The organism is Secundilactobacillus pentosiphilus, assembly GCF_002217985.1.
Classification (GTDB): Bacteria; Bacillota; Bacilli; order Lactobacillales; family Lactobacillaceae; genus Secundilactobacillus; species Secundilactobacillus pentosiphilus.
In genome coordinates this window covers 1-41,816 of the sequence record NZ_BCMI01000022.1, presented here as the reverse complement: position 1 = coordinate 41,816, position 41,816 = coordinate 1, and the positions used below count along the sequence as shown (strand labels likewise).

Below are 41,816 nucleotides of genomic sequence, written 5' to 3'. Positions count from 1 at the left end.
GTAGTTAAGCTTCAGCACGCCAAGAGTAGTTGGGGGATCGCCCCCTGCGAGGGTAGGACGTTGCCACGCAAGCAAAGCAGTTATCGAGAAATCGGTAACTGCTCTTTTGATATACAGTAAGTTAATGATGGCACGAATGATTGGCGAATAAAAAATTTTAAAATAAAAGTTTACTCGTAAACCTTACTAAATCAACGTTCACGGAAAGTGTCAGTAATGAACTCAAAAATGAGACACTCAAGTTTTCTGAGATTATGATAGAATAATAAGGAAGTGCAATAATTATTTAGATTGAGGGGCTCAAAGATGAAGCATTATCGAGGTTATCGTTTAAGTCTGGGCTGGCAGATTATGATTGGGCTAGTACTGGGAATTATTTTGGGCGTTATTTTTTACCAAAATAAGACGGCGATTACAGCAATGCAGAACATTGGGAACATGTTTATTAATTTGATTCAAATGATCGTCTTACCAATTGTGGTTTCGTGTTTAACAGTTGGGATCGCCAATATGGGGGACATCAAAAAACTTGGCCGGATCGGCGGTAAAACCATCATTTATTTTGAAGTGATGACGACGATTGCCATTGTCCTTGGTTTAATAGTCGGCAATGTCTTTCACCCGGGTGACTTTATTAATATTCATCAGTTGCAGTCTCAAGATATCAGTCAGTATGTTGCAACTGCTAAAACCGCTAAAGCACACAGTGGTATCTGGGCGACATTGGTGGGAATCATACCGACTAACTTCTTCCACTCACTTAGTACCGGTGACATGATGCCCGTGATCTTCTTTAGTGTCTTCTTTGGTCTTGGTACTGCATCAATCGGGAAACAGGGTAAAATTATTATTGATTTTCTGACTGCCGTTTCCGAAGTCATGTTTAAGGTGACCAACTGGGTGATGCACGCTGCACCAATTGGTGTTTGTGCCCTGATAGGGGTTACCGTTGCGCAAATGGGCTTGTCAGCGTTAGCGCCTTTAGGATACTTCGTTTTCTTAGCGTACGCGACGATGATTGTTTTTATTCTCTTTGTAATGGGGTCGGTAAGTCGCCTATTTGGACTAAGACTTTTTACGTTGCTTAAGGTCATTAAAGACGAGTTTGTCTTAGCCTTCTCAACGGCTAGTTCCGAGGCGGCACTGCCCCGAATTATCGATAAAATGGATAAGTTCGGTGTCAGTCAGGGAATCGTTTCGTTTGTTATCCCGACTGGTTATACGTTTAACCTTGATGGTTCAGCTATTTATCAATCGTTAGCAGCACTGTTCCTCGCTCAGGCCTATCATATTCACCTCAGCATCGGCCAGCAGATCACCCTGCTAGTTGTCTTGATGATTACTTCAAAGGGAATGGCGGGCGTGCCAGGGGCCTCATTTGTTGTTCTATTAGCCACGATCTCAACCATCGGCGTACCAATGCAAGGTTTAACCTTTATTGCGGGTATTGACCGTTTGGTAGATATGGGCCGAACGGGTGTTAACGTGGTTGGTAACTCCCTTGCTTCGGTTATCATTGCCAAGTCCGAAAATGAGTTTAACGAAAAGCAGGCAACTGCATTTGCGGCGACGTTCAATAAACCCAAGAGCTCGCCAGCTAATTAGTTGATAACGTTCAAAAAAATACGTTAAAAAGCGCTCTGGTTAAAATACCAGAGCGCTTTTTCGGTGCTGTCTCAATTGGTTGAAATTCGCAAGTGAGGTTGATTCCCATCAAGCTATACTTGTGATTTTCGTTAACAAAATCGCCAGCGTTATAGTAAGGTTTATGATGATGGTTGACGTTTTAGAATGAAGTTCTTACGCTTTGTAGCGGAAATTAGCCGCGTTAAATCTCCCCACACAGTTCCCTGCATGGTGAAGCACATTTCAGTTGATCGACACGTCACTGTCAACTGGTCAACTTGGGCACCGAGACTCGAACAGCCAACCCTTGCTTTCCCAATTCAATCGAATCATAAATTGATGACACTACCGAATACGTTCAGGATCTTCGCTAACAATCAGCAACAACGCTGATTACGAAGAAAAATACAGTGTTTAATCAATTTATCAATCATTTTAAACCGCCAAATATAGGGCAGGGAAAGTAAGTTGACACAGTTCGAGAATCGAAGTTATTTACCGATTTCTACCGTGAAGATGAGCTATGACAGCCCGCTTTCCCTGACACGCGTGATGAGACTGCGATCCAGGATCATATGTTTCTGTTGTCATATTACTCACCTCCAGTTGTGATTGGCATGCGTTAGGGGTAAAAAACGCTCAGCCAACAATTGACTGAGCGCATTGATCTACACACTTAAATAACCCATAAAAGGTTGTCTCGCCAATCGTTGAGCTTTAGCACTATACGGCGTAGTTAATGGATAACAGCCACATTAGACCGAGCCTTTTTTTAACTCGGACAGCTGACTCATTGGCGTTTTTCGACGTTTCTGAGCAGTAGCGTTTTCCGTATAGGAGCCTCACCTAACGGCTTATTCTATTTCCAATCTTCAGTATACAAGGTTCTTTGAAAATTTGCAAGTGGTTACCGTTAATTTGGGCAATTACTCATTAGCAAATGCTATAATAACGCAATTAACGCATCCACTTCATCCTCTGTTGTTGACCAGCTGGTGACTAAGCGAATCGCTGTGTGCGTACTATCGATATTTTCCCAGAAGGAAAGTGCGACTCGTTTTTTTAACGCCGCCAGTTGATCGTTATCAACCACAATAAACTGCTGGTTAGTGGGTGAATCAATCAGCAGTTGATAACCCTTGTTCTTGAGGGCTTGTTTTAGTTTCATTGCCAGATCAATCGCATGCTGGCTGATCTTGAAATACAGGTTATCTGTGAATAAGGCTATAAATTGTACGCCAATGAGCCGACCCTTAGCTAACATTGCACCTTGTCGCTTAAACTTGGTTGGGAAGCGTTTCGGAACGTTGTGCTTGGTAAAGACGACTGCTTCACCGGCTAACGCGCCGACCTTAGTCCCACCGATATAGAAAACGTCACAATACTTAGCAATATCAGGCAAACTCAAATCGTTTTCCGGGCTCATCAAAGCGTACCCTAAGCGAGCACCATCCATAAATAATGGCAGGTGGTTAGCGTGACATACTTGGGAAAGGGCAGCCAGTTCTTGTTTGTTATAGAGGGTGCCGATTTCTGTCGCATTTGAAATGTACACGATTCCAGGCGCTACCATTTGACCGTGATTTTCGTCGGCTTTCCAATCGTCCAGATAGGCCTGCAGGTTCGCTGCAGTTACCTTACCTTCGACTCCCGGAATGGTGAGCACTTTATGTCCGGTATATTCAATTGAACCTGCCTCGTGAAAGTTAATGTGACCAGAATCGGCTGCCAAAACACCTTCGTCACCGTCTAATAAATTTGAAATAACGACTTGGTTGGTCTGAAGGCCACCAGATATGAAAAAGACCTCAGCATCCGGCAGCTGACAAGCAGCCTGAATCTTTTGGGCAGCTTGTTTCGTATACTTGTCTTGTCCGTATCCTGGCTGTGCATCCATGTTAGTATCCACTAAGGCTTGCAGCACTTTAGGATGGGCTCCGCGTGAATAATCATTTGCAAAAGGTAACATATTCTTCCTCTTTTCCAGTGCATAATTAGGACTGCTTTTATTTTACGCTATTTTCGGAGCAATATTGCGTGTAACTGTTAGCTCAAATCGTTAAATGTTGAAAGCCGTTAGCGTTATGCCCCATTTTCGTTGGGATCACACAGCGCTTCCCTTACAAAAAGAGTCTAAAAGAACTATAATTATAATGCGGAATAAAACGTAAAAGCTTTTATTAATTAAGGAGTGATCTTTGTGCTACAACCAGGCGTTGTTTTATTTGATCAATTGAGTGACGAAGCTAAGTCCCGTGCCACCCATGATTTTATTGATTTTTATCTTAGAAAATATGCCAACAAGAGTCTCGAAATCTTAACTGATTACCCTATTCAATACGAAATTGAACAAATTAATCATGATATTCAGCAAAACGCTCATTTCCACCCAGAGCAGCTGCGGGAGTATCTGTATCAAAATGATGGTGAATTGTTGCAACGGATCATTTCCTCACTTGATCAACCGTTCATGGAAAATGGCGTCATGGCTGATCAATCATATGATGAATGGTATCAGAAAAAGTACGACGAAATTTCAAAGGGTCTGTAACTTGATCGCTTAATACCCCCAACCGATGAACCCCGTAAAAACGGATTCACCGGTTTTTTTGTAAAAACGCTCAGATAGATAGCGGCGCTTGCTTAACGGCCATTAGGACAGACCAACGTTGTTTCAAACAGCTCGAGGTGAGATAATGGCGCTTGGCACTCGGGATAGGTATAATTGAACATTATAAGTCTAGCAGTTTAAACGGAGGAAATTTTTATGAAAGTATTTGTTATTGGGGCCAATGGTCATGTTGGGCGATTAACCAGCCAGCTTTTGAGTGAGCGGGGAAATGAAGTTGTTGCTGGAATTCGCAAGCCTGAACAAGCTGCCTTTTTTGAAGACCACGACATTAAAACCGCTCACGTTGACTTACTCGGCAGCCCAGAAGAATTGGCTGTGACGTTAGACGGGTTTGAGGCCGTTATTTTTACGGCTGGATCTGGCGGTAAAACCGGTGATGACATGACCCTGATGGTTGATTTGGATGGTGCCGTTAAAAGCATGCAGGCAGCTCAAATTGCGGGTGTTAAACGGTATGTTATGGTCAGCGCACTGTGGGCAGAGAACCGAAATCGTTGGAATAAAACCATTCGGCCATATTACGCCGCCAAATTTTACGCCGATGATTGGCTGCGGCACCGCACGAACTTAACTTACACCATTGTGGAACCCGGTACGCTGACCTTCGACCAGGGAACCGGTAAAATTAGTACTGACGGCATTGAGGGCGGTTCAATCGCACGAGAAGATGTTGCTAGTACCATTGCAGCTACCCTGGAGCAGCCGCAAACCAGCAATAAAACGATTCCCATTATCATTGGTGAAACCCCGATCTCGGAAGCATTAAAAAACTTTTAAGCACGGCTGATGGCCCTATCTTTCCAAAGTGTTAACGCTTATCCTATAGTGATGGGTAGAATCATTACGGCAAAGGAAGGGATAGGATGATAAATTATTCTCAATGGCTGCCCTACCTCGCTTACGTTTTTATCATCATGATAGGAATAGGGGTGTTGACTGGCCAGAAGAGAACGGGCGGACAACTGATAACCATAGTGACCTTTGGTATTTACCTTGCCATTGTAGGTTATTTGACGTTAACGCCGACTTCGTATGCGTTTGGCAATGTGCCGACCATGAAACCGTTTTGGGTTGGCAATGCACCAACGAATCCAATCCCGTTTCGTGGGATCGAGATGGATTTTTACCTCAACATTTTAATGATGGTACCCATGGGAATCTACCTTAAATTGCTGTTTAAGATCAATGTGCGTCAAATGATCGCTACTGGTTTTTTAATGGGCGTTGGGATTGAAAGTACCCAATTTATCTTGGACACCTTCTTACAAATGTCTCGTTGGATCGATATCAATGATATTCTGACGAATGCTGGTGGCGTCGTGATTGGCTATTTATTGGTGTTACTGCTAGAGGGTTCACCATTTAGGCGAATTGTTAACTACTTCTCAATTAGAAATTTGATGTGACAGCTTTACGATATGCAGGTATCAATAAAAAAGCGGACGGTCAATTGCGACCGTCCGCTTTTCAGTTGGCTAAGAAACCGCCAAGTTTTTATTATTGTTCTTCGTACCATGGGTAGTGGAACATACCATCGCGGTCGACACGCTCGTAAGTGTGGGCACCGAAGTAGTCTCGTTGTGCTTGCAACAAGTTAGCAGGCAATACCTTTGAACGGTATGAATCGTAGTAAGTAATTGCGGCACTGAATGATGGTACTGGAACACCCATCTTAACAGCTAAAGCAACAACTTCACGGGTTGATTCTTGATACTTCGCAGCGATGTCTTTGAAGTAGTCGTCCAACAGTAAGTTAGTCAAATCAGGTTTCTTGTCGTAAGCATCAGTGATGTTTTGCAGGAATTGTGCACGGATGATGCAGCCGGCACGCCAGATTTGTGCTAATTGACCAAATTGTAAGTTCCAGTCGTAAGCTTCTGAAGCAAACCGAAGTTGTTCAAAGCCTTGGGCGTAACTCATGATCTTACTGAAGTAAAGGGCTTGACGAATCTTTTCAACCATTTCCTTCTTGTCAGCGATCTTTTCGTCAGCCTTTGGTGCAGCTAAGGTCTTAGAAGCAGTCACACGTTCGTCTTTCATCATTGAGATGTAACGTGCGTAAACGGCTTCGGTGATAACGGATTGTGGGACTTCGACGTTCAATGCGTCTTCTGAACTCCACTTACCAGTACCCTTGTTGTTACCACGATCTAAGATCATGTCAACAATTGGCTTAGTCTTGTCGTCGCCAAGGTCATCCTTACGGGATAAAATATCAGCAGTGATCTCAACTAAGTAACTGTTAAGTTCACCTTTGTTCCAATCTTTAAAGATGTCAGCCATATCATCAACTGAAACACCTAAAACGTTCCGCATGATGTTGTAGCTTTCATCGATGAGTTCCTCATCACCGTATTCGATACCGTTGTGCACCATTTTAACGTAGTGACCAGCACCGTTAGGGCCGATATAAGCAACACATGGCTTGCCATCTTGGTCAGCCTTAGCCGAGATCTTTTCAAGGATTGGGGCAACCAAATCATAAGCTTCTTTTTGGCCACCAGGCATTAGTGAAGGACCTTGGAGAGCACCAAGTTCACCACCAGAAACACCCATACCAATAAAGTTGATGCCGGATTTATCCAGCTTTGCATTTCGTGCCATTGTATCGTGGAAGTTAGTGTTACCACCATCAATCAAAACATCACCCTTGTCGAGCAATGGAATTAATTCGTCGATAACAGCATCAGTTGGCTTACCAGCTTTAACCATTAAAAGAATACGACGAGGCTTTTCCAGTGAATCCACAAACTTGTCGATTGTGTGACTAGGGATCAATTTCTTATCACTGTGATCCTTCATCACTTGGTCAGTCTTTGAAGCCGTACGGTTATAAATACCAACAGTGTAGCCACGGCTTTCAATGTTAAGGGCTAAGTTCTTACCCATAACAGCCATGCCGACAACACCGATGTTTGCTAATTTATCTGCCATTAGAAACCTTCCTTTAATGAAATATTAGATGAAGCACAATAGTAGTTTAACATTTCACAATCGGAATGTGAAGAAACAGTGTTAAATTAAGAAAGAATAAATAAGTTTTCAACAAATTAATGGCAGATTGAAATAAATAGGTTCTAAATCATTTATATTAACATAAGAATTTACAATTTTCATTGCTCGTTATATGGATTCAGTTGATCCGTTTGGCGATATACTGTGAAAAGAGCGGCTTTTTTATATCGCGGTTAAACCTAAAATGAGCCACCATTCCACTTTGGAAATGATGGCTCATTTTTAATTTAAGTTTAATGAATTACTTGTTTAAACGGTATACCCATTGACGGTGGTCACGTTGGATCAGTTCGTCAGCAGCTGCAGGACCCATTGAACCTGGGGTGTAGTTAGGGAATTGTGGCTTTTGCAGATCCCAAACCTTGCGAATTTGATCCACAAAGCGCCATGCGTAGGAAACTTCTTGCCAACTAGAGAAGTTGGTACCGTCACCCTTCATCACATCATGAATTAAACGTTCGTATGGTTCTGGAGTAGCCTTTGAATCCTTGGCATCAACGAAGTAGTCCAAATTGATTGGTTCAGTTTGGAAACCTTGGCCGTTTGTCTTAGCGTTCAGACGTAGTGTAAAACCAGCATGTGGCTCGATGTACATTGTCAAAACGTTAGCTTCCAATGGTGCGTTTTGGTTTTGCGGGAATGAGAAGATGTCAATCAATGGCTTCTTGAAGACAACGTCCACACGGGTGAACTTGTCAGCTAACATCTTACCAGTCCGGATGTAGAATGGGGTGCCTGACCAACGGTAGTTATCAAATAATAACTTACCAGCAACAAAGGTATCGTTGTTTGAATCGTGTGGGACATTGTCCTCGTCACGGTAGGCACGTTGGCTATCGCCGGCACCATATTGACCACGTACAAAGTTAGTTGAAGCTTCAGCAACGTTGTAAACCCGAAGTGAACGTAATGCCTTCACTTTTTCAGCACGGATATCAACGTCAGTGAATGAAACGGGTTGTTCCATGGCAAGTAAGCTGACAATTTGCATAATGTGGTTTTGAACCATGTCACGTAAAGCGCCAGAGTTGTCATAGTATGAAGCACGTTCCTCAACACCCAGCTTTTCAGACAAAGTAACTTGAATGTTGTCGATGTAACGGTTGTTCCAAAGGGATTCAACGATGGTGTTACCAAAGCGAACGGCTTCAATGTTTTGAATCATTTCTTTACCTAAGTAGTGGTCGATCCGGAAGATTTGCTTTTCTTCGAATGACTTGCTTAAGGCATCGTTTAATTGTTGGGCTGAATCATAGTCACGGCCGAATGGCTTTTCAATAACAACACGGTCGAAACCTTCAGTGTCAGTCAAGCCTTCCGTCTTTAAGTAGCCAGCTACGGTACCAAAGAAGGATGGTGCAAGTGACAAGTAGAAGATCCGGTTGCCGTTTAACTTGTAGGTCTTATCTAATTCATCAGCACGCTTTTTCAATACTTGATAGTGTGCTTTGTCAGTGACATCATGTGCTTCGTATACAAAGTGTGAAACGAACTTTTGAGCTTCTTTATCAGTCTTTGCGACATCAAGTGATTTAAGTACGTTTTCTTGGAATTGTTGATCGGTTAACTTTTCCCGAGAAGTACCAATAACACCAAAGTGTTCTCTTAAGGTACCCTTTTTATATAGGTTAAACATGGAAGGATAAAGTTTCCGGTAAGCTAGGTCACCAGTCCCGCCAAAGAAGATAAATAGTGAAGTTCTTTCTGTAGCCAATACAGTCACTCCTTAAATTTTATGAGGTAAAGTAGTCATTGGCGAGTGTGTCATAGGTGAAAGGATATCGTCTAGACCACTCGTATCGGAATTATTATATAACAAATTCAACGTAAATAAAGGGTATTAAGAAAAGTTTCTTAAACAAGTTCACCGTTCAAGTAAATTACGAGCTATAAACCCATATGAAAAAAGCTTTCATATAAAATCATGATTTTGAAAGAAAATTTTAGAAAACCAAATTCATTACCCCAAAATGAAAAAATCGGGCTGCTATCATCAAAACAAGCCAATTCATTTTGCGGGTTAATCCGTACGCCTGTTGGCCAATTCGTCTTCCTATAAGATACTGGTTGTGACTAAATAACGCAATGGCTAAAAAAAGATTCTGATAAAGGATGCCGCAAGGGGGAAATCCTTATCAGAGTCCGTTTAATCAAATAAAACCATCAACTGTTGCCGTACCACATTAAGCGTATTTATGGGCTAGTTTTGCTCCGGCGGCCGCGGCAATGGCGGCGACAATGTCATCCAAGAAGGTATTGACGCCCTCACCCTGAACAGTATCCAAGCGCTTTAAAATGCCGTGCTTTTCGCGGTCCAGGTAGCCAAAATTAGTGGTGGCGATCTTACCATAGATCCCAGAGATGCCCCCTTCGGCTAACAGTTCGTCAACACCGAAGACGCCGACATCGTTTTCGACGATACTTTGCAGCGGTTCGGGCAGCTCCTTTTTAGTTGCTAGTTGGTCAAGCGCAATTCCCACCATGGCGTTGTTCATGACTTCCCGCTTGTGCAAGACGTCGATGACGGCGGACATGGCTTCTTCTTTCTTGAGTTCGGGGATGAATTGTAATTGCATTTTATAGGTAATTGAAGCAATGTCCTCAAGCTTAATATCTTTTGATTTGAAGTAGGCCATGATACTGTCATAGGCGGCAGTATCTGGATACTTAAAGTTTCGGTTATTCAACTTCATCATCCTTTCAAAAAGACGCTAGTTCCAGTGTACCAAAAAACGTGACTGATAGGTGTTTAAACGTGTAAAGGATGGTAAAATAGAAACAATTTAGTCGCATTTAGAGGAGGAGTGACATCATGGGCGTTATTCGAATCAATAATCTAAAGTTTCATACCTTTAATGGTGTATTTCCTGAAGAACGAAAAAACGGGCAGCAGCTGGCCATTGATGTTGCCCTGAATTACCCAATTGAAAAACGGGTCCAGCACGATGAGTTAGACGAAACGATCAGTTACGCGGACGTGAACGAAACCATCGATAAGTTTGTTCACAGCCATTCTTATAAGCTGATCGAATCACTGGCCAACGAGCTTTTAAAGCAATTATTGAAGGCCTTTCCGATGGCAACACAGATTGCGCTGAAAATCCGTAAGTATAGTGTACCCATGCCGGGAATTTTTGATAACGTGGAAATTGAAGTAACGGGTGAAAATCGTGAGTGAGCGAGTTTATTTAAGTATCGGTTCAAATATTGGTGATCGGCTGGCCAACCTCACCCAGGCTGTGAGTCTGCTTCAAGCAGATTCGGCAATTCAAATTCAAGCAGTCTCCTCAGTTTATGAAACGCAGCCGTGGGGGAATTTAAATCAGGCTAATTTCTATAACATTGCCGTTTCAATCGTCACGACGCTGAGCCCGGAGAACTTGTTGGAACAGCTACATAAAATCGAACAGGCTGGCCACCGGCGCCGTTTAAAGCATTGGGGTCCGCGAACCATTGACCTAGACGTTGTTTACTGGGGCGACCGGAAAATTCATACGGCTGATTTAGTCGTCCCCCATCCCCGGGCCCATGAACGCAACTTTGTTTTGTTGCCAGTGCAGGAAATTGCCGGTACTGATGCCAAGGTTAAGCCACAAGTGGACACTGCCTTACAGGAAAAGGCGGATACCAGCTGGATTAAAAAAGTAAAAGGAGTCTCTATAAGCTATGATGGATGACGCAAATCAGAAAAAAATTGAACAGGCAGTAAAAATGATTTTGGAGGCTGTCGGTGAAGATCCTAATCGCGATGGCTTGGTTGAAACACCGGCGCGGGTCGCCCGGATGTACGGTGAAGTCTTTTCGTCGGTCAACGCCCCAGCGTTCGATAATTACAAACTTTTTCCCGTGGATGAAACCACTGAAATGGTGCTGATCAAAGACATTTCGTTTTATTCAATGTGTGAACACCACCTGCTGCCCTTCTTCGGCACGGTGGACGTGGCGTATATTCCCAATCACAAGCGGGTGATGGGTCTCAGTAAGATTCCCCGTTTAATTGATTACTGTGCTAAACGGCCGAACGTTCAGGAACGGATGACCGTCAACATTGCTAAGGAACTGACGAAGATCCTTGATCCAAAGGGGATCGCCGTTTCCGTTTCAGCCCGGCACATGTGCATGGAGATGCGCGGTGTTGAAAAGACTGGCAGTCAAACAGAAACCAGTTATTATACGGGTGCTTTTAAGACGGACCACGAACTGAAGCAGGAATTTTTGCAGCGAATTAACGGGTGATCATCATGAATCAAGAACCAGTTCACAACATGTATCAGCAGCTGGTCGACCAGTTCAATCAGGCACGACTGGTGGGTGATAATAACCGGGTGCCGTTATTGCGGAAAGTAGTGGCTGCGCTAGATCATCCTGATCAGCACTACCACGTGATCCACATTGCCGGTACTAATGGCAAGGGCTCCACGGGAGCGATGTTAAGTGCCATTTTAGAAGCTCAGGGTTACCGGGTGGGGCGGTTTAACAGCCCCGCCATTTTAAACGACCGCGAGCAGATTCAGTTTAACCATCAGTGGATCTCGGAAGCGGAGTTTATTGACAGCTATAACGAAATCAAGCCAGTCATCAAGCGTCTTGGGTTAACCACAACGGCCATTTCAATTTTTGAATGGCAGTTTTTGATCAGCTTGATCTGGTACCGTAATCAACGGGCAGACTACGTGATTTTAGAAGCCGGTCTGGGTGGCTTAACGGATGCCACCAACGCGATCAGCGCACCGCAATTGACGGTTTTTACTAAAATTGCGATGGACCATATGCAGATCTTAGGGGATACATTGACTAAAATAGCGACCCAAAAATCCAAGATCATTAAACCAGGAACCGCCGTGGTGACGCTCTATGACCAGTCTCCTGAAGCCCTGAATGTGCTCCAAAAAGAGGCTCAAAAACAGGCGGTTTCACTCACGGATCCTAAAACTGCGGCAACCATTGTTACTCGCAGTTTCACCGGGATGACAGTCAACCTGCATAGCGCGTTATTTGACTGGTCAGGGCTGCAGTTAAACGTTGCTGGTGATTTTCAAGTTCAAAATTTAACCTTAGTTTTATCAGCAGTTGCAGTATTAAAAACGCAGCGTGTCCGATTAACAGACGAAGCCGTTAGGGCCGGTCTGCAGCAGGTTCAACTGCCGTGCCGGCTAACCGTGGTATCGCAGCAGCCGCTAATCGTTGTTGACGTTGCTCATAACCCGGATGGCATGATGGCTTTGACAACCAGTTTAAAGCAGCTGACAACGCAGTATGCCATCACGTGGGTAGTGGGCTTTTTAGCCGACAAAGCAGTGACGCCCATGTTGCAGCTACTGCTGCCGATGGCGGATCGGGTGTTAACAGTGACGCCGGATAATCCGAAACGGGCGTTAGCGGGCAGAGAATTAGCGCGTCAAATTCAGGCCATTGCACCGACAATGCCCGTTCAAGCAATGACCAGTATGCCGCAAGCGATGAAGACGGCGCGCCAGACACTGCCTGAAAACGGCATGATCGTGGTGGCAGGTTCCTTTTACGTTGCTCGAGGATTAGTAGCAATGGGGGGTACTCATGACTAATTGGCTGATTGCTTCTAATAATAAGTATAAAACGCAAGATTTAATCAAGTGTTTGGCGTTTTACGGCGTGCAAGCAGTTCCCTATACGGATCAGCTGGCAAAATTAACCTTTCCAGCGGAACAAACCGTTAGCTACGCGGGTAACGCGCTTCGAAAAGCTCAATTTCTGGCTGGTAAAACCAATCAGGGTGTGATCGCGGATGATAGCGGTATCGAAATAGCTGCACTGGGTAACCATTTAGGCGTGACCACTAAGCGCGAATTGCATCGAGACACGGTGCATAGCGATAACCAAACAATTTTAAACGATTTGAAGGGACAAACCGATCGGCGGGCAACGATGATCAGTACCCTGGAAGCCGTTGCGCCAGGTCAGGCACCGTTGACCGTCACCGGTCGTATCGATGGGACGATTGCCACGCGAACCCGGGGGAATTATTCGACCGGGTTTGATAAACTTTTTATTTTACCCAACCAGCAACGGACGTTAGCAGAACTACCGGACGAAATGCGCATACCGCTGACCCACCGTGGTCGAGCTGCTAAGCAGTTAGCGGCAGAATTGAGAGGAGTTTGACCCATGCAAATTCAAGAAATCACTGACCAATTGCAAGCCATCACCGATTTTCAAAGCCAAGCCCTGTACCAGCTGACTCAGCAGCAGCGACTCGTTGCGTTGCAGTTTGAATCAGTTTCGGTGGCAGAACAGTCAAAACTGCAGCAGCGGCTGCGTCAGTTAGACGCGATCATCAGCCAAAATGACGCTGGGTATAACGGTTTGCTGACGATACCAGCGCTACGGCTATTAGCCCAGCACTGGTCATCCTGGTTTCCAGCTCAAAAGGCTGTCGAGCAGGCATTAAAGCAAATCTTAGCCGCCCATGATTTAGATTGGCAAGTGGCTGGTAAACGTTTCAAACTGCGTGATACGTCGATCATTTACGGTATTATGAATATTACCCCGGACTCCTTTTATGATGGCGGACGCTATACGACGATGGACGCCGTTTTAGCTCACGTGTCGGAGATGTTAGAAGCGGGAGCAGACGTGATCGAAGTGAACGGCCAAACGACTCGGCCGGGTTACACCGAAGTGACGCCGGACGTTGAAATGGAGCGGACGATTCCTTACATTAAAGCCATTGCCAGCCATTTTCCGGAAGCAGTGCTGGCTATTGATACCTATAAAGTACCCGTGATGGCTGCGGCGATCGATGCTGGAGTTGCCATCATTAATGACGTGGATGGGTTTACGGATGAACCTGCTAAACTTAAATTGATGGCGCAGTCGGACGTTGGCTTACTGACAATGCTGAACGGCCGTCACTTTGACTTTAAAGTGATGACAGAAGAAGAGCACCAGTTCTTCGAGGATAACTTGGCTGCGCTCACTTCCGCTGGCATCGCCCGCGACCGTATCGCTATCGATCAAGGGTTAGGCTACGCTAATGATCAGGTTCAAAACGATGATCAAGATTACGTGATCATGAATAACATTGATCGGTTCAACGATTTGAATCGGCCCATGATGGTGGCTGTTTCACGCAAGGGCTATTTGGCTAATCTCTTAGGCCTGAAAAAAGATGAACGGCTGCCCATGACGCTGGTTAGCGAAGTTGCCATGATCCAAAAGGGCGGTAAAATTATTCGGGTCCACGACGTTAAAGAAACCCGCCAAATGGTGACCTTGCTGGACCGCATTAGTCAGGGCTACTGGCTGGCCTAAATTTTGGAAAGAAAGATTAATGTTGACTAACATTTCACAATATGTTTTAATGTAAACAATCTAAATGAGAAGGGATCAATGACAATGATGACTCAGTTAACTCAAGTTAATGCGTATTGGTACGGTTATTACTTTAGTTAGCGTCCGCAGCTTTAAATGCGGACGCTAAGACAATCGCGTTCGCGTCTAAAGCAAGCCGTCAATTTGTCGTGCCAGCTAGACGTGAAGATTCTAGCTGGACCAGAATTGATTCCATAAAAGGAACAATTTAAGCCAGCTAGGTCATCTAGCTGGCTTTTTTAGTACCAAAAATAAGGAGTGATAATAATGATGGTGACAAATGAAAATGATTCAGGCGCGTGGCAACCCAGTGAATTGACAGCCGCCCGTCAGCAAATTAATGATATTGATGACGAAATCGTGAGGCTTTTAGCTCGGCGCTTTGACGCCGTCACAAAGGTTAATGCGGCTAAAGCGGCAGCTGATCTGCCGATCATGGACCACGGCCGGGAAGATCAGGTGCTTAACCGGGTAATGGCAGACGATTCAAACCCGGAAACGAGAATTTATATGCGTCATATTTTTGAAACCATCATGAAGAACTCCAGGGATTACCAAGACTACTTGACGAAGACAAAACAAATACATTAAAAGGGGAATAAAAAATGAACTACTTAACAGCGGGAGAATCACACGGACCACAACTAACAGGCATTATTGAAGGGTTACCTGCCGGCTTATTACTGGACATTGATGCCATTAATGATCAGCTCGCAGCCCGGCAAGGCGGTTATGGCCGTGGCAGCCGTCAAAAAATTGAACATGATCAAGTGACCATCGTGGGGGGGATTCGCCACAAGAAGACGTTGGGTTCACCCATTGCGCTAGTGGTGAATAACCGGGATCATGCCCACTGGGGTAAAATCATGGATCCGGTAGCGGATGAGACCGCTGAGAATTCACTGCGAACAGTGGAGCGGCCACGCCCAGGCCACGCTGATCTGGTTGGCGGCATGAAGTACAACCACCGTGATCTACGAAACGTTTTGGAACGTTCCAGCGCCCGGGAAACGGCGATGCGGGTGGCAATTGGTGCGATCTGTGAACAGTTCTTGCAGCAGTTGGGCATCGATATCGTCGGCTACGTTCAGCAAATCGGACCGGTTGCGGCGGATGACCAGTCACCGCTGAATGTTGGTCAAATCAAAGCGCTGATCAGCCAAAATGATTTACGGGTGGTTCAAGCCGATAAAGTCGACGAGATCCACACTTTGATCGATAAAACGAAGAAGGACGGCGACACTCTGGGTGGTATCGTTCGGGTAGTGGCCACTAACGTTCCCGCAGGATTGGGCAGTTACATCAGCTGGGATACGAAGTTAGACGGTAAAATTGCGGCGGCAGTTATGGGTGTCAACGCCATGAAGGGTGTTGAAATCGGTGACGGCTTCAAGGCGGCTACCAGCTTCGGCAGTCAAGTCATGGATGAAATCGACTGGCACGAAGGTGAAGGCTTTACCCGGGAATCCGATCATTTAGGCGGCTTTGAAGGTGGTATGACCAACGGAATGCCAGTGATTGTTAAAGCGGCGATGAAGCCAATTCCAACGTTATACAAACCGCTGCAAAGCGTCGACGTTGAAACCAAGGAAGTTAAGAAGGCCAGTGTTGAACGTTCCGATACCACAGCCATTGTGCCGGCTTCCATCGTTATTGAAAGTGTCGTGGCCATTGAATTAGCTAAGGCCATCACGGATACTTTCGATGGCAGCAACATGGCGCGTCTGCAGGCACAGCTGAAGGCTTACCGAGAAGAACTGAAAAACTACTAAAGGGGGCGCTGTCATGAGAGCACTAAAAAGTAAACCAGCAACGGGATTGCACGGTGAATTGACGGTTCCTGGTGATAAGAGTATTTCCCACCGCGGCATTATGCTGGGCGCCATCAGTGAAGGTACGACCACGCTGACGCACTTTCTGACGTCTGCCGACTGCTTATCGACACTGGCTGCCTTTCAGCAGCTGGGCGTGCCGATCGAACGAAATGAAACAACGGTGACCGTTCACGGCGTTGGCCTGCACGGCCTCAAGGCTAGTCCCAAACCGCTGGACATGGGTAATTCAGGCACGACCACCCGGCTGATCATGGGTTTACTGGCGGGGCAGTCCTTTAGCAGTACCCTAGTCGGTGACGCTTCCCTATCGAAGCGGCCCATGAAACGGGTCAGCGAACCGCTGGCCACCATGGGTGCTGATATTACCACTACGGATGGGCATTTGCCGGTAACCATTAACGGTCAGCAACTGCACGCGGTGAACTATCAGCTCAAAGTTGCCAGTGCGCAGGTCAAAAGCGCGCTGATCTTGGCGGCTTTGCAGGCGGATGAACCCACGACCCTGACAGAATTACTGCCGACTCGCGATCATACGGAACGGATGCTGACGGCCTTTGGCGGTGAGATCACCGCGGGAGACGACGGCTTGACGATCACCGTTCAGCCGCAGCCGCAGTTAACGGGTCAGTCCATGACCGTCCCAGGTGATATGTCCTCAGCCGCCTTCTTCATGGTGGCAGCCAGTTTAGTGCCGGGTTCGCAAATCACGTTAAAGGATGTCGGTTTAAACAAAACACGGACTGGTTTGCTGGCGATTTTAAAAGCCATGGGCGGTCATCTTTCAGTCGAATCTGAGCCAACAACGGGGGAGCCCATTGGCGACTTAACGGTTCAGTCAGCTGATTTGAAACCGATCAGTATTGGCAAAGAAGACATTCCAGCCGTGATCGACGAGCTGCCGTTAGTGGCACTATTGGCAGCCAAAGCGAACGGCGTCAGTCGAATCACCGGTGCCGAAGAGTTACGGGTCAAGGAAACGGACCGGATCAGCGCGATCGTCACCGAATTTAAAAAGCTGGGAATCGCCATTGAAGAATTACCGGATGGGTTCGTGATCGATGGCCGGCAGCCTTGGCACGTGGCTGATCCAGTCTTGGATGCCCACAACGACCACCGAATTGGCATGGTATTGGGGATTGCGGCGTTACTCGTTGACCAGCCGCTGCAGTTGAAGGGCGCTGACAGTGTCCGCATCTCCTACCCGGAATTTTTCGATGATTTAGACAAACTATTGTAATGAGGTGATTGGCATGACGACAGTATTGATAAGCGGTCTGGGATTAATTGGCAGTTCACTGGCGCGCATCATGAAGCAAAGCGTGGTTCAGCCGACAATTCTGGGCGACGACCCTAACGATGACACCAGCCAGTTTTTGCTGGGTCAGGGAATCATTGATGAACGGGTGAAGCTGTTAAACGCGGCTTCCCGCGCGGACATCATTGTGCTCGCTGGCCCGGTTTCCGTGATTATTAAGCAGTTGACGCAGCTCGCAACGGCTGACTTGAAACCCGATGTGCTGGTGACGGATGTCGGCAGCACTAAAATGCAGGTCATGGCCGCGTCAAAGCCATTGCAGCAGCGGCAGATTGCGTTTATGGGCGGCCATCCCATGGCTGGCTCGCAGCAGACGGGTGCGCGGGCTGGTCGAGAAGACTTATTCGATAACGCTACATATTTTATTGTGGATGGTTCCCAAACACCGGCACAAACAGCGCAATTTAAGGCTTGTCTCGCGCCAGCTGGACTACGTTGGGTAACCGTCCCAGCGACAGCTCACGATGGTTTAGTCAGTGAAATCAGTCACGTCCCCCACGTTTTAGCCGCCAACCTGGTCAATACTGCCGATCATCAATTAAAACACGATGCAGTGGGGTTAAGCGCTGCTGCGGGGGGCTTTAAAAGCACCACCCGGATTGCCGGTGCTGATCCCACCATGTGGACGGCTATCATGCTCAGTAACTCAGAAGCCATCAGCAGTCAGCTGACGACTTACGTGGAACAGCTCAAGCAGATTCAGGCTGCCATTGACACCCACGATTCAGCAAAAATCTACCAGTTTTTCGCGCATGCTAAAGCGGTCCGCGAACGTTTAGATCAAGAGGAGAAGAAACAATGAGAGCAATATTAGTCGGTTTCATGGGCAGCGGTAAAACCACTGTCGGTGAGCTATTAGCAAAGCGGCTGCACCTGACGCACCGGGACTTAGATGACGTCATCGTAGAACGTGCAGGCAAATCCATTCAGCAAATCTTCGATGATGATGGCGAAACGGCCTTTCGTCAGTTGGAACATTCGGTACTGACTGATACGCTGGTGAACAGTAAGGGAATATTATCAACGGGCGGCGGAACGCCAATTCAGGCAGCCAATTATGAGCTGCTGCGAAAAAGCGATGTTCCGGTGATTTTGCTTAACGTTAAGCCGGAAACCGTTTTGTCCCGGCTGGCGGATGATGGTCAGCGGCCGCTAGTCAAAGAACTGGGTGTCGGCGGGTTGATTGGTTTGAAGGAAAAGCGTGACGCAAGGTACCATGAAGTCAGTGATATTGAAATTGATACCGATGAGTTAACGCCGGCTGAAGTAGTCGATGCCATTTTGGCGCACGTTAATTTTAAAACTGGCAGTCATGACACGGTTTAGGTGAAGTTAGATGGAGTTAATTAACGTTTCATTACGCCAGTTAGATAAAATGAGGCACCAACGGTACAGTGATGGGACCGGTATTAATTATCTGGTAAGTAAAAGCCCCTTTCGGCAAAATCAGTACGGTGTTCATTTGGAACTCGTTGACAGTGACGGTAAAGTGTATCAAAAAATTGAAGTGTATTTTAAACCTGATCAACTGATTTCCGAGCCCTTTGAAGCTAATGGCGGGCAATATCGGTTGACGCTGGTGAGGTGATTGTAAACGGTTCATTCCTTTAGTGGATGGCCGTTTCTTTTTGCATGGCTGTCCAAAAGAGATTAAAAACTCTTAAAGCATTTAGATAAACACTGGCAACCCGGTGTTGAACGGGTTATACTCAACTATGCTATTAGAATTCGCTGATTCGAAGCGAATATAAACAAGGAGAGACACACATGAAGAAATTGATCGTTTTATCAGGCAGCTTGATTGCTGCATTTAGCTTACTTGGTGCCGGTGCAGTTACACAAACGCAAGCATCAGCTAAGACAACGGTTGCAGCAGGTAGCCCCAGCCTATCAATCAACAACGTTTACTCAAACTCTACTTCAGTAACGGGTAAAGCAAGCAAAGGTGTCAAAGTGATTGTTGAAAACAGCAAGAAGAAACAAATTGCGAGTTCAACAGCTTCCAAGACGACCGGTAAATATACCGTTAAGTTGCCAGCTAAACAAAAAGCGACTACTAAGCTCTACGTTTATGCCAAGGCTTCAAATGGTCACTATTTCTACCGGATCATAAACGTAAAAGCAGTTGCTTCATCAAAGGCAAGCACTAAGAAGACTAGTACCAAAAAGACCAGTACCAAAAAAACAACGCACTCAGCTTCAAGCAAGAAGGCTTCTAAGTCGAGCGCATTGAAGACGCCAACGGGTACCTGGCAGTCAAACAGCTACAAGGGCTGGTCAATGAAGTATACCTTCAGTCAAAAAACGGGTTTGAATCAATATACTTACCAAGGTAAAAAGTCAACGCACGTCTTATCAAACGCACGCTATAGTGTCAGTGCTAAGACGCCTACTTTCTGGAAGATCAACGTCACTGCTAAGGGTGGTAAGAAGTCAAGTTTCTACATGCACTTTACCAGCAACAAGCACTTTACGTTGGTTAATAGTAAGAACCAAGCCGTTAAGACATCAGTGGGGAAAGCCCCAGCTGGTCACTATACGTTTAGCTTGAAATAAGCGCAAAAGAAGCCGAGACATCACTCGGTAGATGCCAGAATTTAACACCAAGAAGCGTTCTTCCGATGGTTTTTCGGGAGGACGCTTCTTGGCGTTAAATGGCCGGAATCTGAGTGATGGAACGGGTTAAGGCTACATTAAAGGAGTGAACGAAAGTCAATCTTAAGCTGTGTTTTAGTCAAGAAACTTGATCATAGGTTTATCAATAGAGACTTATGGCACTACCTCTTTTTTAGTCGTTAAATATAGGTGAATGGGAAACAGTAAACAATCATTTAGAGCACGCACTCCCAAGGTTCCTAATCGTTTGCTTCCAACTCTCGGTCTGGTACAATTACTTTTGGGTCATCAGAAAACGGAGGGGTGCTTAATGACAATTATGAAAGCAATTGGTGTCACTGCAGATCATCAGTTAATCGACATGACATTGCCCAAACCTGCTGCCAGCTCGAATCAAGTGCTAGTTCAGGTGGATGCTGTTTCGGTTAACCCGGTAGATACCAAGTTAAAGGAAATGGTTAACGCAGCTTCAGCACCCAAAATATTGGGCTACGACGCAGTGGGCAAGGTGGTTGAAACTGGCGAAGAGGTCACCAAGTTCAAAGTTGGCGACCGGATTTTTTATGCTGGCAGTACCCAAGCGGCGGGCTCAAACGCTGAATATCAGCTGGTGGATGAGCGGCTTGCCAGCTTAGCACCGCGGTCACTAACTGCAGCTGAAATTGCGGCAATACCGTTGACGGCGTTGACAGCGTATGAGTTATTATTTGAAAAAATGCAGTTTGTGGGCAAGGCAAACCAGAATCAAAAACGTACCTTGCTAATTGTTAATGGTGCTGGTGGAGTTGGCTCCATTATGGCTCAGCTGGCACACTGGGCAGGAATTACCGTGCTGGCCACCAGCAGTCCGAAAAACTTTGACTGGCTAAAACAAAATAACGTGGACCATCCCTTGGATTATCACGGTGATTTATTAGCGCAAATTCATGCTTTGGGCTATGCTTCACTTGATGGGATCGCCATTTTGTATCGTCCTGAAGATTACTTTGATTTGGCGGCGGAACTCGTTAAACCATTTGGGCATATTGGCTCAATTGTCGGTAGCCCCGTAGATTTGCCACTATATAAAATTAAGAATAAAGCTGCCAGCTTTGATTGGGAGTACATGTTTGCTAAAAGCGATGCGGATAATGACGTCAATAGTCAGGGAAAAACGCTTCAGCTGATTGCTCGGCTCCTTGATCAAGGTGTTTTGACCTCAACGCTGACCCGAGCACTAACAGATGGGATTAATGCTGCCAGCTTGACTCAAGCACATGAGCTGGTGAGTGCAGGAAAAATTCACGGTAAACTTGTATTGACTGGGGGCTTTAATGCCTCAAGTGAAGGTCGGAGTGAAGCTAAATGATTGCGAGCAAAAAAGAAGTCCGCTTACCCGCACTGTTCATTGCTAATTTAATGCTGAATACCGGCGCGGCTTTTATGTGGCCGTTAACGACGGTTTACATGAATAAAACGTTAGGTGAGTCCTTGACCACTGCTGGTGCGGTTTTGCTGATTATGTCACTAGTCATGATGGTCGGCAATTACGTTGGTGGGATTTTATTTGATCGCTGGTCGCCCTATTTAACGGGTGTAGCCGGCGCCGGCATCTCACTGGTTGCCATGGTTTTGTTGATATTCTTTCATGGCTGGCCAACGTTTGCCATCCTGCTGGTGATTGTCGGCTTTGGTGATGGCATCAGCCTAACCGTTGGGAATTCCTTTGCGGCAACGATTACCAGTACCTCGATTCGTAACGTGTTTAACCTCATGTACATTGCCCTAAACGTCGGTGTCGTGATTGGCACGCTGTTAGTAGGATACTTACTGGGGTACGGCGTGACTATCGTTTTTTCGGTAACGACGATTTGTTACGTGTTACTCTTTGTTCTCATGCTGACGGAATTTAAAGTTGACGTTAAGGGCAATCAAAGCGATCGAAAAGACGCCGGCCGGGTGCCGAAACTCAACCTGAAGGTCATATGGTGGATCTGTTTAATGGTCTTTGCCATATATACCAGTTATTCACTTTGGGAAAGCGTGCTGTCCGTTCACATGACGAATTTAAACATTCAGTTCAAGGATTACAGTCTTCTTTGGACAATGAACGGTTTTTTGATTATTTTTGGTCAGCCGTTGATGAATAAACTGTTTGCGAGCCATAAACTGGCCACTCAAATCGGCATGGGGGTTTCCATTTTCGCGCTGTCGTTCTTCGGGTTGATTTTTGCCCATCAGTATTCGGATTTCGTCATTATTATGATCGTCTTGACGATCGGTGAGATGATCGGTTTTCCAGGATTACCAGCCTGGGTCGATAATCTGGCAAAAAATGGCCGCAAAGGCAGATATCAAGGGATGTATAACGTTGCCATTTCACTCGGCAGAGCAGTTGGACCGCTCTTTGGCGGTCTCATGATCGATTATTTCAGTTATCAGGCGCTGTTTTTATCTGTTGGGTTAGCGATGATACTGGCAATGGGAGGCGTCTTGTTCAGTTATAGACGGTTGTCAGAATGAGAGTGTGACACAACTCGGTAGATTCCAGAATTTAACACCAAGAAGCGTTCTTCCGATGGTTTTGATCGGGAGGACGCTTCTTGGTGTTAAATGGCCGGAATCTGAGTGATGGAGCGGGTTAAGGCTACATTAAAGGAGTGAGCAAAAGTCAATCCTAAGCTGTGTTTTAGTCAAGAAACTTGATCGTAGGTTTATCAATATAGACTTATGTCGCAGCTTCATTTTTAATTTGTCATCTTTTAAAGCAGCCTAGTCGACGTTAAACCGTTGCTGTTTGATCACCTGAATCAGTTCGGCACGCAGTTTGGGATCACGCTGCAGTTCCTGGACGATATGCTGACTGAAAGTGATTTTCTTCAAGTGGCTGTTCCGATGAGCATAGTAATCAGCGGTTTGCGTGTCGTAAGCCGCTAACTGTGAGTCAAAATCAGCCGGAAGCGCGTATTGGTTACTGAAATGCATCAGCGATTGCGGCATTCGCGGCTTTAGTTCGGGCTGTTCCGCGGGATGACCAATGGCGAGTCCTAACAGCGGAAAGGTCAGTTCCGGCAAGTCGAGCAGTTTGATGATCTGCCGAGTATCGTTTAAAATGCTGCCCATAATGGTACTGCCTAACCCCATACTTTCACCAGCGGTTACAATGGCTTCGGCAGCAATGGCAACGTCAAAAGTACTGGCCATAAACTTGTCGAAAGAACGGAGGATCGCTGTATCGGCGTGGGCTTTTTGAGCAATTTGTAAGTTGCGGTGCTGGTCGGCTACCAGTATGAAATAGTGACCGCTTTTTTCTAACCAGTGATGGCCGGTGATGTTGCCGAGAGTGTGTTTGATCGCCGGGTCCGTAATACTAATGATACTGTATTGCTGGGCAAAGGTACTGGTTGCGGCGTGTTGGGCAGCCGTCACCAAGGTGTTGATTTCAGCGGCGGTCAGTGGCTGATCAGTGAACTGCCGGATACTGCGATGCTGTTTTAACAGCGTTAAAAGATCGTTAGACACAGAATCGTCTCCTTATAGGTTTAAAAATTGAACTCGTTCAACTAATTTCTTATAAATTCGCGCTTCGTCTGCTGGGACACCGCGCAGTTCGTAGTCGTCGATGAAGGGGGCGTCAAACTTTTCGCAGTAACGGCGAGCCGTGAGACAATACTGTTCGTTAAAGTTCTTGTTGCCGCTGCCGACGACACCGATCAGTTGCTTGGCGTTATCGTGGTAGTCAAGGTATTCTCCCATCACGTTTGTCATCAATTCCTTGACACCGTTGTCGATGCCGTTACCACCGTCCAAGTAAGTAGGAACAAAACAGAAAAAAGGTTTTGTTTCGTCAGCAAAATCGGTCTGTTCGGAAATTTCGGTTGCTTCGATTTCTGGCAGACCCTTATTTTTAATGTGCTGAGCCAATGCATAGTGGGTCAAATGCTCAACAAAGTTCCGCGTATTACCCTCAATTGAAATAAATAAAATTCGTATTGGATCCATAGTGTTATTCCTCCAAATAATCGATATAATGGTAGATGTTGTGTTGATGGCATACGTGATACATACAGATGGTATTACCAGTTAATTGTAGGCTATATGTAGGGGTGAAGCAAGAATAGAAAGTTGGGACTTCCTGACTGGTGCATCGTAAATTTTATGATATAACAGGGATATGCAAAGACTATAGAGGTGAGAAAATGACGGAGAAACAGGATTTAAGAGTGCGACGGACAAACGAACAGATTACCAAGGCCTTCTTTGGGCTACTCAAGGAAAAGGGTTTTAAAACGATGACGGTACAAGACATCAGCAAGCGCGCCCGGATTGGCCGGTCAACTTTTTACAGTCATTATTACGATAAATATGATCTGCTGGAGAAACTAGTGGCGGAGTACACGGAAGTTTTTCGAAAGATTGTGGATCAGCGATTTAGCATACATACACCAGAAATTGGCTCTAATACCGTTAAAGTACTGATCATTGCGTTGACCCAGTATCGCGAAATCCTGCTGCAGCTGTTTGAAATTCACACGGAAACGGCGGATCTGGAGCGGAATTTTAAACGAATTCTGCGGTCAACGGCTTACGCTTATTTTCAGCACGTGGAATTACCCAGCGAGATTGACTTGCCGCTGGATTATCTGAGTGATCTTTATGCCAGTAACGTGATGCTATTTTTACTTTGGCAGTTACGGCACGGCAAAAACGACTCCGTCATTCAGTTCGGTGACCGTCTGCAAGAATTCGTGTTAAACCCGACGCAGGGCTTGTGATCGTCAAAATTAATGATGGGAAAGGCAGCGAAATTACCGTGTCGTTATTTAAAAAAGCGAATGCCCTTGTTCAAACTAAAGCGGTTGTGACTTCGTTTATGCCTTGCTTACTGGGCATATTGTTTGCAACTTACTATTACCGCAGTTTTCACTTAGCTAATAGTTTAATGATCACCATTAGCGTGGTGGCATTTCATTTAGCCGTTAATGCACATAATCAGTACAAGGATTACGAACATTTCCGGGGCAAAAATAGCAATAATAATATTTTAAAAAATTTCAGTATTACGCCGGCCCAAGCACGAACTACGATTGTCGGTTTGACACTATTCTCAATGGTGATTGGGTTGATTTTAGTCGACCGTACCGGGTTACCCGTTCTCTGGGTCGGTATGGTGAGCTTTGCCGTCGGGTATTTTTACTCCGGTGGGCCGTATCCCATTTCAAAAACGCCGTTTGGTGAATTATTCTCTGGACTAACAATGGGGTATAACATTACGTTTTTGGCCACTTACGTCAACATGTATCAGCTGATTGATATTAGTGGTCTGTGGTACAAAACGTTGATCGTGGCCATTCCAGCCATTTTTACCATCAGCAACATCATGCTGGCTAATAACATCGCCGACCGCCACGAAGATCCGGCTTTGGGACGTAAGACAATCGTCTACTATTGGGGAAAACGGGGCGGTATTCTGTTGTGGCAAGTCAGCTTCGTACTGGCTTACGTGGGGATCATCGTCGCTGTCGTGCTGGCTTACTTACCAAATTCGACCCTGTTGGCGCTTTTAACAGTGCCAATCGTTTGGCGAAATACCCGCCGTTTTAGTAAACGGCCCCAAAAAGAAACCACCTTCTTGTACGCCATTATCAACGCGCAGCTGATCTTGGCGGCAACCGTCATTGGTGGCGGCTTAGCATTGATTCTTTAATCACGAATAGCAGCGTAAAAGGGCGTCTGACTGTCAAATAACTGATAGTCAGGCGCTCTTTGTTGGTGTCTTAATTACTTATTTATCATTTGTTGGTATCTTTACTGTCGTCGTCTTGCTCATCGTCCGCGGGAGCAGGTTCGTTAACGGTAACTTCAAACCAGTTAATAAACGAATTTTCGTAATCAACGACTTTGAAATCGAAGTTATCGATATGAAGTATGGTACCCTGCTTAATATCGGGATGATTATCCAAGATCGAACCAGCCAGCGTTACCACGTCGTTAGTTTCGAATTCCTTAATATCAACATCGAAATAACGTTCGAAGTCGTAGGTCGTCATTTTACCGCTAACTTGGTAGGTGCCATTAGGTTGCTTGAAAATATCTTCATTGGAAGTATCATCGATTTCATCATGGACGGTACCAAACAATTCTTCGTAGATATCCTTATCAGTAATAATCCCTGAAGTACCACCATACTCATCAACCACGACCACGATGGGGGTCTTTTTTTTAATCATTTGTTGCAAGACCTGCGTGATCGGTGTTGATTCAGGAGTGGTTGAAATATGCCGCAGCAAGCGGTCGATATGAATCGTTGGGTCAACTTGCTGCTGGCGGATCAAATCATAGTTGTAAACGTAGCCCAGGATTTTATCCTTGTCACCATCAGCAACGACTGGCAACCGGGAGAACCGCTCTTGCAGGTACATGGTGATTGCTTCTTTGACGTTTGCCGTGATGTCAATCACCACTAACGCGGTTCGGTCGATCATAATATCCTTAGCAACCTTATCATTGAGTTCGAAAGCCCGTTGCATATAGACGTAATCGTTTTTTTCCAGTTCACCGCCGGCAACGGCATTACGGGACAAACTTAAAATTTCAGCCTGCGAGAAAACCTCTTCACTTTCGTTGGCAACGGGGAAGCCAAGCATTTTGACGACCCCGTTAGCGGAAATGTTGAGTAATCTGACAAAGGGGTAGAACAGAATATGGCAGTAGTGTAAGGGTGTTGTGACGTAACGCAGCACCTTTAATGGCATGTCGATTGAAAGGTTCTTTGGCACAATTTCCGTAAAGACCACTTCTAAGTAGGTCAGCAAGAGAACACCAAACACCGCACCAATCGCGTGTGCCGTGGCACCTCCCGGATTGACGTGGGCAATGTTCAGCACATCCAGCAAAATCGTTGAAATGGTTGACTCACCTAACCAACCTAAAATAATCCCAGCAACAGAAACCCCCACTTGGGTGGTTGAAAGATATTCGTTTAGGTTCGTGACCATTTTTAGCGAACGGGTTAATCTTTTTTTGGATCCTTCTCCATTATTTAAAGCCTCTTCAATGGCGCTTGGCCGAGACTGAACTAAAGCAAATTCGCAAGCGACAAAAAAGGCTGCGAAGAAGAAAGTGATTAATATGACAATCAAATTGATAATTATCTGACCACTATCCAAGAATTCATTCCTCATTTCATAATAAAATCAATATTTAAAGTTTACTTATCATTATAACGCTTGTTAGTGCCCTTTTTAACCGTTACACGGGAAACTTAATAATGACGGCGGATAAAAAAATTAAGTTAACAAACCCTTATTGAGAACTTTGAATGGCCTAAGGTAATTAATGAATGGATGCGGAGGTCACCGTATCGACGATTTCGTTGACTGCTGACTTGGCTGCAATGGGACCGAAAGTAAAGATATCAGCCAACGAATTGCCACCCAGCCGGTTACCGGCATGAAGGCCGCCAGCTACTTCACCAGCCGCGTAAAGGCCGTTGATTCGATGGCCGTCTTTATCTAAAACGTGGGCACCATCATCAATGGTTAAACCGCCCATGGTGTGGTGAATAGCTGGTTTTCTTGGCGTCGCGTAGAAGGGGGCCTTTTCGACCTTTAAGTCAAAGACGTTTTTACCGAAATCGGGATCGTCACCCTGATCAACGTACCCATTATAGGTGGCCACCGTGGTTTCTAAGGTCTTAGGATCGATGTTAATTTGCGTTGCTAAATCGGCAAGGGTGTCAGCCTTAAATAATCGGCCATCCTTAACTTGCTGCGCTAGCTGTTCTTCGCTGGTGTTGTAAGCCGTCTTTTTGATCTCACTGTCAGCAATCAGGTAGAAGAGGCCGCCGTTGTCGAAAGCAGCTTGCGCCAGTACATCGCGTTCCGCATATTCGTTAACGAACCGTTTTCCCTGCTGATTGACCATGAGAAAGTTAGCAGGCGGGCATTGAATCCCAGAGAACAGTTCACCAGTCTCCGGATCTGAAACGGGCATCATTTGAATGAAGCCCATTCCCGTAACGTCGGCGTGAGCCTGCTGACCAAGCTTGATGCCGTCGCCGGTAATAGTAGGTGCGTTAGTAGTTGCAATGTCATCATCAATTTTCTTCCAGGAGGTATTGTACTTTTGCACGAGGGCGGTATTTGCACCAAAACCGCCTGAGGTAATGATAACGGCCTTAGCCTGCACGGTAAACGAATGGTCGCCCGGCTTTTCAACTAGCACACCATCTAGGTGACCCTTGGCGTACAGTAAGCGAGTTACGGGGCTGTCGGTCAGAATCACGCCGCCATTGTGCTTAACGTAGTCGCTCAGTGCTGAAATATAAGCAACGCCCGCATTTTCTACTGGTTTATGACCGCGGCGCCAGAGCGCGCCAACGGGCATGGCAACGTCTGAAGTATCGAATTTAACCCCGATTTTTGCGAGCCATTTTTGAGCGGCTAGATCGTTGTCCGTCAACGTTTTAACCAGTTTGTAGTTACCGTAAATGCGGTTACCCTCCAGATCAGTTCGGGTGCCGCCTAAATACGTTTGGATGCGGTGGAGTTCTACGGAATCAAACAAGTAGGCCTTTTGATCCTTAGTATCGGCAAAGTAAGCCTTGATTTGTGACTGCAGGGTTTTAAAGTCGTCCTGATATTCAGGGTCAATATCAGCGACGTTCATGTCCAATAAGTCCTGGAGCGTCTGGTGTTCACCTGGCAAAGCATCGAATTTACTTTGCCATTCGGGGTCAGCGGCGTTCATCGGTCCGCCAGTACGAATCGTGTTGCCACCCAGCGCCGGTGCTTTTTCCAAAAGAACCACTTTTCGGCCCTGATCCAGGACCGTGGCTGCGGCAGCTAATCCAGCACCGCCACCGCCAATGATGACGACATCGGTCTGCAGGTCGCTGTTTTCAACGACCTCAGGCGTATATTTGTCTCGGTTCTGCCACTCTTTAGCATCGCCACCGGCTTTTGTAACGGCTTCAGCAACGCCGTTTAAAATTCCGCGGCTGGTTTCAGAGGCGCCGGTAACGGCGTCAACGTTCAAAGTTTGCCCGTTAACGATGGCCTTGGGAATCCGGTCATAAACGACATCGCTGATACCAGCGGTTTCGGTTTTTTGATCAATATCGATTGCTTCCAGCCGATCTGCTGTAAAAGTGACATTCATGGGGAACGTTCCGTTATGGCCCTGAGCCGAAACGGTATATTTACCTGGTTTAAATGTTTGCTTATCGTCTGCCATGAGATAACTTCCTTTTTTAAACGTAATATTTTTAGTAAATGTTAGCGGATACATTCCTAATTTTACCATGAATCAGTTCGAAGTGGTGGGTGACAGTTTAGACCCATATTAGCGGTATGAAGTGAATCATTGTCCCAATTTAAAGTATGAGTCCTGTCGTGACAGTATCTCAACAGCATAATTGCCCATCTTGGTGAAAATAGTGCTAAAATAAAATTGCAACACAAATCAAAGGAGATCTTAGTTATGGCATCAAATAGTGCAGAAAAGGATAAGGACAAGGAAGCTACAACCAAGCCGGCTTTTGAATACACTGATGAGATGATTCAAAAGGCTGCCGACCTGATTGCCAAACAAGGTTATGTAACCCGTAAGGATATTCCAGAAATGAAGGATTTAGACTGGGCTTACGGTTTGGGAGAAGAAGTTGACAAGTACTTCAACAATAAGAATGCTGGTCGCTATATCTACCATGAAGATTTTGATTTCGATGGCGGCGACATTGCTGACATTATTTTCGATATGGACCAAGTTAAGACGCGTAATGACGCCCTGAAAAAGTTAGGTGAAGTTTTAGGTGACAAGATCATTAACGGTCATTTGGACGAAATCGAACACGACATTACAAATTAATCTCTGAAGCCTCACTTTGCGGTGAGGCTTTTAATATGCGCTAAAGATGCACGAGAAAGATGTCTTTGAATTTTTGGTTTGTGAAGCTAGTCTCTATATTTTACTGTATTGAGCTAAGTGATAACATACATATATTTGTGAAATTAATTCGTAAAACCCCTTACATGACTATTATATCAGAGGTTCTCCTAACTATTTAGACTGGATTAAGCCCTAGAACAAACGTTTACACGACATTACAATGGTGGTAACATGATAGTGAATTGATTAATTAAGTCCCATATTCTTAATAAGTAGGAGAGAAAGTCATGAAGGAAAACTTTGATTTTTTAATGCCAAGTGTTAACTTTTTTGGTAAGGGTGTCATCAAGAAGATTGGTGACCGTGCCAAAATGTTAAACATGAAAAAGCCGTTGATCGTAACGGGGAAAACTTTAAGCCACATGGAAAACGGTCCGGTTGCTCAAACAACCGATTCTTTAAAGGCTGCGGGTGTGGATTACGTCATCTTTGATGGTTCTGAACCAAACCCTAAGGTTCGTAACATTCAAGCTGCTAAAAAGGTATACTTGGACAATAACTGTGACAGTATCATTACTGTCGGTGGCGGTTCTGCTCATGATTGCGGGAAAGGTCTGGGTATCATTTTGACTAACGGTGACGATATCACCAAGTTAGCTGGTATTGAAACCCTTGAAAACCCACTGCCACCACTGATGGCCGTTAACACCACTGCCGGGACAGCTTCAGAATTGACCCGTCACTGTGTGATTACTAACGAAAAAACCAAGCTGAAGTTCGTTGTTGTTTCATGGCGTAACATCCCATTGGTTTCCTTTAATGACCCGATGCTTGAATTAGACATTCCTAAGGGTTTAACTGCTGCAACTGGGATGGATACTTTCGTTCAATCCATCGAACCATACGTTTCAACTAACCGTAACGAGCTGACAGACGGTCAATGTATTGAAGCTATCAAATTAGTTGAAGAGAGCCTCCGTGAAGCCGTCGCAAACGGTCACAACGTGGAAGCCCGGACTAAGATGGTTGAGGCTGAAATGCTTGGTGGTATGGCGTTCAACAACGCTGACTTAGGCTATGTTCACGCGATGGCTCACCAATTGGGCGGTCAGTACGATGCCCCTCATGGTGTTTGCTGTGCGATGCTCTTACCAATCGTTGAAAAATACAACATCCCAGCTTGCCCAGAACGGTTTGCTGAATTAGCCAAGATCATGGGTGAAAACACCGATGGCTTATCAGTTCGCGATGCTGCTGACTTATCGATCAAAGCAATGCGTCAGATGTGCGATGATGTCAACATTCCACGTTCAATTAAAGCAATTGGTGCAAAGCCAGAAGACTTTGAAATGATGGCTGAAAATGCTTTGAAGGATGGTAACGCCTTTTCTAACCCACGTAAGGGTACTAAGGAAGATATCGTTAAATTGTTCCAAGAAGCATACGACCAAAAATAATGCGTCATCCGATTCGTTAAAATGAATGATAGGGAGCTGAATCCAACTTTGGATTTGGCTCCCTATTTTTATGGCCTGCCCCAAAAGAGCGCTGATGAGCCGACGTTATGCAATTAGTTTGCACACTTAGTGAAAAACCAAACAAAGCTTTCCCGTTTTTAAAGAATTCCGTTGCAATCGTTTACAACTTGTGATATTGTATTAAACTGGATTGTTAAATAGCTAACTAGTTGGTATTTATGCGCAGTAAAACGTTTTACACTATTTTGTTATTATTTTGTCAGTAGTCCTCATTTTGATGAATAGACTACAAAACTTGTGAAGGGATGTTTTAATTTGAAGAAGACGACAGTCATTAACTCAGAATTATCGACGGTGATTGCTGGTATGGGGCACATGGACTGGCTCAGTATCGGCGATGCTGGTATGCCAGTTCCCATGGGCACTCAGAAGATCGATTTGGCATTAACCAAGCAAATTCCTAGCTTTATTGACGTTTTAAAGAACGTTTTGAGTGAATTAGAGGTACAAAAGATTTATTTAGCTGATGAGATCAAGACGCAGAATCCTGATCAATTGAAGGCTATTCAAGATCTGATGCCAGATGTAGAAATCGCCTTTATGCCGCATTCTGATTTGAAGAAAAACTTGGCGAACACCCATGCGTTTGTTCGAACCGGTGAAATGACGCCATTCTCAAATATTATTTTGGAATCAGGCGTTACTTTCTAAGTTTTTATTATTAGTAAAAGGTTTTATCAATTGATGACATTGATTATTATTAAGGAGTGCAAACATGGAAACCACAGAAACAACGACTAAGAAGACCCATGGCTGGACACAGCTTTCCGATGGGTATTTAAGCAAAACACCCGTTTTTCAGTTTATTTTAGTGTCGCTGATCTTTCCTCTTTGGGGAGCCGCAGCCAGTTTAAACGATATTTTAATTACCCAGTTTAAGACGGTTTTCCAATTAAACGATGCCGCTACCGCGTTCGTACAGAGTGCCTTTTACGGGGGTTATTTCTTAATCGCAATTCCAGCATCATTAATCATTAAGAAAAATAGTTACAAATTTGCCATTATGACTGGTTTGATTTTCTATATTCTCGGCTGTGCAATGTTCTTCCCGGCCTCACGGGTTGCTACGTACAGTATGTTTCTCGTTGCGATTTTTGCGATTGCGATTGGTTTAAGTTTCCTTGAAACGGCTAGTGATACTTACAGTTCCATGCTTGGACCGAAACAGTACGCCACGTTGCGGCTGAATTTCTCGCAAACACTCGTACCGTTGGGTGATATTACGGGGATTCTGCTTGGAAAGTATTTGATTTTCGGGACCGTTGGCAACTTGTCAGAAAAGATGGCCCACATGCATGGTGCCGCCCGGATCGCCTACGGAGAAAAGATGCTGCAGTTAACTTTGCGGCCATACAAGTACATCTTGATCGTCCTGATCGTTATGCTGATCATCTTCGCCTTAGTCCCAATGCCACGGGCCAAGGCAACTGCCGAAGCTAAAGTTGAAGGCGGCGTTGCTGAAGAAGAACGGCCAGCTTTGGGCGAAACCATTAAGTACCTTTGGCACAACGCCGGCTTTAAAAAGGGTGTCTTTACCCAATTTATCTACGCTGGTTTGCAAACCACGGTTTGGTCATTTACCATTCGTTTGGCCTTGAACTTAAATCACAGTATTACTGATTCAGCAGCTTCAACCTTTATGATTTTCAGTTACATTGCTTGGTTTGTCGGTAAGTTGGTGGCTAACGCCTTTATGAGTCGTTTCTCCATTACCGGAACTTTGACAGTGTACTCACTGCTGGGTGTTATCAGTCTGATCTTGACCTTCACGATTCCTAACATGACAGCTGTTTACGCAGCCATCATGACCAGCTTCTTCTTTGGCCCTGAATGGCCAACTATTTACACCCATACTTTGGATCAAGTGAAGGAAAAGAAGTACACGGCTACGGCTGGTGCCGTTATCGTGATGGCCTTGATCGGTGGTGCAATCATTCCAGCGGTTCAAGGGGTTGTTTCAGATTTAAGCGGTTCAATGCAGTTTTCATTCATTGTGCCAGCACTTTGCTTCCTCTACATTACGGTCTACTTCTTCCTTGAATACCGTTATGAAAAAAAGCATCCTGACGAAATTCAGGAACATTAAGCAACGATCAAGGTGGATCCAGAGCTGAGTTAAAATGCCGATGTATAGTTGATTAATGAGATGACTAAAAAGTTTGACCTTTAGTTATAAAAATGGGAAAGTCCTCGAACTATCTTTTTTGGATGGTTTGGGGGCTTCTTTATTTTTGCTGATATAGCAGCGTTTATACGCGATTTTAAACGCAAAATTAGCACTCTCAATATTCGAGTGCTAATTTCTTGCATTACTGACCAATACTGACTAATATATACAGTGTAAGGTTGGTAAGGAGGTAAGAACCAATTACCAATCAGCCTTATTTGAAAATTCTGAAAGGGGTTTTGCACGATGACTAACTACTTAACTAACAGAAACTTTAATGATTTGGATCCAATGAACTTCTTCAACGACTTAGGTAACTTTGGTCAGAAGTTCTTTAACAACGATGAAATGAAGACTGATATCAAAGAAACTGACAAGAGTTACGAAGTTGCTGCTGAATTACCTGGCTTCAAGAAGGATGGCATTCACATTGATTACCGCGACAACACGTTACGGATCAATGCCGTTCACAACTTGGACAAAGAAGATAAGGATGAAAAGGGCCGTGTCCTTCGTCAAGAACGCAGCTCAAGCAACGTCACCCGCAGCTTCTATCTGCCAGGTGTTGACGAAGATAACGTCAAGGCAACCTACGATGGCGGTATTCTCAAGTTGAGCTTGCCAAAGATGACTGAGGACAAGCAAGACAGCCACCACATTACCATTGACTGATCACTAGTGAGCGTTTGATTGCATCCATCTAAAAGGAGCGCACCGAAATGTTTCCGGTGCGCTCCTTTTGGCGTTTTATTCTTCGTACATTTTATACTGTTTACCAGTTTCATAAACAATTTCGGGATCATTACCAGTCCGCTGATTGCGGTTGAGCAGGTCGATCATGCCGCTTTCATCTTCTGAGAGGTCGAAGTCTAGCTGGTGGTTTTCAACGATTCGGCTAGGTGTTTTCGATTTTGGAATAACGGCGACGCCATGCTGCAGGTGCCACTTTAAAATCAGCTGAGCGACTGATACATGGTGGTGATCGGCCATTTTCTTCAGCATTTCGTTATCCAGCGTGACGCCTCGTCCCAGCGGGCTCCAAGCTTGCGTGACAATGTGATGCTTTTTATCGAAGTCAACTAAAGCACGCTGATTTAAGTACGGGTGCAGTTCGACTTGATTCACTACGGGCATTTCTTTAGCCTGCGTTTTTAGGAGTTCCAAATGGGCAGCACTATAGTTGGACACCCCAATCGACTTTACCTTGCCGTCTTCCTTCAGTTTCTCCAGTGCCCGCCAGGTGTCAAAAAAGTGCTCTTGAACGGGCCAGTGAATCAGTAGTAGATCAAGGTAGCTGGTTTTTAGGCGTTTTAGTGACGCATTAATACTCTGAATCGTATTATCGTAACCTTGGCTGATTTCAGCGACTTTGGAAGTGATGAAAATTTGGTCGCGGGGAATTTTTAGTTTAACCAGTGTATCGCCCAAAAAGTCTTCGTTACGGTAAAGCTGAGCGGTATCAAATAGTCGGTAACCCGCATCGAAAGCGGTTTTAATCGTAGTATCCATCATTTCTTGCGTGTTAATGAGGTAAGTTCCAAAACCAACTAATGGCATTTCGTTGCCGTCAGCCAGTTGAATTGTTTGTTCAGTCATTTTTGATACTTCCTTTTTTGATGGTCTTGTTTTCCATTATAGCAAAAGCGCTTACAAATGTTGGCTTTTCATTAAAGAAATCAGCAAATTACCCTAGTTGACCAGATTTTTTGTACAATATGGCTAAGATGTACGAAAGGTGGTTTGGAACATGCCGATTTCACAGGGCTTAACAGCAAAACAGGTGCAGCAGCGAATCGATGCCGGGCAGCAAAACGAACCCGCACCCGCTTTGACACGGTCAATTAAGGAGATTTTCCGGGATAATTTACTGACCTGGTTTAACTTGATCAACGTGGTTCTGGGCGCCTTAGTGCTGATTACGGGCAGCTATAAAAACGAACTGTTTTTAGGGGTTGCTGTTGTGAATACGGCGATCGGTATTTTCCAGGAGATCCGTTCCAAACGCCAAATCGATAAAATGAGCCTGCTTTCTGAAGCAACGTATGAAATCAAACGGGCAGGGGGGACGGTTGAGCTTCATCAGGATGCCATTGTTCAAGATGATTTAATCATGATGCACCGGGGTGATCAGTTGCCGGTGGATGGTCTGATCGTAACAACTAAGGGTATTGAAGTTGACGAGTCGCAGATTACTGGTGAAGCCACCCCGATTGCCAAAACAATTGGTGATGCAGTCGTTTCCGGCAGCTTCTTGGTCAGCGGTCAAGCGGTGGTTCAAGCCACTCACGTTGGCACCAAAAGCTTCATTAACACGCTGTCAGGGGAAGTACAGTCAGGTGAGGGCGCCAATAGTCAGCTGCTAAATACCATTAACCGCATTATTAAGATATTAACCATCGTGATCGTTCCACTGGGGGCCGTCCTTTTCATTTCGCGGTTACTCAATCACAGCAGTATTAACCAAGCTATTTTAGGGACTACGGCGGCCATGATTGGGATGATCCCTGAAGGCTTGGTTTTACTGACGTCAGTTTCGTTAGCAGTTTCGGCCATGAACCTGGCGCGACACCGGGTCTTAGTCCGTGAACTGCCTGCAATCGAGGGGCTAGCTCGAGTCGACATACTAGGATTAGACAAGACGGGTACCATCACCAGCGGTAAACTGCAGTTGAATAAAATTGTGCCGCTACAGCAAGAAACTTTGGCGCAATTAAAGCTGATCGTTGGCGGTACCATCAATGCCATAGGTGATGATAACGAAACCGCCCAGGCGCTCAATCGTGTATTAACTGATCCAGGCTGGCAGCCAATCAAAGTAGTCCCGTTTTCTTCAGCTAGAAAGTGGAGCGGTGTCAGTGTTTCGCAGGGCAACTACGTCATTGGCGCACCCGAATTTATTCTTAAACAGGTGCCGGCTGATCTGGCTCAGCAAATTGAGAATTACGCCAAGGACGGTTTTCGGGTACTCAGTATTGCGAAAACAACTGAGCTGAAACCTGATGATTTAGGTGAAGTATTCGTATTAGGTCTAATTTTAATTGAGGATGAGATTCGCGAAAATGCGGTTGACACCTTCCGTTATTTCCAAAACCAGGATGTGGCGTTAAAAGTGATTTCTGGTGATAACCCCACGACGGTAGCTAATATTGCCTCTCGTGCCGGCATTAAACACAGTGATCAATTGATTGATATGAGTAGTCTTGGTACCGACATCGATTATGACCAGTTAGTTGCCGACTACACCGTTTTTGGCCGGGTGACGCCTGCCCAGAAAAAGCAGTTGGTGTTAGCCTGGCAACGTGCCGGTCATGCGGTAGCCATGACGGGTGATGGGGTCAATGATATTTTGGCGTTGCGCCAGGCCGACTGCGGCATTGCAATGGCTAGCGGCAGTGAGGCGGCGAAAAGTATCGCCGATTTTGTGCTGGTGGATTCTAATTTTGATGCCATGCTCAACGTGCTTAATGAGGGCCGACGAGTGGTGAACAACATTGAACGGGTAGCATCGCTGTTTTTGATCAAAACCATGTATTCTGTGGTGTTGAGCCTGATCTTTATCTTTATGAATAACGGTTATCCCTTTCAACCGATCCAGTTAACGCCCATTTCCGTTCTAACGGTCGGCATCCCAACGTTCTTTCTAGCATTAGAACCGAATTATCAGCGACTGTCAGGGCAATTTATGAAGCAGGTCATGACCATTGCGGCACCCGCGGCAATTTGCGTGGTGACTTATATTCTCGTGATCGATCTGGTCGGCGGTGTTCAGTTCAATTTAAGCTATGCAGAAACCTCGACGCTTTCAGTACTGCTGACGGGAGCTGTGTGCTTAGTGGCCTTGCTGATGGTTGCTAGACCGTTGAACCGGCTAAAAATTGGGTTGGTCTTGTTAATGGCGGGCTGCTTTGCCCTCATTTTTATTTTCTTTGGGAAATTGTTTTCGTTGGAGGGGATCTTTAACTGGGAAATGGCAGTGTTTTATCTGCCGCTGCTAGCCAGTGTTTATCCCTTCTTCTACTTGGTTCAAGAAGTGGTTGGCAGGCGGATACTTGCGCGAATCAATTGGCGTTAAGTGCATCAAGGCGCGAAGGTGAAAGCCGGGGAGACTTTTCTAACCATTCGTTTATCTAGTTACAATAACTAGATAAACGTGTTACAATAACTGTAAAGTAATTAAATAAACGATATGAAGGAGTGGCAGAAATGGCAGGATTCGATCAGTATCACCGCTGGGAAGCTCAGATTCGGCAGGTTCAGTTACCGCACTGGAGTGAGTTACCAAAGTTTGATTTGTATATGGATCAGGTCGTGGCGTTTGTTAACGACGCAATCGGCCAGCTCGGTGTTGAACCAATTACACCGGCAATGATTAACAACTACGTTAAACATCAAGTGATCATTGCGCCGGTTAAAAAGAAGTATCAGACCATGCAGCTAGCCGATTTATTGTTAATTGGGTTACTGAAGCCGCTCTTTTCAACCGAAACCATTCGGCATGGAATCGATCAAGTAACGGCTGGAGACTTCCCGAAACAGGCCTACGATAACTTCATTGACGTGTTGAACAACGCACTGAAGAATTTAGGTAAGGGTCAGCCGGAAGCACCAGCAAAAACCTTGAATGATAAGCTGATGCAGGTGGCTGCTGACACGGTCGTTAACCGAATTCAATCAGAACAGCTGCTGCGGATGATTGAAAAGCCGATCAAACCAATTAAAAAGGTTAAATAGTATTTAGTTAAAGTTCCGAATAATTTCGGGACTTTTTTTATTTGTCGTAAAGCCTATTATCATGGGATTTTAATTTAACAGAAAATTATTTCCAAAAAAATTTTCACCACCCCAAAATGATAGTATCGAACTTCACAATCTTTTGTATTAACCGCTTACATTGCTGTTACAATCGTGAAAGCACTTGTATACATTGCTATAACAGGCATCATAAACGACCCAAAACGGCTAAAAAAACTTTAAAAGTGGCTATTTACATTTAAAAAAAGTGTGATATTATAGTTTTTGTGAAAGAGATAACAAAGAAATCAACCAGAATTTTCATGATGGAGGGTTACGAATGTTAAAAGAAATGAATACAAAATCGAACGATGAAAAGCCTAAAAAGCCCGTCAGTGTCAAGGATACAGTTGACGCACTAGTTAACAAAGCACACGATGCACTTTGCGGCATGGATGACTTTGACCAAGAAAAAGTTGACCACATTGTGCACCAAATGGCAATTGCTGGTTTAAATCAGCATATGCGGTTAGCTAAGCTAGCTGTTGAAGAAACTGGCCGTGGTGTTGTTGAAGATAAAGCCATCAAAAACATGTTTGCCACTGAAGAAATCTGGCACAGTATTAAGAACGATAAAACCGTTGGTATTATTGAAGACGATAAGGAACGTCAATTAATCAAAGTCGCTGAACCACTGGGTATTTTAGCCGGGGTTACGCCCGTTACCAACCCAACTTCGACGGCGATGTTCAAGTCATTGATCGCGGTTAAAACGCGTAACCCAATCATCTTTGGTTTCCATCCACAAGCCCAAAAATGTTCTGTAGAAGCTGCTAAGGTCATGCGTGACGCTGCCATCGCTGCTGGTGCACCAGAAGGCGTTATTCAATGGATCGAAGAACCAAGCCTTGAAGCAACGACAGCATTGATGAATCATCCAAAAGTTGCTTCAGTATTGGCTACTGGTGGCCCAGGCATGGTTAAGGCCGCTTACTCAACTGGTAAGCCAGCCTTAGGTGTTGGTCCTGGTAACGGTCCGGCCTACATCGAAAAAACGGCCAAAATCAAACGTGCGGTTAACGACATTGTCCTTTCAAAGACCTTTGATAACGGGATGATTTGTGCCACTGAAAACAGTGTCATCATTGATGCTGATATTTACGATGACGTTAAAAAAGAAATGAAGGATCGCAAAGTCTTCTTCATTAAGAAGTCGGAACAAAAGGCTTTAGCTGAGGCAATGTATGATCCAAAGCGCGGCGGTGTTAAGGGCCCTATCGCCGGTATGTCCGCTATTAACATCGCAAAATTAGCTGGTATCAAAGTACCAGAAGATACGAAAGTTTTAGCTGCTGAGTTAACGACTGTCGGCCCAGATAACTTACTTTCAGCTGAAAAGCTCTGCCCAGTGATTTCCGTTTACAAGTCTGCAGACCACAAAGAAGCTTTCAAGATTGCAAACGACCTGCTGCACTTTGGCGGCCTTGGCCACACTGCAGCTATTCACACCGAAGACGAAGACTTAGCTACTGAATACGGGATCAAGATGAAAGCTAGTCGTGTCTTGGTTAACACGCCATCAGCTCTTGGTGGTATCGGTAACCTGTACAACGAAATGATTCCGTCATTAACGCTTGGTACCGGTTCATGGGGCAAAAACTCTGTGTCACACAACGTTTCATCATTTGACCTCTTAAACATTAAAACAATCGCAAAGCGGCGGAATAATATGCAATGGATTAAATTACCTCGAGTTTACTTCGAAAAAACTTCTGTACGTTACCTTGGCGACATGCCTGGCATTAAGAAAGTCTTCATCGTTGCTAGTCCCGCAATGATTAGACTGGGTTACGTTGACAAAGTTCTTGGCGAACTGAAGCGTCGTCCAGACGGTATGGAATATCAACTCTTCTCAGTTGTTGAAACTGATCCAACGACTGATACTGTTGAAAAAGGTTACACCCAAATGAAGAACTTCGAACCGGATACGATCATCGCTTTAGGTGGGGGTTCACCAATGGATGCTGCCAAAGCAATGTGGTTATTCTACGAGCATCCAGATGCAAGCTTCTTCGGCGCAAAGCAGAAGTTTTTGGATATTCGGAAGCGGACTTACCAGTTTGAAAAAGCAACTAAAGCCAAATTCGTTGCCATTCCAACCACTTCAGGTACCGGTTCAGAAGTTACCCCATTCGCCGTTATTACGGATGCTAAGACGCACGTTAAGTACCCATTAGCTGACTACGCATTGACACCAGACGTTGCCATTGTGGATTCGCAATTTATCGAAACGTTACCTAAGAAAGCTATTTCATACGCTGGTTTGGACGTTTTGACCCATGCGATTGAATCATTTGTTTCAAACATGGCTTCAGATTACACTCGGCCATGGTCACTGCAAGCAATCAAGTTAGTCTTTGAAAACTTAACGGCTTCGTACAACGGTGATCTGCAAGCCCGTGAGAAGATGCATAACGCAGCTACGATTGCCGGTATGGCATTCGGTAACGCCTTCCTTGGCGTAAACCACTCAATTGCCCACAAACTTGGCGGTGAGTTCGGTCTCCCTCATGGTTTGGCAATTGCAATTACCTTGCCGCACGTTATCCGTTACAACTTCAAGGAACCGCGTAAGCTGACTACTTGGCCTAAGTACGAATACTTCCGTGCCGATGAGGACTACGCTGAAATTGCCAGATACATTGGTTTGACTGGCAAGAATAAGGAAGAACTCAAGGAAGCCTTGGTCAACAAGATTATCGACTTAGCCCACTCAGTGGACGTTACCTTAAGTTTGAAGGGTAACGGCGTTGATAAGAAGCACTTCGACGAAAAGGTTGATGACCTGGCCGAATTAGCATACGAAGATCAATGCACGACTGCTAACCCTAAGGAACCATTGATCGGTGAACTTCGTCAGATTATGATTGATGAATATGATGGTAAGGGTGTAGAAAAATAGAGCGAGCGTAAAAAAAAGACGTTTAGCTCCCAGAATATAAGAGAAGAGCCCCATACAGTGACGTGTACCCCCAAAGTTGGAAACAACTTTGGGGGTATTTCTATGACTAAAATTTCCTGGGATACTAAAATTATAGCTATTAAAGCATATTTAACAGGG

General features: G+C 45.2%; 38 protein-coding genes and 1 riboswitch. Of the genes, 29 read left to right on the top strand and 9 right to left on the bottom strand.

All coding sequences use genetic code 11. The features are described from left to right. Window positions 1-306: 306 nt before the first annotated feature. Window positions 307-1,605, top strand: a complete 1,299-nt coding sequence (locus tag CES81_RS10050; RefSeq protein ID WP_089089565.1) for a cation:dicarboxylate symporter family transporter — start codon at window positions 307-309, stop codon at window positions 1,603-1,605. 716 nt (window positions 1,606-2,321) lie between these two features. After that, window positions 2,322-2,487, bottom strand: a riboswitch (M-box (ykoK) riboswitch). Window positions 2,488-2,569: 82 nt separating this feature from the next. Here the strand turns inward: CES81_RS10050 and CES81_RS10045 are convergent. Next, window positions 2,570-3,595, bottom strand: a complete 1,026-nt coding sequence (locus tag CES81_RS10045) for a threonine aldolase family protein (protein ID WP_089089564.1) — start codon at window positions 3,593-3,595, stop codon at window positions 2,570-2,572. Between the two features lie 231 nt (window positions 3,596-3,826). Here CES81_RS10045 and CES81_RS10040 point away from each other — a divergent pair, with 231 nt between their 5' ends. From CES81_RS10040 to CES81_RS10030, 3 genes are all read left to right on the top strand, one after another. Continuing rightward, a complete protein-coding gene (locus CES81_RS10040) occupies window positions 3,827-4,177 on the top strand; it encodes a hypothetical protein (protein ID WP_089121646.1) in 351 nt (116 codons plus the stop codon). A 216-nt stretch (window positions 4,178-4,393) separates the two neighbouring features. Next, window positions 4,394-5,035, top strand: coding sequence for an SDR family oxidoreductase (locus tag CES81_RS10035; RefSeq protein ID WP_089121645.1), 642 nt, complete (start codon window positions 4,394-4,396; stop codon window positions 5,033-5,035). Window positions 5,036-5,121: 86 nt separating this feature from the next. After that, window positions 5,122-5,664: a VanZ family protein gene (locus CES81_RS10030; protein ID WP_089089561.1), complete on the top strand. Its 543-nt coding sequence runs from the start codon at window positions 5,122-5,124 to the stop codon at window positions 5,662-5,664. 91 nt (window positions 5,665-5,755) lie between these two features. On the opposite strand, the gene gnd is transcribed toward CES81_RS10030, so the two are convergent. From gnd to CES81_RS10015, 3 genes are all read right to left on the bottom strand, one after another. Then, a complete protein-coding gene (gene gnd / locus CES81_RS10025; RefSeq protein WP_089089560.1) occupies window positions 5,756-7,192 on the bottom strand; it encodes an NADP-dependent phosphogluconate dehydrogenase in 1,437 nt (478 codons plus the stop codon). Window positions 7,193-7,514: 322 nt separating this feature from the next. After that, window positions 7,515-8,987 carry a glucose-6-phosphate dehydrogenase gene (zwf, locus tag CES81_RS10020; RefSeq protein WP_089121644.1) on the bottom strand — a complete coding sequence of 491 codons (1,473 nt, stop codon included), beginning with the start codon at window positions 8,985-8,987 and terminating at the stop codon, window positions 7,515-7,517. Between the two features lie 469 nt (window positions 8,988-9,456). Continuing rightward, window positions 9,457-9,960 (bottom strand): phosphatidylglycerophosphatase A, encoded by a 504-nt coding sequence (locus tag CES81_RS10015; protein ID WP_089089558.1) that lies wholly within the window; start codon window positions 9,958-9,960, stop codon window positions 9,457-9,459. 125 nt (window positions 9,961-10,085) lie between these two features. Here CES81_RS10015 and folB point away from each other — a divergent pair, with 125 nt between their 5' ends. From folB to CES81_RS09940, 15 genes are all read left to right on the top strand, one after another. Continuing rightward, window positions 10,086-10,451 carry a dihydroneopterin aldolase gene (folB, locus tag CES81_RS10010; RefSeq protein WP_089121643.1) on the top strand — a complete coding sequence of 122 codons (366 nt, stop codon included), beginning with the start codon at window positions 10,086-10,088 and terminating at the stop codon, window positions 10,449-10,451. Then, complete coding sequence (folK, locus tag CES81_RS10005) at window positions 10,444-10,950, top strand: 2-amino-4-hydroxy-6-hydroxymethyldihydropteridine diphosphokinase (protein ID WP_089121649.1); 507 nt, start codon at window positions 10,444-10,446, stop codon at window positions 10,948-10,950. The genes folB and folK overlap by 8 nt, the downstream gene beginning before the upstream one ends. After that, window positions 10,940-11,509 (top strand): GTP cyclohydrolase I FolE, encoded by a 570-nt coding sequence (gene folE, locus CES81_RS10000; RefSeq protein ID WP_089089556.1) that lies wholly within the window; start codon window positions 10,940-10,942, stop codon window positions 11,507-11,509. The genes folK and folE overlap by 11 nt, the downstream gene beginning before the upstream one ends. Window positions 11,510-11,514: 5 nt before the next feature. Next, complete coding sequence (locus CES81_RS09995; protein WP_089121648.1) at window positions 11,515-12,837, top strand: bifunctional folylpolyglutamate synthase/dihydrofolate synthase; 1,323 nt, start codon at window positions 11,515-11,517, stop codon at window positions 12,835-12,837. Beyond that, on the top strand, window positions 12,830-13,414 hold the full coding sequence (locus CES81_RS09990) for a non-canonical purine NTP pyrophosphatase (RefSeq protein WP_089121642.1): 585 nt from the start codon (window positions 12,830-12,832) through the stop codon (window positions 13,412-13,414). Before CES81_RS09995 ends, CES81_RS09990 begins: the two co-directional genes overlap by 8 nt. A 3-nt stretch (window positions 13,415-13,417) precedes the next feature. Further along, on the top strand, window positions 13,418-14,563 hold the full coding sequence (gene folP / locus CES81_RS09985) for a dihydropteroate synthase (protein WP_089121641.1): 1,146 nt from the start codon (window positions 13,418-13,420) through the stop codon (window positions 14,561-14,563). 327 nt (window positions 14,564-14,890) lie between these two features. Further along, window positions 14,891-15,214, top strand: a complete 324-nt coding sequence (locus CES81_RS09980) for a chorismate mutase (RefSeq protein ID WP_089121640.1) — start codon at window positions 14,891-14,893, stop codon at window positions 15,212-15,214. Window positions 15,215-15,228: 14 nt separating this feature from the next. After that, on the top strand, window positions 15,229-16,395 hold the full coding sequence (aroC, locus tag CES81_RS09975; RefSeq protein WP_089121639.1) for a chorismate synthase: 1,167 nt from the start codon (window positions 15,229-15,231) through the stop codon (window positions 16,393-16,395). A gap of 13 nt (window positions 16,396-16,408) precedes the next feature. Beyond that, window positions 16,409-17,695: a 3-phosphoshikimate 1-carboxyvinyltransferase gene (aroA, locus tag CES81_RS09970; RefSeq protein ID WP_089121638.1), complete on the top strand. Its 1,287-nt coding sequence runs from the start codon at window positions 16,409-16,411 to the stop codon at window positions 17,693-17,695. Window positions 17,696-17,708: 13 nt separating this feature from the next. Then, window positions 17,709-18,575, top strand: a complete 867-nt coding sequence (locus CES81_RS09965) for a prephenate dehydrogenase (RefSeq protein ID WP_089121637.1) — start codon at window positions 17,709-17,711, stop codon at window positions 18,573-18,575. Next, the gene (locus CES81_RS09960; RefSeq protein ID WP_089121636.1) at window positions 18,572-19,099 is read left to right on the top strand and encodes a shikimate kinase; all 528 of its coding nucleotides are present in this window, start codon (window positions 18,572-18,574) and stop codon (window positions 19,097-19,099) included. The genes CES81_RS09965 and CES81_RS09960 overlap by 4 nt, the downstream gene beginning before the upstream one ends. A gap of 10 nt (window positions 19,100-19,109) precedes the next feature. Further along, window positions 19,110-19,361 carry a hypothetical protein gene (locus CES81_RS09955; RefSeq protein ID WP_089089547.1) on the top strand — a complete coding sequence of 84 codons (252 nt, stop codon included), beginning with the start codon at window positions 19,110-19,112 and terminating at the stop codon, window positions 19,359-19,361. A 179-nt stretch (window positions 19,362-19,540) separates the two neighbouring features. Next, the gene (locus tag CES81_RS09950) at window positions 19,541-20,329 is read left to right on the top strand and encodes an Ig-like domain-containing protein (protein WP_089121635.1); all 789 of its coding nucleotides are present in this window, start codon (window positions 19,541-19,543) and stop codon (window positions 20,327-20,329) included. A 370-nt stretch (window positions 20,330-20,699) separates the two neighbouring features. After that, window positions 20,700-21,737, top strand: a complete 1,038-nt coding sequence (locus tag CES81_RS09945; RefSeq protein ID WP_089121634.1) for a zinc-binding alcohol dehydrogenase family protein — start codon at window positions 20,700-20,702, stop codon at window positions 21,735-21,737. Beyond that, on the top strand, window positions 21,734-22,891 hold the full coding sequence (locus CES81_RS09940; protein WP_089121633.1) for an MDR family MFS transporter: 1,158 nt from the start codon (window positions 21,734-21,736) through the stop codon (window positions 22,889-22,891). The genes CES81_RS09945 and CES81_RS09940 overlap by 4 nt, the downstream gene beginning before the upstream one ends. Before the next feature lie 249 nt (window positions 22,892-23,140). On the opposite strand, the gene CES81_RS09935 is transcribed toward CES81_RS09940, so the two are convergent. After that, complete coding sequence (locus CES81_RS09935) at window positions 23,141-23,890, bottom strand: nitroreductase family protein (RefSeq protein ID WP_089121632.1); 750 nt, start codon at window positions 23,888-23,890, stop codon at window positions 23,141-23,143. A 12-nt stretch (window positions 23,891-23,902) separates the two neighbouring features. Then, the gene (gene nrdI / locus CES81_RS09930) at window positions 23,903-24,370 is read right to left on the bottom strand and encodes a class Ib ribonucleoside-diphosphate reductase assembly flavoprotein NrdI (RefSeq protein ID WP_089088492.1); all 468 of its coding nucleotides are present in this window, start codon (window positions 24,368-24,370) and stop codon (window positions 23,903-23,905) included. A 197-nt stretch (window positions 24,371-24,567) separates the two neighbouring features. Between nrdI and CES81_RS09925 the strand changes: the two genes are divergently transcribed. Further along, window positions 24,568-25,143, top strand: a complete 576-nt coding sequence (locus tag CES81_RS09925) for a TetR/AcrR family transcriptional regulator (protein WP_089088491.1) — start codon at window positions 24,568-24,570, stop codon at window positions 25,141-25,143. A 38-nt stretch (window positions 25,144-25,181) separates the two neighbouring features. Further along, window positions 25,182-26,075: a prenyltransferase gene (locus CES81_RS09920; RefSeq protein ID WP_180949784.1), complete on the top strand. Its 894-nt coding sequence runs from the start codon at window positions 25,182-25,184 to the stop codon at window positions 26,073-26,075. An 85-nt stretch (window positions 26,076-26,160) separates the two neighbouring features. Here CES81_RS09920 and CES81_RS09915 read toward each other — a convergent pair whose 3' ends face one another. Together CES81_RS09915 and CES81_RS09910 are read right to left on the bottom strand one after the other, a co-directional pair. Then, on the bottom strand, window positions 26,161-27,537 hold the full coding sequence (locus CES81_RS09915; protein WP_089121630.1) for a hemolysin family protein: 1,377 nt from the start codon (window positions 27,535-27,537) through the stop codon (window positions 26,161-26,163). A gap of 166 nt (window positions 27,538-27,703) precedes the next feature. Beyond that, window positions 27,704-29,605 carry a flavocytochrome c gene (locus CES81_RS09910; protein ID WP_089121629.1) on the bottom strand — a complete coding sequence of 634 codons (1,902 nt, stop codon included), beginning with the start codon at window positions 29,603-29,605 and terminating at the stop codon, window positions 27,704-27,706. A gap of 246 nt (window positions 29,606-29,851) precedes the next feature. Here CES81_RS09910 and CES81_RS09905 point away from each other — a divergent pair, with 246 nt between their 5' ends. The 5 genes from CES81_RS09905 to CES81_RS09885 all read left to right on the top strand — a co-directional run bounded on the left by CES81_RS09905 (window position 29,852) and on the right by CES81_RS09885 (window position 34,636). Further along, on the top strand, window positions 29,852-30,238 hold the full coding sequence (locus tag CES81_RS09905; RefSeq protein ID WP_089088487.1) for a hypothetical protein: 387 nt from the start codon (window positions 29,852-29,854) through the stop codon (window positions 30,236-30,238). 308 nt (window positions 30,239-30,546) lie between these two features. Next, window positions 30,547-31,716: an iron-containing alcohol dehydrogenase gene (locus CES81_RS09900; protein WP_089088486.1), complete on the top strand. Its 1,170-nt coding sequence runs from the start codon at window positions 30,547-30,549 to the stop codon at window positions 31,714-31,716. 336 nt (window positions 31,717-32,052) lie between these two features. Next, the gene (gene rbsD, locus CES81_RS09895; RefSeq protein WP_089088485.1) at window positions 32,053-32,448 is read left to right on the top strand and encodes a D-ribose pyranase; all 396 of its coding nucleotides are present in this window, start codon (window positions 32,053-32,055) and stop codon (window positions 32,446-32,448) included. A 64-nt stretch (window positions 32,449-32,512) separates the two neighbouring features. Continuing rightward, window positions 32,513-33,883: an L-fucose:H+ symporter permease gene (gene fucP, locus CES81_RS09890; RefSeq protein WP_089121628.1), complete on the top strand. Its 1,371-nt coding sequence runs from the start codon at window positions 32,513-32,515 to the stop codon at window positions 33,881-33,883. 327 nt (window positions 33,884-34,210) lie between these two features. Then, the gene (locus tag CES81_RS09885; RefSeq protein ID WP_089088483.1) at window positions 34,211-34,636 is read left to right on the top strand and encodes an Hsp20/alpha crystallin family protein; all 426 of its coding nucleotides are present in this window, start codon (window positions 34,211-34,213) and stop codon (window positions 34,634-34,636) included. A 75-nt stretch (window positions 34,637-34,711) separates the two neighbouring features. On the opposite strand, the gene CES81_RS09880 is transcribed toward CES81_RS09885, so the two are convergent. Further along, window positions 34,712-35,560 carry an aldo/keto reductase gene (locus CES81_RS09880; protein WP_225356380.1) on the bottom strand — a complete coding sequence of 283 codons (849 nt, stop codon included), beginning with the start codon at window positions 35,558-35,560 and terminating at the stop codon, window positions 34,712-34,714. A gap of 151 nt (window positions 35,561-35,711) precedes the next feature. On the opposite strand from CES81_RS09880, the gene CES81_RS09875 reads away from it, so the two are divergent. The 3 genes from CES81_RS09875 to adhE all read left to right on the top strand — a co-directional run bounded on the left by CES81_RS09875 (window position 35,712) and on the right by adhE (window position 41,657). Next, entirely contained in the window at window positions 35,712-38,036 is a 2,325-nt protein-coding gene (locus CES81_RS09875) for a cation-translocating P-type ATPase (protein WP_089121627.1), read from the top strand. 131 nt (window positions 38,037-38,167) lie between these two features. Next, a complete protein-coding gene (locus CES81_RS09870) occupies window positions 38,168-38,695 on the top strand; it encodes a DUF1836 domain-containing protein (RefSeq protein ID WP_089088481.1) in 528 nt (175 codons plus the stop codon). A 352-nt stretch (window positions 38,696-39,047) separates the two neighbouring features. Further along, window positions 39,048-41,657, top strand: a complete 2,610-nt coding sequence (adhE, locus tag CES81_RS09865) for a bifunctional acetaldehyde-CoA/alcohol dehydrogenase (protein WP_439951292.1) — start codon at window positions 39,048-39,050, stop codon at window positions 41,655-41,657. Window positions 41,658-41,816: the final 159 nt, after the last annotated feature.

Bases quoted from the DNA above. Each gene is read 5' to 3' on its own strand.
- CES81_RS09995 (WP_089121648.1), top strand. From the start codon at position 11,515: ATGAATCAAGAACCAGTTCACAACATGTATCAGCAGCTGGTCGACCAG.
- CES81_RS09885 (WP_089088483.1), top strand. From the start codon at position 34,211: ATGACTAACTACTTAACTAACAGAAACTTTAATGATTTGGATCCAATG.
- CES81_RS09960 (WP_089121636.1), top strand. From the start codon at position 18,572: ATGAGAGCAATATTAGTCGGTTTCATGGGCAGCGGTAAAACCACTGTC.
- CES81_RS10030 (WP_089089561.1), top strand. From the start codon at position 5,122: ATGATAAATTATTCTCAATGGCTGCCCTACCTCGCTTACGTTTTTATC.
- CES81_RS10050 (WP_089089565.1), top strand. From the start codon at position 307: ATGAAGCATTATCGAGGTTATCGTTTAAGTCTGGGCTGGCAGATTATG.
- CES81_RS09880 (WP_225356380.1), bottom strand. From the start codon at position 35,560: ATGACTGAACAAACAATTCAACTGGCTGACGGCAACGAAATGCCATTA.
- CES81_RS09940 (WP_089121633.1), top strand. From the start codon at position 21,734: ATGATTGCGAGCAAAAAAGAAGTCCGCTTACCCGCACTGTTCATTGCT.
- CES81_RS10035 (WP_089121645.1), top strand. From the start codon at position 4,394: ATGAAAGTATTTGTTATTGGGGCCAATGGTCATGTTGGGCGATTAACC.
- fucP (WP_089121628.1), top strand. From the start codon at position 32,513: ATGGAAACCACAGAAACAACGACTAAGAAGACCCATGGCTGGACACAG.
- CES81_RS10045 (WP_089089564.1), bottom strand. From the start codon at position 3,595: ATGTTACCTTTTGCAAATGATTATTCACGCGGAGCCCATCCTAAAGTG.
- aroC (WP_089121639.1), top strand. From the start codon at position 15,229: ATGAACTACTTAACAGCGGGAGAATCACACGGACCACAACTAACAGGC.
- CES81_RS09900 (WP_089088486.1), top strand. From the start codon at position 30,547: ATGAAGGAAAACTTTGATTTTTTAATGCCAAGTGTTAACTTTTTTGGT.
- CES81_RS09870 (WP_089088481.1), top strand. From the start codon at position 38,168: ATGGCAGGATTCGATCAGTATCACCGCTGGGAAGCTCAGATTCGGCAG.
- nrdI (WP_089088492.1), bottom strand. From the start codon at position 24,370: ATGGATCCAATACGAATTTTATTTATTTCAATTGAGGGTAATACGCGG.
- CES81_RS09905 (WP_089088487.1), top strand. From the start codon at position 29,852: ATGGCATCAAATAGTGCAGAAAAGGATAAGGACAAGGAAGCTACAACC.
- CES81_RS09875 (WP_089121627.1), top strand. From the start codon at position 35,712: ATGCCGATTTCACAGGGCTTAACAGCAAAACAGGTGCAGCAGCGAATC.
- CES81_RS09945 (WP_089121634.1), top strand. From the start codon at position 20,700: ATGACAATTATGAAAGCAATTGGTGTCACTGCAGATCATCAGTTAATC.
- aroA (WP_089121638.1), top strand. From the start codon at position 16,409: ATGAGAGCACTAAAAAGTAAACCAGCAACGGGATTGCACGGTGAATTG.
- adhE (WP_439951292.1), top strand. From the start codon at position 39,048: ATGAATACAAAATCGAACGATGAAAAGCCTAAAAAGCCCGTCAGTGTC.
- folB (WP_089121643.1), top strand. From the start codon at position 10,086: ATGGGCGTTATTCGAATCAATAATCTAAAGTTTCATACCTTTAATGGT.
- CES81_RS09955 (WP_089089547.1), top strand. From the start codon at position 19,110: ATGGAGTTAATTAACGTTTCATTACGCCAGTTAGATAAAATGAGGCAC.
- folE (WP_089089556.1), top strand. From the start codon at position 10,940: ATGATGGATGACGCAAATCAGAAAAAAATTGAACAGGCAGTAAAAATG.
- CES81_RS09980 (WP_089121640.1), top strand. From the start codon at position 14,891: ATGATGGTGACAAATGAAAATGATTCAGGCGCGTGGCAACCCAGTGAA.
- gnd (WP_089089560.1), bottom strand. From the start codon at position 7,192: ATGGCAGATAAATTAGCAAACATCGGTGTTGTCGGCATGGCTGTTATG.
- CES81_RS09950 (WP_089121635.1), top strand. From the start codon at position 19,541: ATGAAGAAATTGATCGTTTTATCAGGCAGCTTGATTGCTGCATTTAGC.
- CES81_RS09925 (WP_089088491.1), top strand. From the start codon at position 24,568: ATGACGGAGAAACAGGATTTAAGAGTGCGACGGACAAACGAACAGATT.
- folP (WP_089121641.1), top strand. From the start codon at position 13,418: ATGCAAATTCAAGAAATCACTGACCAATTGCAAGCCATCACCGATTTT.
- CES81_RS09965 (WP_089121637.1), top strand. From the start codon at position 17,709: ATGACGACAGTATTGATAAGCGGTCTGGGATTAATTGGCAGTTCACTG.
- CES81_RS09990 (WP_089121642.1), top strand. From the start codon at position 12,830: ATGACTAATTGGCTGATTGCTTCTAATAATAAGTATAAAACGCAAGAT.
- CES81_RS09910 (WP_089121629.1), bottom strand. From the start codon at position 29,605: ATGGCAGACGATAAGCAAACATTTAAACCAGGTAAATATACCGTTTCG.